Origin of the sequence: Bacteroides sp. 41_26 (assembly GCF_949740115.1) — a bacterium.
Lineage (GTDB): Bacteria > Bacteroidota > Bacteroidia > Bacteroidales > Bacteroidaceae > Bacteroides > Bacteroides nordii.
Window position 1 is genome coordinate 1 of sequence record NZ_CATJGZ010000068.1, and the last position, 43427, is coordinate 43427.

The 43427-nt window shown below is 41.7% G+C and carries 34 protein-coding genes, 1 tRNA gene and 1 riboswitch; of the genes, 14 read left to right on the forward strand and 21 right to left on the reverse strand.

The genetic code is table 11. The features are described from left to right. Window positions 1-289 precede the first annotated feature (289 nt). The 4 genes from QX565_RS09055 to QX565_RS09070 all read left to right on the forward strand — a co-directional run bounded on the left by QX565_RS09055 (window position 290) and on the right by QX565_RS09070 (window position 5159). The gene (locus QX565_RS09055; protein ID WP_002559154.1) at window positions 290-676 is read left to right on the forward strand and encodes an START-like domain-containing protein; all 387 of its coding nucleotides are present in this window, start codon (window positions 290-292) and stop codon (window positions 674-676) included. Window positions 677-755: 79 nt separating this feature from the next. Further along, entirely contained in the window at window positions 756-2657 is a 1902-nt protein-coding gene (locus tag QX565_RS09060; RefSeq protein ID WP_221650333.1) for an LptF/LptG family permease, read from the forward strand. Between the two features lie 11 nt (window positions 2658-2668). After that, window positions 2669-3883, forward strand: a complete 1215-nt coding sequence (locus QX565_RS09065; protein WP_221650334.1) for a bifunctional 3,4-dihydroxy-2-butanone-4-phosphate synthase/GTP cyclohydrolase II — start codon at window positions 2669-2671, stop codon at window positions 3881-3883. Between the two features lie 82 nt (window positions 3884-3965). After that, complete coding sequence (locus QX565_RS09070; RefSeq protein WP_221650335.1) at window positions 3966-5159, forward strand: pyridoxal phosphate-dependent aminotransferase; 1194 nt, start codon at window positions 3966-3968, stop codon at window positions 5157-5159. A 128-nt stretch (window positions 5160-5287) separates the two neighbouring features. Here QX565_RS09070 and QX565_RS09075 read toward each other — a convergent pair whose 3' ends face one another. Both QX565_RS09075 and fdxA read right to left on the reverse strand, forming a co-directional pair. Beyond that, window positions 5288-7561 (reverse strand): CotH kinase family protein, encoded by a 2274-nt coding sequence (locus QX565_RS09075; protein WP_289292594.1) that lies wholly within the window; start codon window positions 7559-7561, stop codon window positions 5288-5290. A 170-nt stretch (window positions 7562-7731) separates the two neighbouring features. Next, a complete protein-coding gene (gene fdxA, locus QX565_RS09080; protein WP_002559159.1) occupies window positions 7732-7902 on the reverse strand; it encodes a 4Fe-4S ferredoxin in 171 nt (56 codons plus the stop codon). Between the two features lie 153 nt (window positions 7903-8055). Here fdxA and porT point away from each other — a divergent pair, with 153 nt between their 5' ends. The 4 genes from porT (at window position 8056) to QX565_RS09100 (ending at window position 12673) form a co-directional block, all read left to right on the forward strand. Beyond that, the gene (porT, locus tag QX565_RS09085) at window positions 8056-8757 is read left to right on the forward strand and encodes a type IX secretion/gliding motility protein PorT/SprT (RefSeq protein WP_007483866.1); all 702 of its coding nucleotides are present in this window, start codon (window positions 8056-8058) and stop codon (window positions 8755-8757) included. A 159-nt stretch (window positions 8758-8916) separates the two neighbouring features. After that, window positions 8917-9834 carry a homoserine O-acetyltransferase MetA gene (gene metA / locus QX565_RS09090; protein WP_221650337.1) on the forward strand — a complete coding sequence of 306 codons (918 nt, stop codon included), beginning with the start codon at window positions 8917-8919 and terminating at the stop codon, window positions 9832-9834. After that, window positions 9831-11660: a peptidase U32 family protein gene (locus QX565_RS09095; protein WP_289292595.1), complete on the forward strand. Its 1830-nt coding sequence runs from the start codon at window positions 9831-9833 to the stop codon at window positions 11658-11660. Before metA ends, QX565_RS09095 begins: the two co-directional genes overlap by 4 nt. Window positions 11661-11677: 17 nt before the next feature. After that, window positions 11678-12673, forward strand: a complete 996-nt coding sequence (locus QX565_RS09100) for a hypothetical protein (RefSeq protein ID WP_289292614.1) — start codon at window positions 11678-11680, stop codon at window positions 12671-12673. A 465-nt stretch (window positions 12674-13138) separates the two neighbouring features. Here QX565_RS09100 and QX565_RS09105 read toward each other — a convergent pair whose 3' ends face one another. Continuing rightward, window positions 13139-15553, reverse strand: a complete 2415-nt coding sequence (locus QX565_RS09105; RefSeq protein ID WP_289292615.1) for a TonB-dependent receptor — start codon at window positions 15551-15553, stop codon at window positions 13139-13141. A gap of 85 nt (window positions 15554-15638) precedes the next feature. Beyond that, the gene (locus QX565_RS09110) at window positions 15639-17069 is read right to left on the reverse strand and encodes a polysaccharide lyase 6 family protein (RefSeq protein WP_289292596.1); all 1431 of its coding nucleotides are present in this window, start codon (window positions 17067-17069) and stop codon (window positions 15639-15641) included. A 796-nt stretch (window positions 17070-17865) separates the two neighbouring features. Between QX565_RS09110 and QX565_RS09115 the strand changes: the two genes are divergently transcribed. Further along, entirely contained in the window at window positions 17866-18636 is a 771-nt protein-coding gene (locus tag QX565_RS09115) for a phosphatase PAP2 family protein (protein ID WP_289292597.1), read from the forward strand. Here QX565_RS09115 and QX565_RS09120 read toward each other — a convergent pair. The 6 genes from QX565_RS09120 to QX565_RS09145 form a co-directional block, all read right to left on the reverse strand. Beyond that, window positions 18633-19226, reverse strand: a complete 594-nt coding sequence (locus QX565_RS09120) for a response regulator transcription factor (protein WP_289292598.1) — start codon at window positions 19224-19226, stop codon at window positions 18633-18635. The genes QX565_RS09115 and QX565_RS09120 overlap by 4 nt on opposite strands. A gap of 4 nt (window positions 19227-19230) precedes the next feature. After that, window positions 19231-19959: a hypothetical protein gene (locus QX565_RS09125; RefSeq protein WP_289292599.1), complete on the reverse strand. Its 729-nt coding sequence runs from the start codon at window positions 19957-19959 to the stop codon at window positions 19231-19233. Window positions 19960-19976: 17 nt separating this feature from the next. Then, window positions 19977-21593, reverse strand: coding sequence for an NAD(P)/FAD-dependent oxidoreductase (locus QX565_RS09130; protein WP_289292600.1), 1617 nt, complete (start codon window positions 21591-21593; stop codon window positions 19977-19979). 42 nt (window positions 21594-21635) lie between these two features. Continuing rightward, a complete protein-coding gene (locus QX565_RS09135; protein WP_289292601.1) occupies window positions 21636-22010 on the reverse strand; it encodes a GxxExxY protein in 375 nt (124 codons plus the stop codon). A 51-nt stretch (window positions 22011-22061) separates the two neighbouring features. Continuing rightward, on the reverse strand, window positions 22062-23429 hold the full coding sequence (gene radA / locus QX565_RS09140; RefSeq protein ID WP_263666178.1) for a DNA repair protein RadA: 1368 nt from the start codon (window positions 23427-23429) through the stop codon (window positions 22062-22064). A gap of 228 nt (window positions 23430-23657) precedes the next feature. Beyond that, a complete protein-coding gene (locus QX565_RS09145; RefSeq protein ID WP_289292602.1) occupies window positions 23658-24695 on the reverse strand; it encodes an asparaginase in 1038 nt (345 codons plus the stop codon). 394 nt (window positions 24696-25089) lie between these two features. Between QX565_RS09145 and thrA the strand changes: the two genes are divergently transcribed. The 3 genes from thrA to thrC all read left to right on the forward strand — a co-directional run bounded on the left by thrA (window position 25090) and on the right by thrC (window position 30272). Then, entirely contained in the window at window positions 25090-27525 is a 2436-nt protein-coding gene (gene thrA / locus QX565_RS09150) for a bifunctional aspartate kinase/homoserine dehydrogenase I (protein WP_234130624.1), read from the forward strand. A 100-nt stretch (window positions 27526-27625) separates the two neighbouring features. Next, on the forward strand, window positions 27626-28849 hold the full coding sequence (locus QX565_RS09155; RefSeq protein WP_289292603.1) for a cofactor-independent phosphoglycerate mutase: 1224 nt from the start codon (window positions 27626-27628) through the stop codon (window positions 28847-28849). Between the two features lie 121 nt (window positions 28850-28970). Then, complete coding sequence (thrC, locus tag QX565_RS09160) at window positions 28971-30272, forward strand: threonine synthase (RefSeq protein WP_195448683.1); 1302 nt, start codon at window positions 28971-28973, stop codon at window positions 30270-30272. A 324-nt stretch (window positions 30273-30596) separates the two neighbouring features. Here thrC and QX565_RS09165 read toward each other — a convergent pair whose 3' ends face one another. The 3 genes from QX565_RS09165 to QX565_RS09175 all read right to left on the reverse strand — a co-directional run bounded on the left by QX565_RS09165 (window position 30597) and on the right by QX565_RS09175 (window position 34119). Then, complete coding sequence (locus QX565_RS09165; RefSeq protein ID WP_322933660.1) at window positions 30597-31205, reverse strand: thiamine diphosphokinase; 609 nt, start codon at window positions 31203-31205, stop codon at window positions 30597-30599. 56 nt (window positions 31206-31261) lie between these two features. Further along, entirely contained in the window at window positions 31262-31828 is a 567-nt protein-coding gene (gene pnuC, locus QX565_RS09170) for a nicotinamide riboside transporter PnuC (protein ID WP_289292604.1), read from the reverse strand. 17 nt (window positions 31829-31845) lie between these two features. After that, window positions 31846-34119, reverse strand: a complete 2274-nt coding sequence (locus tag QX565_RS09175; protein WP_289292605.1) for a TonB-dependent receptor — start codon at window positions 34117-34119, stop codon at window positions 31846-31848. Next, window positions 34117-34215, reverse strand: a riboswitch (TPP riboswitch). It overlaps the preceding gene by 3 nt. Before the next feature lie 136 nt (window positions 34216-34351). Here QX565_RS09175 and QX565_RS09180 point away from each other — a divergent pair. Next, window positions 34352-35254 carry a mechanosensitive ion channel family protein gene (locus QX565_RS09180; RefSeq protein WP_289292606.1) on the forward strand — a complete coding sequence of 301 codons (903 nt, stop codon included), beginning with the start codon at window positions 34352-34354 and terminating at the stop codon, window positions 35252-35254. Between the two features lie 188 nt (window positions 35255-35442). Beyond that, window positions 35443-37860 (forward strand): glycoside hydrolase family 3 N-terminal domain-containing protein, encoded by a 2418-nt coding sequence (locus tag QX565_RS09185; RefSeq protein WP_289292607.1) that lies wholly within the window; start codon window positions 35443-35445, stop codon window positions 37858-37860. Window positions 37861-37996: 136 nt separating this feature from the next. On the opposite strand, the gene QX565_RS09190 is transcribed toward QX565_RS09185, so the two are convergent. The 8 genes from QX565_RS09190 to QX565_RS09225 form a co-directional block, all read right to left on the reverse strand. Further along, window positions 37997-38236 (reverse strand): hypothetical protein, encoded by a 240-nt coding sequence (locus QX565_RS09190; protein WP_002559183.1) that lies wholly within the window; start codon window positions 38234-38236, stop codon window positions 37997-37999. Between the two features lie 278 nt (window positions 38237-38514). Then, window positions 38515-39870 carry an MATE family efflux transporter gene (locus QX565_RS09195; RefSeq protein ID WP_289292608.1) on the reverse strand — a complete coding sequence of 452 codons (1356 nt, stop codon included), beginning with the start codon at window positions 39868-39870 and terminating at the stop codon, window positions 38515-38517. Beyond that, window positions 39867-40808, reverse strand: a complete 942-nt coding sequence (locus QX565_RS09200; RefSeq protein WP_289292609.1) for a lysophospholipid acyltransferase family protein — start codon at window positions 40806-40808, stop codon at window positions 39867-39869. Before QX565_RS09200 ends, QX565_RS09195 begins: the two co-directional genes overlap by 4 nt. 463 nt (window positions 40809-41271) lie before the next feature. Further along, entirely contained in the window at window positions 41272-41397 is a 126-nt protein-coding gene (locus QX565_RS09205) for a hypothetical protein (protein WP_289292610.1), read from the reverse strand. Between the two features lie 74 nt (window positions 41398-41471). After that, the gene (locus tag QX565_RS09210; RefSeq protein ID WP_289292611.1) at window positions 41472-41738 is read right to left on the reverse strand and encodes a nucleotidyltransferase domain-containing protein; all 267 of its coding nucleotides are present in this window, start codon (window positions 41736-41738) and stop codon (window positions 41472-41474) included. After that, on the reverse strand, window positions 41735-42115 hold the full coding sequence (locus QX565_RS09215) for a hypothetical protein (RefSeq protein WP_289292612.1): 381 nt from the start codon (window positions 42113-42115) through the stop codon (window positions 41735-41737). The genes QX565_RS09210 and QX565_RS09215 overlap by 4 nt, the downstream gene beginning before the upstream one ends. Next, window positions 42112-42789: an HNH endonuclease gene (locus QX565_RS09220; protein WP_289292613.1), complete on the reverse strand. Its 678-nt coding sequence runs from the start codon at window positions 42787-42789 to the stop codon at window positions 42112-42114. Before QX565_RS09220 ends, QX565_RS09215 begins: the two co-directional genes overlap by 4 nt. Before the next feature lie 543 nt (window positions 42790-43332). Continuing rightward, window positions 43333-43405 (reverse strand) — tRNA-Lys (locus QX565_RS09225). Window positions 43406-43427: the final 22 nt, after the last annotated feature.

Genomic DNA, 43427 nt, shown 5'->3' on the forward strand with positions numbered 1-43427 from the left:
CCCGGGATTGAACCGGGGACCTCATGATTATGAATCATGCGCTCTAACCAGCTGAGCTATCCCGCCATCGTTTCTCGATTGCGGGTGCAAAGATAGATACTTTTTTTAAAACTCCAAAACATTTGTCGTTTTTTTCTGTTTTTTCTATTAGAAACCCATATGTAATCTGCGATAAATTGGTACATTGGGACTGAGAAATGAAAGCATAAAGAAATAAAGTGTTTGATTTATACTGTGTAATTAGAAAAAAGTATTTATCTTGGCACACACAAATTAAGTAAATGTAACTATGAAAAGAGAGAAAATTCGTTTAGAATATCTTTTGAATGCGACCTCTAAAAATATTCTTTGGTCGGCAATCAGCACACCGACCGGTCTGGAGGACTGGTTTGCGGACAAAGTTGTGTCAAATGATAAAATCGTGGAGTTTCATTGGGGAAAAACAGAACAACGAGACGCTGAAATTATAGCTATACGTGCTTATTCTTTTATACGTTTCCGCTGGTTGGACGACGAAAACGAGCGGGATTATTTTGAAATAAAGATGAATTATAATGAACTCACAGGAGATTTTGTGTTGGAGATCGTTGATTTTGCCGAACCTGATGAGGTAGATGATATGAAGGAACTGTGGGAGTCTCAGGTAAATAAATTGAGAAGAACTTGTGGTTTTTAGTTAACTTTCAACTAAAAACTTTCTGCACTCCTTTTTTTGTGCTAATTTTGCATCTCAATCGTACGAAACGAATAGTAAGATGCTACGCATAAAAAGATTAGATATATTTATTGTAAAGAGTTTTTTGCTACTCTTTGTCGGCACATTCTTCATTTGTCTCTTCATCTTCATGATGCAGTTTCTGTGGAGATATGTGGATGAGCTTGTCGGAAAAGGGTTGGAGATGAGTGTGATGGCTCAGTTCTTCTTTTATTCGGCATTGACTCTGGTGCCTTTGTCACTTCCATTGGCCGTACTATTGGCATCACTTATTACTTTCGGAAATTTTGGAGAACGTTATGAGTTGCTCGCCATGAAAGCGGCGGGCATTTCTTTGCTTAAGATTATGCGTCCTCTCATTATACTTGTCTGTATTATTTGCGCTATCTCCTTTTATTTTCAGAATGTTATTGGTCCTATTGCCCAGGGAAAGCTGGGGACGTTGTTGATTTCGATGAAACAGAAGTCACCGGAACTGGATATTCCGGAGGGTGTCTTCTATTCGGAAATTCCCGATTATAACCTTAAAGTAGGTAAGAAGGATCGCAAAACCGGTATGTTGTATGATGTGTTGATCTATAATTTTAAAGATGGCGCAGAGAATGCACATATCATTTATGCGGATTCGGGGCGTATGGAAATGACTGCCGACAAGCAACATCTACACCTGCATCTTTATAGTGGAGAACTGTTTGAAAATCTGAAGAGTCAGAATGTAAAGGCACAAAATGTACCTTACCGGCGTGAATCTTTCCGGGAAAAACATACGATTATTGAATTTGACTCGGATTTTAATATGGCCGACGCAAGTATCATGAGCAATCAGGCGACCACCAAAAGTATGCAGACATTGCAGGCTTCTATTGACTCCATGAAATATGTGGGCGACAGTATCGGGCGGCAGTATTATAAGGAAGCTATCGGGGGCGTTTACAGTCGGCCGACAGGACTTTCCAAAGAGGATACACTTAAAATAGAAAGGGCTAATATGAGCTTATACAATGTGGACAGCCTCTTTGAAGCTGCTACTTTGATGCAGAAGCAGAAAATCCTTTCTTCGGCTACAAGCCGTGCTGAAAGCTTGCAGGGAGATTACAGCTTTAAGACCTATACGATGGATGGGAATGATTACCAGATACGCAGACACAGGACCGAATGGCATAAGAAAATAACAATTTCTCTCTCTTGCCTGCTGTTCTTTTTCATCGGTGCACCACTTGGAGGTATCATTCGTAAAGGTGGACTGGGTATGCCTGTCATTGTATCCGTATTGGTGTTTATTATTTATTATGTGATAGATAATAGCGGGTTCAAGATGGCACGTGACGGGAAGTGGGTTGTATGGATGGGGATGTGGCTCAGTTCCTCTATTTTGGCTCCGCTTGGGGCTTTTCTTACCTACAAATCCAATAATGACTCTGTTGTGCTGAATGGCGATGCTTACGTTGCGTGGTTCAAGCGTATTGTGGGAATTCGTAGCGTACGGCACTTATTCAAGAAGGAGGTGATCATTCACGACCCGGATTATACGCGGATTTCATCTGAGTTGACAGCTCTTACGGCAGAGTGCCGTACCTATATAAGTAAACGTCAGTTGAAAAAGGCACCTAATTATTTTAAGCTTTGGATGACTACTGGTGACGATGATGATATAAAAGTTATCAATGAACACCTTGAAACGTTAGTTGAAGAATTATCAAATTCTAAGTCCTTCACTTTGCTGACCGCTTTGAATAACTATCCGGTGATACCTGTAACGGCGCACGTACGTCCGTTCCATGTTTACTGGTTGAATCTGTTGGCAGGAATCATTGTTCCGATAGGATTGTTTTTCTATTTCCGTATCTGGATTTTCCGTATACGCCTTGCCCGGGATATAGAACGGATTATAAAGAACAATGAAAGTGTTCAGTTTATAATTAATGAGAATAATAATTTATAGCATGATATAGTATGGAAGAAATAAGATTGAATACGATTGATGAGGCTATTGCCGACTTTAAAGAAGGTAATTTCGTAATCGTAGTAGACGATGAGGATCGTGAAAATGAGGGTGATTTTATCATCGCAGCCGAAAAGATAACTCCGGAGAAAGTGAATTTCATGATGACACACGGACGTGGTGTGTTATGTGCACCTATAACAGAAGAGCGTTGTGCAGAACTGGAGTTGGATATGCAGGTGGCTGCTAATACTTCTATTTATGAGACTCCTTTCACTGTAACTGTTGATTTGTTGCCGGGTTGTACTACGGGAGTGTCTATGCATGATCGTGCTGCTACGATTCGTGCGTTGGCCGATCCTAATACCAAGCCTACCGATCTTGGTCGTCCGGGACATGTCAATCCGTTGCGTGCCCGTTCGCGTGGTGTGCTTCGCCGTGCCGGACATACGGAAGCAAGTGTGGATCTTGCTAAGTTGGCAGGGCTTTATCCTGCTGCTGCTCTGATTGAGATTATCAATGAAGACGGCACTATGGCACGCTTGCCGCAGTTGATGGAAGTGGCTAAACGATTCGGACTCAAAATCATATCTATTAAGGATCTGATAGCTTATCGTGTGCACATGGAATCGCTTGTGGAGAAAGGGGTAGAAGTTAATATGCCTACTCAATATGGAAATTTCCGCCTGATTCCTTTCCGACAGAAATCAAACGGAATGGAACACGTTGCCATCTTTAAAGGCACCTGGAGTGAAGATGAACCTATTCTTGTACGCGTGCATTCATCTTGTATGACAGGAGATATTTTTGGCTCTTGTCGCTGTGACTGTGGAGAACAGTTGCATAAAGCTCTGGAGATGATTGATGCTGCCGGCAAAGGAGTGGTTGTTTATATGAATCAGGAAGGGAGAGGCATTGGATTGATGCATAAGATGGAAGCTTACAAACTTCAGGAAGAAGGGTATGATACGGTAGACGCTAATATCCATCTTGGCTTTGATCCCGATGAACGTGATTATGGTGTTGGAGCGCATATTTTGCGTGAACTGGGTGTTCATAAAATGCGTCTGATGACTAATAATCCCATAAAGCGTGTGGGACTTGAAGCGTATGGGCTTGAAATTGTAGAAAATGTACCCATTGAAACAGTTCCTAATCCTTACAATGAACGATATCTGAAAACAAAGAAAGAACGTATGGGGCATACGCTGCATTTTAACAAGTAAAATGGAGATTTGCTTTCATATATCAAATATTTTAGCTTATTTTGCAGCGATTTTCAATCAACAATAATAAAATAGATACAAAATGAATCAGTTATCAGACCGTTTGAACAGCTTGTCGCCGTCGGCAACACTTGCTATGTCGCAGAAGAGTAACGAACTCAAAGCACAAGGCGTTGATGTAATTAATCTGAGTGTGGGAGAACCCGATTTCAATACTCCCGATCATATCAAAGAAGCTGCAAAGAAAGCTGTAGATGATAATTTCTCACGTTATTCTCCTGTTCCGGGTTATCCGGCATTGCGTAACGCTATTGTAGAGAAGTTGAAGAAAGAGAATGGTCTGGAATATACAGCCGCTCAGATATCTTGTGCTAATGGTGCAAAACAATCTGTGTGTAATGCAGTTCTCGTATTGGTAAATCCGGGTGATGAGGTGATTGTACCTGCTCCTTATTGGGTTAGCTATCCTGAGATGGTGAAGTTGGCTGAAGGTACTCCGGTTATCGTTACTGCCGGTATAGAGCAGGATTTCAAGATTACTCCTGCACAGCTTGAAGCGGCTATTACTCCGAAGACCAAAGCTTTGATTCTTTGCTCACCGTCTAACCCTACAGGTTCGGTTTATAGCAAGGAAGAACTTGCCGGATTGGCTGCTGTATTGGCTAAACATCCGCAGGTAATTGTTATTGCTGACGAAATCTACGAACATATCAATTATATTGGCAAACATCAGAGTATTGCTCAGTTCCCTGAAATGAAGGAACGTACCGTAATCGTAAATGGTGTATCAAAAGCTTATGCAATGACAGGATGGAGAATCGGTTTTATAGCCGGACCGGAATGGCTTGTGAAAGCTTGCAATAAACTGCAGGGACAATATACGTCAGGACCTTGTTCTGTATCTCAGAAAGCTGCTGAAGCTGCTTATACAGGTTCTCAGGCTCCGGTAGAAGAGATGCGTAAAGCATTCGAACGTCGTCGCGACCTTATTGTGAAGTTGGCGAAGGAAGTTCCGGGCTTTGAAGTGAATGTTCCTGAAGGTGCTTTCTACTTGTTCCCGAAATGTGACTACTTCTTTGGTAAATCAGATGGCGAACGTACTATTGCTGATTCTGACGACCTGGCTATGTACTTATTGGAAGTTGCTCATGTAGCTTGTGTGGGTGGTGCTTCTTTTGGTGCTCCTGAGTGTATTCGTATGAGCTATGCTACAAGTGACGAAAATATTGTTGAATCTATTCGTCGTATTAAGGAAGCATTGGCAAAACTGAAATAATAGGTGATTCCGGATGTTTATCATTCGGTTGATAAGTACAAAAGATAGAGTAACCTGTATCGGTACAGAACATTGGGGTCTGGATTGATACAGGTTGTTTTTATTTTATCACTCAGGAGGGGCTGACTTTATTTCATTATTATTTTGAAGATTTGTTTACCTGCATTATTGGTGATGGTTAATAGATATATACCTTGAGAAAGGTTATTGACTGGCAATTTTATAACATTATCTGTTGCTTTTAACTGTATTAGGGTAGCTCCTTGCATTGTAGTCAATCGGATAGATGAACCTGAGATTGTTTCAATGGTTAATGCCTCACCGTTGGTAATAGGGTTGGGGTATACACTTGCTGTATTGCTGCAAACGGTATTGCCGATTCCCACAGTTCCACCTGACTCTTTTCCTTCTTTTGTGACGGCAAATATACTTGGATGCCCGTTTCCTGCATTTTCGATTTTCAGAGATGCTATTACTTTATTTTTGTTAGTAGCTATTTTCTGTTCAAACATACAGAATTTGCGGCGTCCGTCCAGCTTGTCACCGGTCAGGGCAATCCTGTCCAGATTGTATACTGCCTTGCCTGTGGGATCATCACTGAACCAGTCACCTACCGAAACAGTCTGGGTATTGGAATGAGTAGCATCTGTATAATATACGGTTACGTCTATTAAGGAACTACCGTCTGTACAGGTTGATAGGAGATGCAGAGCTTCAGTTTGTGGAGTACCCTCAAAATGCAGGGTTATTGCAGCCTCTTCTTTTAATACGGCGGCATTTTTCTTGTCATATGCAGCAAGCTGGTATTTGACACCGGTATTGGAAATAATAGTACCGTCAGCAGGCAATGATCCTTGTTCCTGAACTGCCGAAGAATAATAAATCCAGCCTTGATTATCGAGAGAGGTTGTAGAATAACTGACGGCAGGAAGTGCTTCTGCTATAACATCTTCATTGAATCCTGAACTAACGACCAGCTGAGTATATTCCGGCGTTTCGGGTTCTTTTCCAAGAAAAGCTCTGTCCATGAAAATCAGCCGTTCGTTTATCCAGCTTTTCAGATAAGATATTTCATCATCATAAGATTTTGCTACGTACTTGTTGGGCCATACGTATCTTCCCCATCTTGGCCAGGCTTGTGAATTACGTCCTTGTGCTCCTTTGGCATTTAATAATGCAGTCAATGAATCAATGGTTTGTTCGATGTGTTCGTCGGAATAGCTCGTTTCACGATACAGTTCCCAGCGTTCTTTTACCTCTTTCATAAAAGAATCGTCTTTGAGTAACTTATACCACCAGAACGGGACTAACTGATTGTCACCCGGTGATACATCATTGAAGTTGTATGCCCATGTATCCGATCTCCAGCCTTCACTATAGTCTGCATTACCAAACCCTAAATTCATATCCCATAAAGATGTTTTGAATTTAGGGTCTTTGCTGTCTCTGTATTTATATAGGTTAGTACTCAGGCGATAACCATCTACGTTGTGGCAAAATTCTGTTGATAACATATAATCTATAAAAGATGTGACGTCGATATATTTTCTATATCCGGTTTCCGGATTCTTATAATCGGTGGCAGCCAGACTGTTTTCAAAAGCGTCAATGTATCCATGGATATAGTTTAATTGTGCTTTACTAAACTCATCCTGATCCATGTTTTTATATTGGAAAGAGATTTTCTTTCCATAAATAGGAGTTCCTTTTGAATTGACCGGAGTATGCTTAGAGTAATAAACCGGTTCGTCATCCCTGTCTACTTCCATGTGGTAGCCTCCTGTCAGAGCATCATCACTATCACCCGGATCCGGCAGATCTAAACGAAATTTACCTTTCCTTACTCTTTCAGATAAAATAAACACTCCGTAATAAGTACCGTCCATGATCATTTCACAGTATTTTCCGGTAGGTACATATTCAAAGAAAGGTCTTGCTAACGTGAAGGCAAACACGTCTCTGATCATACTTTTGTCTGCATATGGCGCCAATAGTGCCCAGTCATTGTCTTTGCCCATGCCAAGCATAGATACTTTTTGCTTTTTGCCACCATCTTCCAATGGTTTGTCTAATGCGCGGATGGCATACGGCTTCTTATCGGAGTTGGTAAAAGAAGAGTTGCCACGATATTTTAAATCTATATACCCGGTATAGTCTGCTTTCTGGTTGGGGTGGGCAATGGTATCCATGTAATTCAGTTCACCTTCTCCATTATCTATTATTTTCATTTTGGCAGTAATCCGGTTGTCCCGATCAATCATTTGTCCTTGTGTATTGATAAACACGATAGGAAGATTTGTCTCAGTGAAAACCACATTTTTATTATCGGGCTTGTAATTGTCTGCCCGTTGGGCACAGACAGAAGAAGAAAGGAGTAATGAGAGTAGTAGTAATTTTCTCATGATATTGATGTTATTAGGTAATAAAAGGTTCTTTATATAGATAAAACAGCGGATGGGAGGAAAACACTTAGCTGGTGGTTCTTTTTTCTTCTGCGGATGTGCGTATCAATAAAAAAAGCTGCTTCCCTGAAATGGAAAAGCAGCTTTCACAGTTCTTTTGTCTGATTGTATTATTCAGCCGGGTGAATTGCTTCAGAAGGACAAACATCAGCACAAGTGCCACAGTCTGTACATACATCCGGGTTAATAGAGTAGATATCGCCTTCAGAGATAGCTTCTACCGGACACTCGTCAATACAAGTTCCGCAAGCAATACAATCGTCACTAATTACGTAAGCCATTTTCTTTAAAATTTAAATTATTAGTACTAATTTATTGGGCAAAAATACACGTTTTATTCATTAGTTGATCTCAATCTTGATTAAAATCCTTTAATTTGTACCGCTTCTAAATAAGCGAAACAATAATTTAACTATAAAATCGTTTTTATTATTGTGAAACGAATCGTGTTACTTCTCATAGTTTCGCTGTTGGTGGCAGGTGCCTCTGCCCAAAAGCGTAAGGTACAGAACCGCCCGTATATTGACCAGCGGATCTGGCATTATGGTTTTCTGGCAGGTATCCATATGCAGGATCTTAAGTTTGTAAACAATGGTTATGTCACCGAGGACGGGCAGGTCTGGTTTGCTGATGTACCCGAATACTCTCCGGGATTTTCGGTCGGTGTGTTAGGAGAATTATATTTGAATAAATACATGGCGCTCCGCCTGATTCCCACGCTTCATTTTGGTGATAAGAGAGTGGTATTCCGTGAGCAGACAAGTGGTGAAACGGTTTCTCAAAATGTAAAATCGGCTTACCTTGCATTCCCTATTGATATGAAATTCAGCGCCGAACGCTTCAATAACTATCGTCCTTATGCGATGCTTGGCCTTAGTCCTACCTTTGATTTGAGTGTAAAAAATGCCCGTCCGCTGTTGGTGAAGCCTTTTGATTGTTATATCGAAGTCGGCCTTGGCTGTGACTTATATCTTCCTTTTTTTAAGCTGATACCAGAGTTGAAATTCTGCTTCGGATTAGCCAACCTGCTGGAGAAAAAGCGCCCTGATCTTACTGATAAATCATTAATGAAGTTCACCGAATCTCTGGATAAAGTAAAGTCCCGGATGATTGTATTGACTTTCTACTTCGAATAAGTTCATCACAGAGTAGTACTGAGTTTCACAGAGTTTTATCTCTTTTGAACATATTTCTCTGTGAAACTCTGTGTTACTCTGTGGTGAAATCGTTATTTTTGCAAAGAATTTGCCGAATGGCAATCGTAAATCGTTAAATCGTAAATAGTAAATACCCTCATGCCATTAAATTTACCTGATAAGCTACCTGCGATAGAATTGCTGAAGGAAGAAAATATCTTTGTGATTGACAACTCGCGTGCGACACAACAGGATATACGTCCGTTGCGGATTGTAATTCTGAACCTGATGCCGTTGAAAATAACCACAGAGACTGATCTGGTGCGTCTATTGTCCAATACACCACTCCAGGTGGAAATCTCGTTTATGAAAATAAAGAGTCATACATCCAAGAATACGCCTGTCGAACATATGAAGACCTTTTATACGGACTTTGATAAAATGCGTGGCGAGAAGTATGATGGTATGATTATTACCGGTGCTCCGGTGGAGCAGATGGACTTTGAAGAAGTCAGTTATTGGGATGAGATAATGGAAATCTTCGATTGGGCACGTACGCATGTCACTTCGACGCTTTATATTTGCTGGGCGGCTCAGGCTGGTTTGTATCACCATTACGGTGTTCCTAAATATGCTTTAGATAAAAAGATGTTCGGTATCTTCGAGCACCGTACCCTCGATCCGTTGCAAGCTATCTTCCGTGGATTTGATGATACTTTTTATGTTCCTCACAGCCGTCATACGGAAGTGCGTAAAGAGGATATTCTTAAAGTATCTGAATTGACATTGCTTTCCGAATCGGATGAATCAGGAGTATATATGGTAATGGCTCGTGGAGGGCGCGAATTCTTTGTAACCGGGCATTCGGAATATTCTCCGTTAACGCTTGATACGGAGTATAGGCGGGATCTGGCAAAAGGACTGCCGATTGATGTGCCGCGTAATTATTATATAGACGATGATCCGGAGAAGGGGCCTGTTGTGCGTTGGCGTGCTCATGCCAATTTGTTATTTTCAAACTGGTTGAACTACTTTGTTTATCAGGAAACTCCTTACGATATTAATGATATAAAATGATAAAGCAGCGTAAAATAGAACTTCTGGCTCCGGCTAAGAATCTGGAATGTGGAATAGAAGCTATTAATCACGGAGCGGATGCTGTATATATTGGTGCACCAAAGTTTGGTGCCCGTGCTGCTGCTGTCAACTCGTTGGATGATATTGCTGCCCTTGTAGAGCATGCGCATCTGTACAATGCACGTATCTATGTCACTGTCAACACAATTCTGAAAGAAGAAGAGTTGAAAGAGACAGAAGAGATGATAGGAGAATTGTATCGGATAGGAGTGGATGCGTTGATCGTACAAGATATGGCGATCACGCAATTAAATTTGCCGCCTATCCCGTTGCATGCCAGTACACAGATGGATAACCGGACGGCGGATAAAGTTAAGTTTCTTGCCGATACGGGATTCCGTCAGGTAGTACTTGCCCGTGAACTTTCTTTGCGGGAGATAAGTAAAATACACGAAGCCTGCCCTGACACGGCGCTTGAAGTCTTTGTACATGGTGCTTTGTGCGTCAGTTATAGTGGTCAGTGTTATGTTAGTCAAGCCTGTTTTGGCCGGAGTGCCAATCGTGGCGAGTGTGCGCAATTCTGCCGTTTGCCTTTTAGCCTGGTCGATGCTGATGGTAAGATAATTGTGAAAGATAAGCATTTGCTTTCGCTGAAAGACCTTAACCAAAGCGAGGAACTGGAGGCGTTGCTGGATGCCGGAGTCACTTCTTTGAAGATTGAAGGACGGTTGAAGGATGTCTCTTATGTGAAAAATGTTACTGCTGCCTATCGTCAGAAACTGGATACCATTTTCACCCGGCGTAAAGAGTATGTCCGTGCCTCTTCCGGTTCCTGTCGTTTTGAGTTTAAACCTCAGTTGGATAAGAGCTTTAGCCGTGGTTTTACGCATTATTTTTTGAAGGGTCGGAGTAAAGAGATTTTTTCTTTTGATACTCCCAAGTCGTTAGGAGAAGAAATGGGTACGATGAAAGAGACTCGTGGAAACTATCTTACGGTGGCCGGGCTGAAATCTTTTAATAACGGTGATGGCGTTTGTTACATTGATGAACAGGGGCGTTTACAAGGATTTCGTATCAATCGCGTTGATGGCAATAAGCTGTATCCGCAGGAGATGCCCCGTATTAAACCCCGGACTGTATTGTATCGTAATTTTGATAAGGAGTTCGAACGCGTACTTGCCCATAAGTCTTCTGAAAGAAAGATTGCCGTTTCTATTTTGCTGGCGGAGAATAACTTTGGTTTCTCCCTTACTATGACAGATGAAGATGATAATAGTGTGACGCTTACATTGCCTCGTGATAAGGAACTTGCCCGTACCCCCCAGGAGGATAATCTCAAAAACCAGCTATCCAAACTGGGAAATACTCCCTTTGAGGCAATGCGGATAGATATTGACTTTACCGGGAATTGGTTTATTCCGGCCTCTGTACTTTCCGATCTCCGCAGGCAGGTGGTCGATAAACTGATAGCTGTCCGCAGAATGACATTTCATCGTGAACTGGCTGCCTTAAAACCAACCACACACGCTTATCCGCAACAGACGCTTTCTTATTTAGGCAATGTGATGAACACCCGTGCTGCTTCTTTCTATCAGGATCATGGTGTGAAAGATATTGCGCCTGCTTATGAGAAACAGGCGGTGGAAGAGGCTGTCCTTATGTTTTGCAAACATTGCTTGCGTTATAGTATGGGTTGGTGTCCTGTTCACCAGCGTGAACGCTCGCCCTATAAAGAACCTTATTACTTGGTAGGGACGGATGGAAAACGTTTCCGGCTATCATTTGATTGTAAGATTTGCCAGATGAAAGTGAGTGCCGCATTATGAAAACAAGGTATCATAGAATGAATCATGGTAACACGAAGAGCAATTTCAGGAAGCTTTGTGTTGCTTTGTGCTACTCTGTGATGACTCTTTTTTTGTTTGCAGCCTGCCATTATCCCCGTCCCGATCTTTCTGCCGAAGGAATGAGCGATAGGGCGAAGGATTCTCTTACTTATTTATTTGAACGGCATTATACCTATAACACGAATCTGGAAGTACAAACAGATTCTGTTGTTTTGGAACGTTTGCCTGTGAAGGATTCTTTTGTCAGTCTTCACCGGGGAGACCGTGTTGTAGTGGCAGAGTTCGCTGTTCATCCGGCAGACAGCGTGGATAGTATATGGGTAAAACTGGCCCATTCACAGGAAATCCAGGGATGGATGCGTGAAACGGAATTGATAAAGTCTTTTGTACCTACCGATAGTATATCTCAGTTTATTTATTTGTTCAGTGATACCCATGCCTCTTATTTTGTGATTGTCTTTGCCTTGTTCGTGGGTGTTTATCTTTTTCGTGCTTTTCGGCGGAAGCAACTACAGATGGTTTATTTCAATGACATTGATAGTATTTATCCGCTTTTTCTTTGTCTGTTGATGGCGTTTAGTGCCACAATTTATGAGTCGATGCAGGTCTTTGTACCTGATACATGGCAACATTTTTATTTTAATCCTACACTTTCACCTTTTAAGGTACCGCTTGTTTTGTCGGTGTTCCTGTTGAGCATCTGGATTTTTCTTATTGTCTTTCTGGCAGTGCTCGATGATCTGTTCCGGCAACTGACTTCGGCTGCCGCTGTCTTCTATTTGCTTGGATTGACTTCTTGCTGTATTTTCTGTTATTTCTTTTTTATTCTGACTACACACATTTATATCGGTTATCTTTTTCTTTTCTGCTTTGTGTGGCTGTTTGCGAAAAAACTGCATAAAAGTAGCAGGTATAAATACCGGTGTGGACGTTGTGGCGGGAAATTACGGGAGAAGGGAGTCTGTCCGCATTGTGGAGCTATAAACGAATAATGTGCCAGCGTGGTAATATGGTAACATACTGATTGGTTACACTGCTGCTTCTTAATTTATCTTCTTATGGCTTTTTTCTTTGTAATTATTTCAGATAGTTTGCGAGGCTTTGAAAATAGAAAGAAAATAGATTTTGATAGTGAAAATAACAGACAAATTTATGGATTGTTAAATGGTTGTGTATCAATGTACTATGTGGTCTCGTTTTTTCTCGTAGAGTTTCACTACGTTTCTCTACGACATATATATCGACCGGATATAAGATGTGACAACACAGAGAATGAACAGCGTATTTCAGACAATCTTGATGTAATGATTTTTTTTGCAAGTAAAATGAAGGAATGCAAGAGTGTACACTTTAGTATAGCAGGAATGTACATTTTAGTATGACAAGAGTGTACATTCTTGTATAACAAAAGTGTACACTCTTATAAACGCTGGTTTTTAGACGATTACGATTGTGTTTTAGAAGCGGCAACGTACATCTACTCCCAGTTGCATGGGACGTCCTTTTTGCATAAATCCATTGCCCATTGATTCAAAATAAAATGCCTGATATTCTTTGTTCAATGCATTACGTACCCAGAATGCAATGGCACCGTTTCCTTTTTCCAGGCTGACACGTCCGTTCAGAGTTCCGTAAAATGCCTGACTGACATTATTCTCTTCTGTCCAGTAGATACGTCCGGCAGCATTGTAGTTTGCATTTATCTGTACGCGGTCCAGCCAGTGGTGTGGGGCGATACGGAAGATATATTGTGCACCTACGCTGAGGGTATGTTTGGGGACAAAGGGGACATAATTGCCATTATAGCTTTTCTTGACTAATTTTCCGTCTTCATCTTTCTGATTGACTATATAATCGGTGAAGGTAGCATAGGTATATCCATAAGATGCATTCATACTGAAGGCGTCTGTGATACTGGCGCGTAGCGAAGCTTCTGCACCGAAGCTACGGCTCTTTCCGGCATTGATGGTGATACGTCCCAATCCACTTTCGGCAAACTGGGATATCTGCTGGTCTTTGGTATCCATATAGTAAGCGGCGAGATCGGCCCATAAGCGTCCTTCCCACAGAGTGAGGTGCGAACCGACTTCGTAATTCCATGAGTATTCGGGTTTGTAGGTAGTCGAAGCCTTTATGTCGATCTCCTCATCCGGCATCATCGTCTCAATCATATTTGCCATAGATGCGAATGTTTCATTGCTTATCATGGCGGCTTTCATTGAGTTTTTCAGTTGTGATTGTATGAGGTCGGAGAACATTTGGACATTGTATCCTCCCGAACGATATCCACGTGAAGCGGTAACATATACATTATTTCCCTTTTTCCATTCATACTGAATAGCGAACTTGGGAAGTAATTGCAAGTAATCATTTGAGAGTTTACCGTTAAAACTTGCCGGTGCTATCATATTTTTTGCTTCAAGGTCAATAGTTGGTCTTGGAGGAGGCATCTGCATATAGAATTTGAAATTGAAATCCATTGGAGTACTGGCAGAGGTATAATTCATTGACATTTTTTCATAATCAAGACGCAAACCGGCAGTAATGGAAAGTCCTTTTATAAGAAAGTTGTTGTAGGTGGACTGATGATAAATGGCGGTACTGAATGTAGGGGTATCAAAATTACCACTGACATTTAATGTAGGGTTATTAACTGTAAGTCTCATGGTAGGAGCACCAGGAGAAGAGGGAAAATTATTGTTGGCATTATCTTCAATAACTTCTTTTACTCCTTCTTCTTTAAATTCAACGGGGCCGTCAGTATTCAACCACTGGTAGAAGCCAAATATGCCATTCGTCCACTGCCAGTTTTGCCCGGCTTTAGATTTCATAACAATCTCTTCGGAGATGGTATTTAATCTTTGTTGTTGGTTGAGCGTAAAAATGTTTTTCTCTGTGAAATCCTGATCGAGTAACATGCGGTCTTTTAGATGCTGATAACCGGTTACGGCACTGAGCGTGAAGTATTGTGCCTGATATTCGATGTTAGCACTGGCGTTTAATAAACTGCGATAGTAACTGCTTTCGTCGTTATATGAAATCAGACCTATTTTATCTTTGCGCAGGTCGTTTCCCTTTTCTTTTTCGTCTACTTTTCCTGTGTAAAAATAAGGATATCCTCCTTGATCGCTATACTCATAGTTTACATTCAAATCAAGTTTTAGATTTTCCGTAGGCAGATAGATAGCACGGATACGTCCACCTCCGGCGTTTATACGATCTGTTTTCTTATTATTTTTGGCAGAGTTTTTGAAGAACCCGTCTGCATGTTCGTAAAATCCTCCGACTGAGAAAGCAAATTGCTCAGACATACGGTGATAGTGAGTTACTGATGCGTTATAATTACCATATGTCCCGGCACTCAGTCTAAGGTCTGTACCCTGATAGCTGAATGGCGATTTAGTGTGTACGCGGATAAGTCCTCCCATGGTGTTACGTCCGTACAGTGTTCCCTGAGGCCCACGAAGTACATCGATACGTTCAATATCCGCATAGTTGAAGTCGAAGGCTGATTTGTCTATATAAGGAACATTATCTACATAAAGTCCCACTGAAGGAGTGTTGATGCGTGAACCGATACCACGGATATAAATGGCTGATGTCAACCTTGAACCATAGTCGGGGATAAACAGATTAGGGACCAGTGCTGTCAGACCTTTCAGATTAGTTACCTGATTGGCTTGCATATCGTGTTGTGACAGGAGGGTACTGGCTGTAGGCAATTCGCGGAGTTTGCGGTTTTCTTTGGGTGATGCAATAACGAGCACCTCTTCTACGTCTACTACTTTAATCGTGTCTTTAGGTACTTCTTCGGCCCATACGGTACTTGCCGTCAAGAGAGTTAGAGCAATTAGAATACTGTTTCTTTTCATCATATATTATTTTGCTTGCAAAGGAACGGGAAACTTATCAGTTACACAATCCTCATTTATTAGGATTATGCAAATTATCTGTGTTTTAATAATTAACATCGCTTGCCGTAACTCCGGGAAGCGCTTTATTCCTTATATAAGTTATCTCAGCAGTATTGGGCGCATACCACACCGGACCTATTCCGTTGATAGATTTTTCTACTTTTTCATTCTCTAAAGTTAAGAGGGTATCTGGTATTTTACCTTCCATAAATCCGGGTAGCCCGATTGGCTCTTTATTTTCAAAATAATAAGTATTATCCAGAAAAGTAATACCTGGCATAACCTCTTCCGGACGAAAGATTCTCACATTTGGGGTTGAGTTGTAGATGGTATTATTGGCAAAACGTAGGTTACGGGGTGCTTTATCTCCTTTACCCGAACCGAATTCCAACACCCGGCAGTTGATAAAATGGTTATAGGCGATATCTACATTTTCTACCCGGTGGTAAGAGGTCAACGGTTCTTTTTTTATGTCTGTATCGGCAGTAGGTTTCTCAAAGATGCCAATGCGTACCAACAGACCGAAACCATTCAGTTTACTCATGTAGTTATCATATACTGTATGTCCTTGGTTGATAATGCGGATTCCTACTGTACCTTTTATATTATTACCGATAAAGGTGTTGGATTCAAGCACATTGTAATGACCGTGCCGGCATACCAAACCTCCTCTTGACTCATAAAACAGATTTCGACGGAGTACATTATGACACGATTTTACCGAAATGATTTCACTCTCTCCGTCGCAGTGCAGAAATACATTGTTTTCTACAACGGTGCGTGATTCCAGTTGAGAAGACCATGAATGCCCGATGCGAATGATCTCGGCACCGTTTCCACCATAGGGTTTACGCATACCGAACAGGTTGTGATCTATCTGGTGATTATTCAGATGATTATCTTCATCGAGCCATACTTGCAGTACCAATCCGCCAATTCGTTTGTTGGCAAAGTAACAATGGTCTACCCGGTTGTTTTCGCCTCGGAGTCCGAGCCAGTATTCGCTCACGGAAGCGGGTTGCTGTCCGTTTGTTGCAGGCTGTTCACTCTTGTCCGGATCGTTACAGTCATCAATCACGCAATTGGTGAAACGACAGTGTGAAGCATACTTCCCTGCTTCTTTCTGAAAATCAATCATATTGAAAGCCAATGCCCATGCTTTCAGAAAACACAAACCTTCTATTTGCAGATATTCGCCATAGACTTTAAAATCCAATGCACCCGATATGATTGTTTTTCCGGGGTGCTCGGCTTTCAGTTTTATTGAATCCTGTACAGTTCCTTTTGCCTGGAAGAGCACTTTCTGCAGATTTTTGAAAACTCCGTCTTTAAGAATGACTTCGTCACCAGGGAGTAGTTTCCCTTCACTTAATATCCTTTTCAAAGATTCACTCTCCCCGGGGGTGAAATAGTACTTTTTTGCCAGAAGAGGGTTACAACTCAGAATTACTAGCAGTAACAATAATTTTCTCATAATAATCAATCTATAATTTTAGGATGCTAAGGTACAAAACTCTCTGGCTGCAAGCTTGCAATATTATATCGCTTTCTGTAAGATATAACTCAATATTTGTTTGTTATACATATGAGGTAAGGGGTTATTGCGGAATTTAGACGAAATATTCCGAATATATATTGAAATAACAGAATATGCATTGGGAGTATATGCGAATCTGAAAATAGGGGGACTTACTCCTGTATCTGGTTTATAAGGATTATGCAAATAAAGTTTGTCTATAAAGAAAGATATTCTTATTTTTGTCTTTCGATAAACATTAAATAAAGTAGAGTCTTTATTTAAAGATAAAAAAAACAAGATACGGAGTGTTTGCATTGTCATTCTTTCTATAGTGAAACGACCAATTTTAACGGACCGAAAGAATATGCTTTGTGGATGCGCCCTGAAACAGGGTGTGTTCCATCGATATATTCAGTCGGTCATAGGTTACTTGGTCGTACCTAACTATAGTCTGGATAGTGTCGGGAACACACTTTTTTTATTAATCCCTTCTAAAACAGTATTGCCTATGGTATAAATAAGATCAAACGACATATAACAGTTAGAAATAACTCATTTGCATTTCTCTTATAGAAAAAACGACCAAGAATTTTTATATGACCGGGGGAATGCAATGGGGCGGATCTTGTTTTGCTTTCCTCTTTTTTGAAGTTGTAAAGGCTGAAGCGGATGTGTACCTGTTGTGTTTCTGAGACAGAAATGCACAGCGACAGTTAACATTCAGTATTCATTTTATTTACAACAATAAAAGATGAAAATCAAATTGCTTTTTCTTCTTATAATATTACTATGCCCGTTTCAGTTGTGGGCACAAACGGCTTCGACAGACTCTCTGAAAATCACTGAACGGGGCCATTCCTTCCGTCCTTCACAATTAATACTACCTGCTTCACTCATCACTGTAGGGGCACTTGGAGTAGCCAATCCCTGGTTGAAATCTCTGAACAGGGAGGTGCGTGATGACATTGCCGGATGGCGCAATGGACGCTATTTTCATGCCGATGATTATATACAATATGTACCCGTTATTGCGAACTTCGGATTAAGTCTGCTGGGGGCAAAGGCTAAGCACAGTTATGTGGACCGTGTATTGATTACTACCACTTCTTATGCAGCTATGGGGATTATGGTTAATGCGGTGAAGTGGGCGGTAGATGAACAACGTCCGGACGGAACAGCTTTTAATTCCTTTCCTTCGGGACATACTGCCACCGTTTTTATGGGAGCTGAGTTGGTTCGGATGGAGTATAAAGATTCCTCTCCGCTTTATGGTATAGGTGCATATACTATTGCCTGTGGGGTAGCCTTCCTGCGACTTTATAATGAACGACATTGGTGCAATGATGTTCTGGCCGGTGCAGGAATTGGTATATTAAGTGCACGGATCGGATACTGGCTCCTGCCTTTTGAAAAGAAATTGTTTGGGTTGGATAAGAAAAAGAGTAGAGTAAATCTGGCTGCTTCTCCTTATTACAATCATTTTTCAAAGGAATACGGTGGTATGATCGTTGTACATTTTTAAATCCGGTCAGCCTCTACATAGCCGTTCATTACGGCATAAATTGTTAGCCCGGAGACAGATTTGATACCCAGTTTCTCCGTAATATTTTTCCGATGGGTGATAACAGTGGTCAGACTGATATTTAGTTTATCAGCTATCTCTTTATTGATGAGACCTTTGGTTATCAATACAAGCACTTCAATCTCCCGTGCAGACAATTCATGTTCAATAACTGGCATTGGTGGTATGGCCTCAGCCGGATGTCCGTCGTGATGAGCATGTTGGTGAAGTTTCAGAATATCTTTCACCAACTGCTCTTCTGATTGATAAATATTCAGTACGCGTACGGCAGATAGCTGGAGAGAGTGGCTTTCTCCTGCCAGAACAATTGTTTTCTTTTTCCGGGGTAGAAAAAAAGCATTGTGCTCCACATATACTTGTGCGCCTATAAAATAGTGCGCATACATGTCGGGAGTGTCATCCGTCAGCTCACCAAAACTATGGAAAGTACGTATAATTGCCATTGGAATAATCTCTTCCAATATCATTTTCAGACCGAGTGCTGTAAGTGTATTCGCTTCAACGATAGCGATTTCAGGTTTGTGGTTCATAGGTTTAATGAGATAAAATAAGGTTTGGAAGATCTATGGAATCAAAATCAAATTCACTATCTAAGTCTTGGCAGTCACAAACGATTAAATCGAAATACTGTGCTGATTTCCTTGGTATTAGCAGTTCGTAGGTTGACTCACCTTGATAACTTTTATATTCCCAAATAGAAATTTTTCTTTTCTCATCAATGATGTGGATCTGCAATTCATCCAAAGCCAGACTGTTATCCGGATGTTGAATGACATTCCATAATTTTATATCATATAGATTAGCAGATTTCTTTTCCACTGATTTAATGATTACAGGAAAAGGACCGTCCAGGTATTTATAGTAAAGGCAAGAATCTGTGAGCCACCGGTTTGTAGGAGTCTCTATTTGGCATGGAGAATAAACATAGTATTTCCCTTTATAAGAATGAAGAGCAATCCAATCTTCCGGCAGTTCATATAAATTATGTTTTGTAATAGTTTGTGGATGAGCCTGTTTTAATATCTTCTCGCTTTCTTTCAGTTCTTCCAGTCTGTATTGTCTCAGTTCCGGATAGGCTTTTTCTTGAATTGTGGGGTCGAGTAATTTTTGGAAAGCTTCTGATTTTCTGTTGTTTTCGATATATACCTTTCTGTTTCCATTTTTAGATAGAAAGGTGGTATCGGCTTGTGCATAACAATTGAATGATACTGATTTAAATAGGAGAATTACTCCTATAGTTAGAGAAAAAATAATGTTCTTCATAACTCTCAATTATTGAATTAATGATTTAAATAGTTTGCAACTGCTTCTGCACAACGTTCTCCGTCAACTCCCGCAGATACAATTCCTCCCGCATATCCTGCTCCTTCACCGCAAGGGAATAAGCCGCGGACTGTTACATGCTGCAGCGTATCTTTATCGCGTACAATACGCACAGGAGAAGAAGTACGCGTTTCTACTCCGATCATTACTGCTTCGTTGGTAAGAAAACCGTGACTCATCCGTCCGAATTGCTGAAAGCCTTGTGACAAGCGTTTACTGATAAACTCCGGCATCCAGAAGTGTAAGGGGGAAGATATCAATCCCGGACTATAGGAGGAGTCCGGTAAATCATAGCTCAGTTTCTTTCGTGTAAAGTCCACCATGCGTTGTGCCGGAGCCGTTTGCCTCATCCCACCCTGTAACCAGGCTTGCCGTTCCAGTTCTTCCTGAAAGTGTAACACTTTTAGGAGTTGAGATTTGACAGTTGACAATTGACAGTTGGACTGCGCAGCCAACTGTCCATTGTCCATTGTCCACTGTCCATTGTCTAAGTCCTCCGGTTGTACCTCTACCACCATCCCCGAATTACTCCATCGTGAACCACGGTTGGAAGGAGACATTCCGTTGACTACCACCTGTTCGGGGCCGCTGGCAGCAGGAACGATAAAACCGCCGGGACACATACAGAAACTGTATACACCTCGTCCTTCTACCTGTGTTACGAAGCTATATTCGGCAGCAGGCAAGTACTTTCCCCGACCGTTTTTATTGTGATACTGTATCTGGTCTATCAATTCTGCAGGATGCTCCAGACGGACACCAACGGCTATTCCTTTTGCCTCAAGCGTTACGTTGTTGGTTGCCAGCCAGCGATATACATCACGTGCCGAATGTCCTGTAGCCAGTATTACCGGACCGAGAAATGTTTTTCCTGTATTTGTTTCAATACCTTTTACCTCCTCGTTCTCGATGATCAGTGCATCCATTCGTGTCTCAAAATGCACTTCACCTCCACAATTGATAATGGTATTACGCATGTTTTCAATGACTCGTGGCAGTTTGTCTGTACCGATATGCGGATGTGCGTCGGCAAGAATTGCAGTAGAAGCTCCATGCTGGCAGAATACATTTAGTATTTTGTCTACATTTCCCCGTTTTTTACTTCGGGTATAAAGTTTTCCGTCAGAATAGGCTCCTGCACCTCCTTCTCCGAAACTATAATTTGATTCCGGATTTACAGCGTGCTCCCGGCTTATCAGTGCGAGATCTTTTTTACGTTCGCGTACATCTTTTCCACGCTCTACCACAATGGGGCGAAGCCCTGATTCAATAAGTCTCAGAGCTGCAAATAGTCCGCCAGGACCTGCACCCACTATAATAACCTGTGGCTTGCCTTCCACATTATTATATACGGTTCGTTCGTATTCATCATCCGCAGGCATTTCATTAATATAGGCCCGTACCTTCAGATTGATAAAAATAGTACGTTGCCGCGCATCAATACTTCGTTTCAGAATACGTGTAGCAGTAATATTCTTAAAACTTAATCCTTTTTCTTTTGATAAATATTCCTTTAATCGCTGCTCGTTGGCAGCTATTTCGGGGAGTAGACGTAACTGATATTCTTGTATCATGATTCACCACAGAGGACGCAGAGGTCACAGAGTTTAATTAGTTTATAATATAAAACGCTTAATGCCATTTTTGAGCCTTGGTACATTGAAGTTCAGTAATAATCCATATTTGAGATTACTAAGCTTCATATATGTTAATATTTGAGCTGAGTGTACAGGCTGTAATGCCTCTACACTTTTCAACTCTATAATAAGCCGCTTATCAATTAATAAGTCTATCCTGTAGTCGGTGTCCAGTTTGATGCCCTTGTAAATGATTGGCAGCTTTTTTTGTCTTTCTACTTGTATATTTGTTTCTATAAGTTCGTGATATAGACAGGTTTCATATGTACTTTCCAATAATCCCGCCCCTAATTGTGTGTGTACTTCAAAAGCAAGACCAAGAACCTTATTAGTGAGTATATTAATATCTTCCATTTCTTTGTTTTCTAAATTGAACTCTGTGCCCTCTGTGTCCTCTGTGGTGAATCATCCGAATAGTGTCCTGAATGCTTCTTCCACCTTCCTTACCGGTACCAACTCTATCTTTATTTTCTTTGTATCAATTCCTTGCAGATTATGCTTAGGTAACAGGATGCGTTTAAATCCTAACTTTTCTGCTTCACCGATGCGTTGTTCGATCCGGTTTACCGGGCGTATTTCACCGGATAGTCCGATCTCACCGGCCATGCAAACTTCCGGTTCGATAGATGCATCCATGTTGGAGGAGAGGATAGCGCTGATAACGGCAAGATCAATGGCGGGATCATTCACTTTCAGTCCTCCGGCAATGTTGAGAAATACGTCTTTTTGTGCCAGTTTAAAGCCTACCCGTTTTTCGAGTACAGCCAACAGCATATTCATACGGCGAAGATCGAAACCTGTGGCAGAGCGTTGCGGGTTACCATATACGGCAGAGCTGACCAATGCCTGTGTTTCAATCAAAAATGGGCGTACCCCTTCGATGGCAGAGGCAATAGCTACACCGCTCATACCTTCGTGGTCTTGCGAAAGGAGCAATTCCGACGGGTTACTGACTTGCCGGAGTCCGTCTTGCCGCATTTCATAAATGCCCAGTTCTGCTGTACTTCCAAAGCGGTTTTTAATACTTCGCAGGATACGATACATATAGTGCTGATCGCCTTCAAACTGAAGTACGGCATCTACGATATGTTCCAGTACCTTTGGTCCGGCAATACTGCCTTCCTTGTTGATATGCCCGATAAGCAGTACCGGCGTATGGGTCTCTTTGGCAAAACGGAGAATGGATGCCGAACATTCACGTACCTGTGCAATGCTACCGGGAGAAGATTCGATATTCTCTGTAGAAATGGTTTGTATAGAGTCTATGATGACTAAATCGGGATTGGTATTTTTGATATGCACATAGATCTGCTCCAGAGAGGTTTCACACACGATGAGGCAATCACTGGAAGCAGTTGTCAGGCGATCGGCACGTAATTTTAATTGCCGGGCGCTCTCTTCACCGGAGATATAAAGGACACGTCTTTCGGGCATACGCAGTACTGTTTGAAGTACAAGAGTCGATTTCCCGATGCCCGGTTCACCACCTATCAGTACCAGTGAACCCGGGACAAGACCACCCCCTAATACACGGTTTAACTCTTCGTCGTGCATGTCGATACGTGGCTCGTCATCTGCTTCTATTTCATTTAAAGTAATAGGTTTGGCTTTGGCTGTTTCTATGCCCGATACGGGGCGGCGGTTTGTCGGTTCTTTCCGGACTATCTCTTCTACATACGTGTTCCATTCGCCACACGAAGGACATTTTCCTACCCATTTGGGAGAGTCCTGTCCACAATTGCTGCATACATATACGGTTTTTTCTTTGGCCATTCTTTTTGTCCTTTACTTTATAAGATGGACAAAAGTAGTAAATTCACCACAGAGTAACGCAGAGTCTCACAGAGTTTTATTTAATATTAGTCATAAATTCACCATTGTTTTCACCACAGAGGACGCAAAGGACACAGAGTAATTAAAATCTTAACGGTTAGGGACTAATGATTCCAATACTTAAAGCTCTGTGTCCTCTGCGTCCTCTGTGGTGAAAACGGTGGTGAATTATAATGTAATCTCCCCCGCTATGGGGCGTGCCATTTGTTCCCGCACTTCTTCGGGGCTGTATCCGTGTCCCAGTAAGAACATCAGTTTGGTGACAGCGGATTCAGTGGTACTGTCGTATCCGCTGACAATGCCCGATTCCAACAAATGATAACCGGTTTCATATCGCTCCATTTCCACTGTTCCGGCACTGCATTGAGTGACGTTGACTATCACAATTCCTCGTGCACTTGCTTCACGCAGCAGGCGGAGGAACCATTGCTTACGGGGCGCATTGCCCGAACCATAGGTCTCTAATACCACGGCTCTTAATCCGTCGATGGTAAGTGTGGCTGCTACTACATTCTCATGTATGCCGGGAAAGAGTTTTAATACGGCAATGTTGGTGTCGAGCAAATAATGTGGTTTCAGTTCCTGTTTCTCCTGAATGGTATGGATAACAGAATAATTGTATTTGATGTGTATTCCCACCTCTGCCAGTATCGGATAGTTGAAAGAACGGAAAGCATTGAAGTTTTCAGCATTCATTTTGGTAGTACGATTACCCCGCATCAGATGATTTTCAAAGAAGATACATACTTCAGGGACAAGCGGATTACCATGTTTGTCCTGAGCTGCAGCTATTTCTATGCTCGTCATCAGGTTTTCCTTGCCGTCTGTACGCAATACTCCGATAGGCAGTTGCGATCCTGTGAGAATGACCGGTTTACTTAGTCCCTCGAGCATGAAGCTCAATGCTGAGGCTGTGAAAGCCATTGTGTCCGTACCATGCAGGATAACAAAACCATTATACTGATCGTATGTATCGTAAATGATCCGTACTAACTTCCGCCATGCTTCGGGTTCCATGTCCGATGAATCCATTGGAGGATCAAACTGGTAAGAATCAATGCTGCAGTTTGATTTCTGAAGTTCGGGGACGTGCTTCTGCAACTGTTCAAAGTTGAAGTTCTCCAATGCTCCGGTTTCGGCATTTTCTATCATTCCAATCGTGCCACCGGTGTATATTAACAATACGGAAGTATTTGAAGGGTTCATAAGCGTATTTTATGCAGTTGAATACTGCAAAGATAATTATATATCTTATATTTTATAACAAAATGTCAGAAAAGTGCAACGCGCTAATTTGCCACTGCTCCACAGAGAAAATCTTTTTATTAGAAAATTATCGCAAAAAGTGATAGATTGAATGTTTTTATTGTTACTTTTGCGACATCTTATCAAATAGTAACGAGAAACAATGACTATGATGAAGTACTATCCGCATACAGTCACATCCATGTGCACCATGACCCTTAGGGGTTGAGGGATAGTATTTGTGTTTCTACGTGAATCACGCTTACAGGAAGTAAGCAAATTCAAATTTAGTATTTTAGTTGTAAATAAACCATTGTTTCCGGAAAAGGAAGCATTGAAAATATAAAGTATCTGCATGAAAGTAATGAAATTCGGCGGAACATCCGTAGGTTCCGTGAACAGCATTTTAAGCGTAAAGAGAATAGTAGAGTCGGCCGGAGAACCGGTTATTGTAGTTGTTTCCGCATTGGGCGGCATTACCGATAAGTTGATTAATACCTCTAAAATGGCCGCTGTAGGTGATTCGGCCTACGAAGGTGAGTTCCGCGAAATTGTTTATCGCCACGTGGAGATGATTAAAGAAGTGGTTCCCGCAGGTGAATATCAGGCTTCGTTGCAACGTCAGGTAGGTGAACTGCTTAATGAGCTGAAAGATATTTTTCAGGGTATTTATCTGATAAAAGACCTTTCTGCAAAAACATCGGATACCATTGTAAGTTATGGCGAGCGCCTCTCTTCTATCATTGTAGCGCAGCTGATTGAAGGTGCCCAATGGTTTGACTCGCGCACTTTTATAAAGACAGAAAGAAAACATTCCAAACACACACTTGACACCGAACTGACGCACCAATTGGTGAAAGAAGCTTTCCGGGTGATTCCGCAAGTATCGCTGGTACCGGGATTTATCTCATCGGACAAAGTGACAGGGGATGTTACTAACCTTGGACGGGGTGGTTCGGATTATACAGCGGCCATCATTGCTGCTGCTCTGGATGCTGATAGCCTGGAGATATGGACCGATGTAGACGGATTCATGACAGCCGATCCACGTGTGATTTCTACTGCTTATACTATCAACGAACTGAGTTATGTGGAGGCTACCGAACTTTGTAACTTCGGTGCCAAAGTGGTATATCCGCCTACTATTTACCCGGTTTGTCATAAGAATATACCTATATTAATAAAGAATACATTCAATCCCGAAGGTACGGGTACGGTTATCAAACAGGAAGTTTCCGATCCGCAAACGAAAGCGATTAAAGGAATTTCTTCTATCAATGACACCAGCCTGATTACTGTGCAAGGTCTTGGTATGGTGGGTGTTATTGGTGTTAACTATCGTATCTTTAAGGCTCTGGCAAAGAATGGTATCAGCGTATTTCTTGTATCTCAGGCCTCTTCTGAGAACAGTACTTCTATCGGTGTACGTAATGCCGACGCCGATCTGGCTTGTGAGGTGTTGAATGAGGAGTTCGCCAAAGAGATAGAAATGGGTGAAATATCTCCTATTCAGGCAGAGAAAAATCTGGCTACTGTAGCAATTGTGGGTGAGAACATGAAACACACACCGGGTATTGCCGGTAAATTGTTCGGTACATTGGGACGTAATGGTATTAATGTGATAGCTTGTGCACAGGGAGCTTCGGAGACAAATATTTCATTTGTAGTTGACTCCAAATCATTGCGCAAATCATTGAATGTGATTCATGATTCATTCTTCCTGTCCGAATATCAGGTGCTGAATCTCTTTATCTGTGGTATTGGTACGGTAGGAGGTAGCCTGATAGAGCAGATCCGCTGTCAGCAGGAAAAGCTGAAAGTAGAAAACGGTTTGAAACTCCATGTGGTAGGTATTGCCGACGCTACGAAAGCCATGTTCAGCCGTCAGGGTTTTGACCTGGCTAATTACCGGGAAGAGTTGGAAGCGAAAGGTACCGAAAGTACGCTTGAGTCTCTTCGTGATGAGATTATCGGTATGAATATTTTCAATTCTGTATTTGTGGATTGTACTGCCAGTCCGGATGTAGCCTCGCTTTATAAAGATCTGTTGCTGCACAATGTGTCGGTAGTGGCTGCCAATAAGATTGCTGCTTCCTCCAAATACGAGAACTATCGCGAATTGAAGCAGATAGCCCGTCAGCGTGGTGTGAAATATCTGTTTGAGACGAACGTAGGGGCAGGACTTCCTATCATCAATACAATCAATGACCTGATTCATAGTGGCGACAAGATATTAAAGATTGAAGCTGTACTGAGTGGTACGCTGAACTATATATTCAATAAGATCAGTGCTGATATCCCATTTAGCCGTACGATAAAGATGGCACAGGAAGAGCGTTATTCCGAACCGGATCCACGTATCGACCTGAGTGGTAAAGATGTAATCCGTAAGTTAGTGATCTTAGCACGCGAAGCCGGGTATAGACTGGAGCAGGAAGATGTAGAGAAGAATCTTTTTGTCCCGAATGATTTCTTTGAAGGATCGTTGGATGATTTCTGGAAGCGTGTTCCGAGTCTGGATGCAGACTTTGAAGCCCGTCGTCAGGTATTGGAGAAAGAAAATAAGCACTGGCGCTTTGTTGCTACGCTCGAAAACGGGAAGGCTTCTGTGGGTTTACAGGAAGTAGGGGCCAATCATCCGTTCTACGGACTGGAAGGCAGTAACAATATTATCCTGCTTACTACAGAGCGTTATAAAGAGTATCCGATGATGATTCAGGGATATGGTGCCGGTGCAGGTGTGACGGCAGCGGGAGTCTTTGCGGATATTATGAGTATAGCGAACGTTTAATTTAGTGGACAGTTGACAATTGACAATTGACAGTTGCTGCGCTTTGTTGCAGTTGGTTTGTTAATTGTCAATTGTCCACTGCCAATTGTCAATTAAGAAAATGAAGCATATCATTATATTAGGTGACGGCATGGCCGACTGGCCTGTAAAGTCATTGGGAGACAAGACGCTCCTGCAATATGCAAAAACGCCTTATATGGATAAACTCGCCCGCATGGGGCGTAATGGACGGCTGATGACTGTAGCGGATGGTTTTCATCCCGGCAGTGAAGTAGCCAATATGTCGGTATTGGGATATGATCTTCCGAAGGTATATGAAGGACGCGGTCCGCTCGAGGCAGCAAGTATCGGTGTGGAGCTTCAACCGGGAGAGATGGCGATGCGTTGCAATATCATCTGTATTGAAGGAGATAATATAAAAAATCATTCCGCCGGACATATTTCTACTGAAGAAGCCGATGTGCTGATTCAATATCTGCAGGAACATTTAGGTAATGATCGCGTACGTTTCCATACCGGTGTTCAATATCGTCATCTGTTGGTCATCAAAGACGGAAATAAACAGCTGGATTGTACGCCGCCTCATGACGTACCTTTAAAGCCTTTTCGCCCATTGATGGTGAAACCGTTAGTGCCGGAAGCCCAGGAGACAGCAGATCTTATTAATGAACTGATCTTAAAATCGCAGGAGTTGCTGAAGAATCATCCGCTGAATCTGAAACGTATGGCCGAAGGCAAAGACCCTGCTAATAGTATCTGGCCCTGGAGCCCGGGATACCGTCCGCAAATGGATACCTTTTCCGATACTTTCCCTCAGGTGAAAAGAGGAGCTGTTATTTCGGCGGTCGATCTGATAAATGGAATCGGATACTATGCCGGACTTCGCCGCATTGCGGTGGAAGGAGCAACCGGACTCTATAATACGAATTACGAAAACAAAGTGGCAGCTGCACTGGAAGCATTGAAGACGGATGACTTCGTCTATCTCCATATCGAAGCCAGTGATGAGGCGGGGCATGAAGGAGATATTCCGTTGAAGCTTCTTACAATTGAAAACCTGGATAGCCGTGCTGTTGGCCCTATCTATGAAGCAGTGAAAGACTGGGATGAACCGGTAGCCATTGCTGTATTGCCCGATCATCCTACCCCTTGCGAACTTCGTACCCATACCAACGAACCTATTCCGTTTCTTATCTGGTATCCGGGCATTGAACCGGACGAAGTACAGACCTATGACGAAGTGGCCGCTTGTGACGGGGTGTACGGACTGATGAAGGCAGATGAATTTATTAACGAATTTATGGTACTACCCGTGAAGAGTTGACAATTGACAGTTGACAATTGACAGTGGGCTTGCGCAATGGCACTGACGCTGCACAGCACTAATCACTTATCACTAATCACTCATCACTAACTCAGTATAAACCAAATTTAAAATACCACTTATGAAATATTACAGCACTAACCGCCAGGCTCCTGTTGCTACTCTTGAAGAAGCCGTAGTGAAGGGCTTGGCTGCCGATAAAGGGCTCTTTATGCCCGAAATGATTAAACCACTGCCTCAGGAGTTTTATGACACCATTGATACGCTTACTTTTCAGGAGATAGCCTATCGTGTAGCCGATGCTTTCTTTGGAGAAGACGTTCCGGCAGATACGTTGAAACAGATTGTTTATGATACATTGAACTTTGATGTGCCGTTGGTACATGTGAAAGATAATATCTATTCACTCGAATTGTTCCACGGTCCTACGCTTGCCTTTAAAGATGTAGGTGGCCGCTTCATGGCACGTTTGCTGGGTTACTTTATCCGTAAAGAGGGCAAAAAGCAGGTGAATGTACTTGTGGCTACTTCCGGTGATACCGGTAGTGCGGTTGCCAATGGTTTCCTCGGAGTGGACGGTATTCATGTCTATGTGCTTTATCCCAAAGGGAAAGTCAGTGAAATACAGGAAAAGCAGTTTACTACCTTAGGACAGAATATTACCGCTCTCGAAGTGGATGGTACTTTTGATGATTGCCAGGCGCTTGTGAAGTCTGCCTTTATGGATAAGGAACTGAATGAACATATGCAACTGACCAGTGCCAACTCTATTAATGTGGCTCGTTTTCTGCCTCAGGCGTTCTATTATTTCTACGCTTATGCACAATTGAAGAAAGCCGGAAAGGCGGATAATGCCGTGATCTGTGTGCCCAGTGGTAACTTTGGCAATATCACAGCCGGACTCTTTGGCAAAAAGATGGGGTTACCCGTGAAACGCTTTATCGCTGCTAATAATAAGAATGATATTTTCTACCAGTATCTGCAAACGGGTAAGTATAATCCGCGTCCATCTGTTGCCACTATTGCAAATGCCATGGATGTGGGCGATCCGAGTAACTTTGCCCGTGTGCTCGATCTTTATGGTGGTTCGCATGCTGCTATTTCGGCTGAGATAACCGGGACAACTTATACCGATGAACAAATTCGTGAAACAGTAAAGAAAACGTATGATGATGTACATTACTTGCTCGATCCGCATGGAGCCTGTGGTTATCGTGCCCTCGAAGAGGGGCTGAAGCCCGGAGAAACCGGTGTGTTTCTTGAAACAGCACATCCGGCTAAGTTCCTGGATACGGTAGAAGGAATTGTTGGAGATAAAGTAGAGATTCCTGCTAAGCTGCAAGCCTTCATGAAAGGTGAGAAGAAGAGTTTGCCGATGACAAAAGAATTTGCTGATTTCAAGAATTATCTGCTTGCTCTTTAAAAACAAAGATGCCGGATGCATGAAAAGTACCTGAGTGAGATTCAAGGAAAGCCTTCAATAAAGTTATATTGTTTTACATTAGATACTCCCCCGGAGTCGCGTGTCTTGCTCGGCTCCGGGGAAGAGGGGGCTCGGCTCCGGGGAGGAACCCCTTCGGCACCGAGGAGAAAACTGCTCGACTCCGAGGAGAAAATTGCTCTGCTTATATATTGATAATCAGTATATTATAGGTTCTCTTTTTAGCACTTCGGATAGTACGCAGGAAGTAATATTACACAACAACCTGCAATCATCGCTCGTCTTACTTCCCCGTGCGGGAAGCACTCAGAAGTTTATAAATACAAGGTATTTTCCTGTTGCATGAATACAAAATTCATATTCGGTGGTTTCATTCAAGGTACCTTGCCACCAATTACTGAAATCGCTTAGCGGATAGGCTAATCCTTCTCCCTGTAATCCCGTTGCTCCGAAGTTGAAAATAGAAACCTGTTGTCCCGGTTGTGAAGTGAATACCTGTGTGTTACAAGCGGGGATAAAAATACCATGATCTGTTATCATTTGCACCTGAAGCCCTTCCTGCATGTAGTCCATTAACAGGCTGATGTTACCCAACGTGTGATCTTCACGCTTGCCTGTAGCTCCTACAATGGCGATCTGCCGTTTTCCTTGTGCCTGCAAAAAACGAATGGCTTTGGTCTGGTCATTTGTCTCCTGATCCTTCACATGGTGGAAGATTCCGGCAAACCGTTCCCGATTCTCGGGAGAGAGCGAATCACCGTCTCCGATAATAGCATCCGGGCGAAAACCCCGGCGAATGTATTCGTTGGCAGCGCCGTCACAGCAAACTACGTATGGAGCTTGTGATAATACATTCAGTGGATATGGATGTGAAGGGTAATCACCATTGCCGAGAATAACTGCTTCTGTTGTCATATTCATTTGTAAATAAGAGAGATGTAAAACGCATTCCGTACTTATTTCTGCCGGAGTTATGGTTTGGGCATCATTTTTTTCCATTTAAGGAAGCCAAAGATAGCGATTATTGAATAAAGTCCGTAGAGTCCGGAGGTGAAATACAAATCTTTGTAGATATAGAGGCCGCAGCATACCACGTCTACCAGTATCCATGCCCACCATTGTTCTACATATTTACGGGCAAGCATCCACATACCGATGATACTCAGTGCGGTAGTAAATGAGTCGAGCCAGGGAACATTACTGTCGGTAAAGTTAATCAGTATCAAAACGATACCTATGAAGGTGATAATGAATACAGCCATCAGAGCAGGAAGATACTTTAACGGAATATGAGTGATGGGTAACTCTGCTTTTTCGTGTGCCTTATTGCCGTACTTCCATACCAGCCAGCCATAAACCGCTGCGAGAAGATAATAGATATTGATACCAAAATCGGCGTATAGTCCGGCTCTGTAATACACAAAAACATAGATGGCAGGCATTATAATGCCTGCTATCCACAGATAAATACTCGCCCGGTATTCTAACCAAAGATAGAGCAGCCCAATGAGGGTACCAATGATTTCGAGGTAGTTCATGGTTGTACTTGGTTTATTTAAAATCTAATTGCTATGTGTGCCAGTACATTAGTTCCTGCCATCGGATAAAAACGTGGGTCGTAAGAGAGGGCAGCTTTTTGATTCTTATCTCCTCCTTCATAAACAGCAGCATTCTGTGAGTATCCGTTGGTTTCGTACTTCGTATTAAAGAGGTTGTAGATAGTGGCACCGACAGTGATTTGTTTCACAGAAGGCAGTTTGAAACTGTAAGCTAAACTAAGATGACTCACGAAAGATGGATCGAGTGAGTTCTCCTCTAAACCGAAATTGTCGAGATACTGACGGCTGACGTATTGTGATTGCAAGGATGCGTCGAAACCTTTATAATTAAAACCGATCAGGCTGTTTCCCATAAACGAAGGAGAAAAAGAAATGGGAGTATCCCCCGCATAAATAGCTGTTTGAGTATAAAGTTCATCCCAGTTGTCATCATAGTCACTCACATAACCGGTGTAATTCTTAATGCGGTTTTTACTCCATGTCCCGTTGATATCCCAGCGTAGCCAGTCGGTGATACGGGCGCCTAAAGAGAGCTCTATTCCCATGCGGTAACTGTCTTTGACATTTTCTGCCATTGCCTCACCGATATCGTTTACTTTTCCATTTAGTACCAGTTGGTCGGTATAGTCCATATAATACAGGTTCACTCCGGCAGTGAACCAACTGTTGCGGAAAGTATATCCTAATTCATAATCTAACATCTTTTCCGGACGGGGAAGTTTTTCGAATAGTCCGTCGGTATAGTTATTACGTGTAGGTTCTTTCTGGGCTACGGCAAAAGAAGCGTAAGCGCTGTGGTATGGGTTGAATTGCCAGAATAAGCCGGCTTTAGGATTGAAGAAACTGAAGTGCTCATTTACGTTCAGGCGTTGGAGATGTCCGGGTTCTGCAGTCCAATCCCATTTATCATTGTCTCCCGTTATCTTGTAATTGATGTAACGATATTGCAGGTCAGCATAAGCATGCAATCCTCCGGATATTTGATAATTGGCTTTGGCATAGATGTTTCCGTCTGTCTTACTACCATTGTTGCGATAGTATTCGTGATCCGGATTCAGCGCTTCAGTATAATTCTTTACCCAGATCACTTTGCCATAATGATCGTTACTATAACGATTCAAGCCTCCACCCAGAGAGGCATTTAGCTTCTCGTTTTTATAATCAACAGAAAATACGCCGCCGCCAAAGCCGCTGTCTACGAGCTTTTGGCGTACCAGATTGGTCTTAGTTTGCGCTTCTGTGTTTCCGGGAAGGTAGAATGGTTTTAGTCCGTACTCTTCCAGTGTCCGTCCATTCTTATACTCCTGGTAATATCCGAAACCATCTGTGTAATGCAGGGCAATGTTCAGATTCCATTCGGAAGAAAACAGGTGATTGAATATTAGCTGATAGTTCGTCTGATTATAATTATCCGTCTGGTCGTCATAAAATCCTATGGTGTTTCCTTTGTTCAGGTTGTCGTCTTTGATGGCCCCGTTTGGGTTATAGGTACGGTCAGTCTCCAATTGTTTCCGGCTGATACCGTCCCAGGCATGATAAGTTTTCTCTTTGCCACCAAAAGTGATAAACTTCAGGGTCGTATTTTCACCGTAATATCCTCCTTGCAGGAAGTACGACTTCAAATCTGATGTGGCACGGTCGCGATATCCGTCACTCTGTATATTCGACACGCGTGCATCAAAGGCCCAATGATTGCCTATCAACCCGGAACCTACGCTAACCGTCTCCTTATGTGTATTGAATGATCCGTAAGAACCGGAAACCTCGGCGTATGCTTTGGAAGGAATGCCGGCTGTACGCAAATTGATACTTGCGCCAAATGCTCCGGCGCCATTAGTCGATGTGCCTGCTCCGCGCTGGATTTGCATATCTTCGAGTGAAGAAGCCAGGTCGGGGGTATTCACCCAAAAGATGGAATGGCTCTCTGCATCGTTCATAGGAATGCCGTTGGCTGTAATATTGATACGCGTGGCGTCTGTACCGCGTACACGAATGCTGGTATAGCCTACTCCGCTTCCGGCATCCGATGTGGTAAGTACCGATGGGGTGGTCGTTAACAGAAAAGGCAGGTCAAGTCCGAAGTTCTGTTTTCGGATCTCTTTTTTAGAAATATTGCTGTATGCCACCGGAGTTTTAGAAGTGGCACGGGTGGATACTACCTGTACCTCTTGCAGGTTGACTACTCTTAAACTATCTTTGGCGCTCGTTTGTGCAAAGATGTTGATGCTGGCTGCCATTAGAAAGGCAACAGCTAATAGATTCTTTTTCATTGTGTAATTTATTCGTTCTCTACGCCGGCATTACCCGGTTCAGGTTCTATGGGTATGTTCTCAGCCCGTCATGTTAAGGCACCCCTGTATTGTGAAATCGTTGGCAAAATTAGTGCTTTCGGATGAGGAAAGCAAAAAAAACTTTTATATTTACTTAAAACAAAGTAACTTTGTAACTTGTTATGATTGAAATTACAAACCTGGATTATTTACTCAAAATAAGAAACTAATTATGCTATTATTACAAATTACTCAGGCTGTAACCGATTCTCTGCAGGTTGCCGCCAATAATCTGGACCAGGCTATTGCTAATGCTGACGGTCTAGATAAAATATCTCTTATTACTCAACAGCTCATAGATGCCGGTGTGCGTGCCGGCGGAAGTATCCTGAAAGCGGTGCTTGTTTTTATCGTAGGACGCTTCCTTGTATCGATGCTGAACAAATTGGCTGCCCGGATGATGGACAAGCGGCATGTAGATGTAAGTATCAAGACATTTGTCAAGAGTCTTGTAAATATTCTGTTGACGATACTTCTGATTATTTCAGTTGTTGGTGCATTGGGTGTAGAAACTACCTCATTTGCAGCGTTACTGGCCTCTGCCGGTGTGGCTATCGGTATGGCATTATCCGGTAATCTTCAGAACTTTGCAGGGGGACTGGTGATTTTGTTATTTAAACCCTATAAGGTGGGTGACTGGATTGAGAGTCAGAACTTCTCGGGAACAGTAAGAGAAATACAGATATTTCATACCATTCTGACTACAGCAGATAATAAACTGGTTTACGTGCCGAATGGCGCGTTGAGCAGTGGTGTGGTGACGAATTATAATACGCAGGAAACCCGTCGTGTGGAATGGGTCGTTGGTGTGGATTATGGTGAAGATTATGATAAAGTAGACCGTGTGGTACGTGAAGTACTGGCTGCCGACAATCGTATATTGGATACTCCGGAGCCTTTTATTGCTCTTCATGCACTGGATGCAAGCAGTGTCAATATTGTGATCCGTGTATGGGTGAAAACCTCTGATTATTGGGGCGTTTACTTTGATATCAATAAGGCTATTTATAACACCTTCAACGAAAAGGGCATCAATTTTCCATTCCCGCAACTTACTGTACATCAGGGAAACTAAAGATAGTGAACGATAGAACCATGAACGGTGAATATCTGCAGATAACGCAGTTTGTTCACCGTTTGTTGTTTTATAACATGTGTGGGCGCACACAAAATGTAATATCTTGATTATAGGTGAATTGGAATTAATTATTATATTTGCAGCCTATCCGCCTTGCAGGCGGTCAAACTCTTATATAATGATATATGAAAAAATTACTTCTTTTAGTATGCATTGCTTGGGCTGGGCAGTGTGTTTCAGTTGTTTCTGCACAGTCGTCCTCCAAATCAATCTATAAAAAAGGGTGGATTGATTTTAATAAGAATGGTGTGAAAGATATCTTTGAAGACCCTTCGCAACCTGTTGAAAAACGAGTAAAGGATTTACTTTCACAGATGACGGTAGAAGAGAAAAGTTGTCAGCTTGCTACACTTTATGGCTTTGGGCGCGTTCTGAAAGACTCTTTGCCTACTCCTGCCTGGAAAGAAGCTATCTGGAAAGATGGTATTGCTAATATCGATGAGCAACTCAACGGAGTAGGAAGAGGTGCCAAACGGGTACCCCATCTTATTGTTCCTTTCTCCAATCATGTAAAGGCTATCAATGAAACCCAACGTTGGTTTATTGAAGAGACGCGTCTGGGTATTCCTGTTGATTTCTCTAATGAGGGTATTCATGGACTTAATCATACAAAAGCAACACCGCTTCCGGCTCCGATAGCAATTGGAAGTACCTGGAATGCAGAACTGGTACGTGAAGCGGGAGAAATTGTGGGTAAAGAAGCTCGCGTATTAGGATATACCAATGTATATGCGCCTATTCTTGATGTGGTGCGTGATCCGAGATGGGGGCGTACACTGGAATGCTATGGAGAAGATCCTTATCTTATTGGCGAACTGGGCGTGCAAATGGTAGATGGCATTCAGTCACAAGGAGTGGCAGCTACTCTGAAACACTTTGCTGTATACAGTAGTCCTAAAGGTGGTAGGGATGGAAACTGCCGGACCGACCCTCATGTAACTCCCCGTGAGTTGCACGAAATTTATCTGTATCCTTTTAAACATGTGATACAACAATCGCATCCGATGGGGGTGATGAGTAGTTATAATGATTGGAATGGGGAGCCGGTGACTTCAAGTTACTATTTCCTGACAAAGTTATTACGTGAAGAATATGGCTTTGACGGATACGTGGTGAGCGATAGTCAGGCAGTGGAATTTGTTCATACCAAACATCAGGTAGCCGAAGATTATGACGAAGCTGTACGACAGGTGTTGGAAGCGGGATTGAATGTACGCACTCATTTTACACCTCCGGCTGATTTCATCTTGCCAATTCGTCGTTTGCTGGCAGAAAACAAGATATCAATGGCGACGATTGACAAACGTGTGAGTGAAGTGTTGGCAGTGAAGTTTCGTCTGGGATTATTTGATGCTCCTTACCGGGATAATCCGAAAGAGGCAGATGAAATGGCAGGTGCAGATAAGCATTTGGACTTTGTAAGGGAGATGCAACGTCAGTCTTTGGTCCTGCTTAAAAACGACGGACAACTGTTACCGTTAAATAAGAAAAAGATAAAGAAAGTATTGGTTACCGGACCGCTGGCAGATGAAGATAACTTTATGATTAGCCGCTATGGACCGAATGGTTTGTCAACGATTACTGTACTTCAGAGTATCAAAGATTATTTAAAAGGAGATGTGGAAGTTGTCTACTCAAAAGGTTGTAATATAATAGATAAGGAATGGCCTGCAAGTGAAGTGTTGCCAGCAGTGCTTACAGCAGAGGAAGTGGCAGATATGGATAAGGCTGTTGCGGAAGCACAGTCTGCCGATGTGATCATTGCCGTGATGGGTGAAGACGAATACCGTGTAGGAGAGAGCCGCTCTCGTACTTCACTTGAGCTACCCGGACGTCAACGTGAACTTCTGCAAGCACTACATGCCACAGGAAAACCGATAGTACTGGTGCTTGTCAATGGTCAGCCACTTACTATCAATTGGGAAAATCAGAATTTACCGGCTATCCTTGAGACCTGGTTCCCGAGTTTCCAGGGTGGGAAGATTATTGCAGAAACGCTGTTTGGTGATTATAATCCGGGAGGTAAACTGACCGTTACTTTTCCGAAATCAGTGGGACAGATTGAATTAAACTTTCCGTTTAAGAAAGGATCGCATGGTACTCAACCTTCATCTGGTCCCAATGGTAGCGGAAGTACACGGGTACTGGGGGCTTTGTATCCTTTCGGTTATGGACTTAGCTATACAACTTTTGCTTACAGTAATCTTGAAGTGACAGCTCCTGCCAAAGGGACACAGGGTGAAGTACAGGTCTCTTTTGATGTTACCAACACAGGGAAATATGCAGGAGAGGAAGTGGCGCAGCTTTATGTACGTGATTTGGTTAGTAGTGTAGTGACCTATGATTCGCGTTTGCGTGGTTTCCAACGTGTTTTATTGCAACCCAATGAAACGAAACGTATGCATTTCACCCTGAAACCCGCGGATTTGGAATTACTTGACCGGAATATGGAGTGGACAGTTGAACCGGGTACATTTGAAGTACGCGTGGGAGCCAGCTCGGAAGATATCCGTCTTAAAAAGAAGTTTACGCTCATCGAGTAATAAAAACGGATGATATAGGATATGAAAAAACAACGTCACGAAGATTATGGCAATCTTCGTGACGCTGTTTTTTATTGAGTGTATAAAGTTTTTTAAAGACTCTTTTTCTTTATATGTACTGATATTTTTTATTAAGTTAGCATACTCCAAATTCTTCTTCTATCTCTTCGGCTGTATCTGTGATACCCAGGAGATGGTTCATCTTTTTCCGTTTATCCAGGTCTGTAAAATAGGTTTCCACTACTTTGTACAAGTCGAAACAAGAAGTTGACCCTGCTGCCATGTCGAGAGACTCTACCATCTTTTCTACAGCCTGATGGATTTTTGCTTTATCAATCAGGTGTAGCTCGTTACTGTGAATTAGATATTTTTCCATAACCGCAATGTTTTTAATGTTTATATTGTTATAACATACCAGCAATGAAGAAAGTTCAGTTCATCGGGGGTAATGTATCACCAGGTAAATGGGTTGATTCATCGGTCTCATATGTGCTATTCTCACGGATTATTACAGGGAGAAAATAGGTATTTAAACAAAGTTATTAACAGGGTAATTCGTTGATTATCCGATTCTTTTATCTGTTATTCATACTTTATGAACAATAATAATGAGTTAGGTTGTGAATAACTTGGATAAGCTGTTAATAAAGTTGGTTAAATGGTTGTTATTATACCTTCTTTCAAACGTCTGTTTTTCGTATATCTCAAATACCAGATGCATATCAGTAAAGACACAACTGTTGATATAGGTGGTGCAAATCCCATAATATATAATGAGGAACTATCTATTTGACTGAACCAGTATGAGAGTGGGATACGAAACAGAAAAGTGGCTATCAAACTATGAATCATAGGGAATATTGAGTTTCCTTGTCCGCTGAAGTAAGAATTGATACAGAATACGAAACTAACGATGACGCAGTCGATACTATATCCCTTCAGATACTCAGCAGCCATTGCTACTACCATAGGGTCTTTGGTGAAAAATACCGTAAGTGTTTCTGGCAGGAATTGCGAATATAGGCAAACTGTAACTCCGAAGATAAGAGCGAACCCTATCCCGGAGAGAAGACATTGATTCATTCTCTGTACAAGTCCGGCACCATAATTTTGTGCTGTCATCGTTGCCACTGCAGATGATATGGCCATTGGAGGTAACATTGCGAATACGATGATTTTTTCGACAACACCCAGAGATGCAGATGCAATAACACCCATTTGATTTACGATAACAGTAATTAATAGGAATGAGATATTGATGAGGGCATCCTGCAATGCAATGGGAGCCCCTAGCGTCAGAGCTCTCTTCGATAAACTTCTGTTTAGACGGATATCGCGTCGTGTAAACTCAAAATGAAACCCTCTTCGGTAAAGGAACCAAAGTGCAGTGGTAAAACTGACTCCTTGTGCCGTTACGGTGGCAATGGCTGCTCCAGTAGCTCCAAGATGGAAATATCCGACTAATATAAAGTCGAGAACAATATTGATAACACACGCCAATGCTACGAAATAAAGTGGAGTTTTTGAATCGCCTAAACCACGTAGGATACCACATACAACGTTGTATCCCACAATAAACAGAATGCCGGTTGAGCAGACCAGAATATAACTTTTCGTATCAGACATCGCTTCGGGTGGAGTATGCATCCATTCGGTTATCTGACTGTGGTAAAGTGTCATTACCAGGGTTAGTACAATTCCTATAATTGAGAATAACCACACAGATGACCCGATTGTGGAAGCTACCTGCCGGTTGTCTTTTGAGCCGGTTGCTATAGCGATCAGTACAGTAGTGCCTGTTGTAATGCCGAGGATAATTCCCGTAATGGTCTGCATTACCTGACTGCCGATAGCTACGGCTGCTACACTTGCCGAATTATCATATTGGCCCACAACAAAGAGATCGGCCCCTCCATAGAGTGCCTGTAATATATTTGCTATTAGAAAAGGTACTGCAAATTGTAATAGTACTTTAGGTACGTTACCTTGTGTCAGATTTAACTTTTTCATCGAACGTTTTCTTTTTTATGTATAATTCTTTTGTACCAGACCATAATTTCTTCCCGGGTACGTATCCATCTGTCATGTGTCCACAACCAGTATGATGGAGCTTTATGTATGGATTGTTCCAGTTTGCTCATAAATAAGTCGGTTACTTCATAGTCAGCATATTGTTGTATGTCGTCTATCATACGGCTGATTTTGCATCGGTAATATCCCCTTTTGATGCGCTCCATCTCTGCATAAAAGATGAGTGCGTCCACATGTTTTCCCATTTGTTCGGCACCGGTAACCACCGGGGTTTCCCACTGAAAGAAGTTACTCCAATGGTACTTTCCACTCCATAGTGGCGCCTGATCGGATACAAAAGCAATTATTGCTTTTCGGGAATTTTCTTTTAATTCAATGATTCGGTGGATAGTTTCTTTTATTGTGATATTTTTCCCACCCAACCGACTCCGTAGTTTTAGGAGTATCTTATCAAACACCTTGTTTTTCAATGGATAATAGATATATCCGTTGAATATCTGTGAGTTTTGTTTATGAACTTGGGTTGCAAGTAGTGATAACCATTCCCAGTTGCCATAATGACCCATATAGAGAAAAGCGAAATTCTTGTTTTCATTTTTCAGTTCATTTACCATTTCAGGGAGTCCTTCAAAGAGCATACGTTTACTTATTCTTTTCTCTGAAATGGAGCATAGCTTGATAGTCTCAACAAACTGATCGCATAGAAAGGCATAGAACTCTTTTTCTATAGTAAGAATTTCGTGCTTATCCTTATGAGGAAAAGATATACAAAGATTGTTACGAACGATTTTTCTCTTGTATTTAAGAAGATGGTAGAGTAGAACGTAAAAAATGTCGGATATCCGATATAAGGCCCAGAAGGGAAGTAAGGATATCACATAGCAGATCAGATATACCGTTGAGTACAAGATATTCATAATTCTATATATTTAGATGGTTATACATAAAGTGGTATGGAGCAGGATTTAGTGTTTCCACGACCACTATTTTGATAAATACAAAATCTGGTTTTGCTAGCTTTGTCTTTTTTTTATTTACTATTTCCATATCTTTTCAATATTTAATTTCCACTCTGGCTCGTTCTTTGATAAAGAAAGTGCCGGATAAAATGAATGATTTTTCTACCATTCATCTTATCCGGCACTATAGTTGTACATAATGCCCTCCGATGAGGAATTATATGTTTATTCTTGTTTTGCGGTGCAAAGTTGGGCATTGTTTCTGTGACGACCAAATTCCGAAGTACCTTTTTTAGTCTTTTTTAGTGATTACACTTCTACTACTATACTCTGTATCTTGTTTGATTAGGATACGGAGTATAACAGAACTTGTAAACGACAGAGAGAGTTCTCACTCAAACATACTGCATTTCATCAGGTTTTAAAAGGCCTCTGTTCCTGCTAATGAAAAGAAATCAAGAGAGCCACTTACAGAACCATCTCTTAACCAAACAATATTACTTCCACGAAATTCGGTATTGGGTAATTCGGGAATCTCAGAAAGCATACCCTATTGCCCCATACATACTTTATGTAATATTCTGCCCGAGATTGCCGACAAACCGCGTGTTATAGGTAGTTTTAAATCTTTTGATGTTTAGCATTTGATAGAAATTCAACTTCAATTTCTTCTTCTTTTGAAAGAAGGATTGTGTCAATTTCTAGCGGTGTAGACTTAGACAGATTTTCAATCAATTTGTGCCGATATTGAATAGCGTCTTGTGGGCTAATAAATTTTTTGTCATAGATTATTGCAATATCAATATCAGACGGATTCTCTGAGTATAAAACCGATCCAAAAAGGTAGTGGTCAAAGTGTTTTTGAGGGGGGATACTTAATTTAATCATCTTTCCTTTCGTATATAATCAATAAAAGCATTACCGCTATAATGGATAGCTCCAAAGAACTCTCTATAGTTAAATAAACCTATATTCATTGATTTGGCCAATTCTTTGGCTTCATTTGAATACCGATTATAAAATCCAATTAGGACAATACAATCTATATCATGCAAATTAGAACTGATTTCAAGTATATCAGCTTCGCCTGCAATGTAGATATCAGCTACTAAAACCTTAATATCTGGTTTATTGTCGGTTCTGTTTATTAGATACATGTTGTTTCCTAAATCAGTAATACATCTTACTGCTGAATGCCCATTCATACCATTCTTAAAAAAGGTTTTACTTGATGGAGCGACTTTTTCTATGTTTTTTTCTCTCATTGAAATATATTTTCAAAGTCAATTGGAAAGGTCGGAACTGTAGAATTTACATCTCCGGAAATTTTATTGTACTCAAAACCTGCTCTATGCAATTTAAATTCTATAAATAAACCGAATTCATTATCCCTTAAAAGTTCTTGATTCTGTTCAACTGTTGACTCTATTTTTCTATTATTGGGTAATAACTTTTGTATCGATAGCTTTTCCCACATAAATTCGGTTTCCATCGGCTTCGTTTTCGCATTTTCAGAGTAAGGACCATATTTATCAAATATTGCCTTATTCTCTGCAAATAATAGTCTTAGGTATTTCGCTGCTTCTTTTCGTGAATCAAATTTGGGTGCATGAAAAAGATTTTTGATACTTTCCACATGGTTCTTTTTCCATTGTTTTATAGTATCGCTAGGGAATAGCTGTGGTTTTTTGTCAATAGTTGTGTGGCAAGTTGGACATAAGAGTATTATATTTTCAAATTCATCCCGTTGGCTTATTGGTAAATTATATTTGCCCCTTGGTCCATTTTTTCTTTGTCCTATAATATGTGCAAGCTCTTCTATATTTGTTATTTCTCCACTTTCAAAAAATGGGAATAGGTCTGCATGACAATCTGGTTTGCCACAGTATCCTCCTGAGGAGGCCCATAATTTTCTTTTAACTTCTGTACTTATGCTCATGTTGAAAAATATACATAATTTCGAGACTGGTGCAATAAGTTATCTAAGATATGCAATATACAGTAAGAATAACATAACACCACCATCCGCAAAAGTAACAATTATTTGTGAAACAGTCTAATTAACTCCTGTATATCTGTTTTTCTTCTTGCGTCGGAAATTTGCCGTTCCTGGATGTTGAGTTGATTGGAGACACTTCCGTTCTTCATGGCATTGTAGTATTCAAAAGATTTGGTTTAGTTCTCGTTTGTAGTTGAATAGTTTGTTGAATCTTTGTTTTGCCTGTTGGAATAGGTTCTTTCTATTGTGATATATTTGTTCTGTAGGGTAGATTGTTGGTTTCAGATACCGTAAATACTTTATGTATGAATTATGTTCGCAGTTGCATACAGTCTGGAGATTGTTCAATTAAATTTTAGTCCCACGATTTATCCACCGATAATATGCTTGAAACGGCTATTTTCTGCCATCTGCCAGAAAAAAAAGAAATCCCTGATAATGTCTGATTATCAGGGATTTGCTTGATTTTTCTTGTTGTTTCAGTGATCCGCCTGGGGCTCGAACCCAGGACCCCAACATTAAAAGTGTTGTGCTCTACCTGCTGAGCTAGCGAATCAGACCTTATTGCTGTTAAGCGG

Excerpts from the sequence above, each read along its gene's own strand:
- QX565_RS09055 (WP_002559154.1), top strand. The coding sequence starts at position 290 with ATGAAAAGAGAGAAAATTCGTTTAGAATATCTTTTGAATGCGACCTCT.
- QX565_RS09060 (WP_221650333.1), top strand. The coding sequence starts at position 756 with ATGCTACGCATAAAAAGATTAGATATATTTATTGTAAAGAGTTTTTTG.
- QX565_RS09065 (WP_221650334.1), top strand. The coding sequence starts at position 2,669 with ATGGAAGAAATAAGATTGAATACGATTGATGAGGCTATTGCCGACTTT.
- QX565_RS09070 (WP_221650335.1), top strand. The coding sequence starts at position 3,966 with ATGAATCAGTTATCAGACCGTTTGAACAGCTTGTCGCCGTCGGCAACA.
- QX565_RS09075 (WP_289292594.1), bottom strand. The coding sequence starts at position 7,561 with ATGAGAAAATTACTACTACTCTCATTACTCCTTTCTTCTTCTGTCTGT.
- fdxA (WP_002559159.1), bottom strand. The coding sequence starts at position 7,902 with ATGGCTTACGTAATTAGTGACGATTGTATTGCTTGCGGAACTTGTATT.
- metA (WP_221650337.1), top strand. The coding sequence starts at position 8,917 with ATGCCATTAAATTTACCTGATAAGCTACCTGCGATAGAATTGCTGAAG.
- QX565_RS09095 (WP_289292595.1), top strand. The coding sequence starts at position 9,831 with ATGATAAAGCAGCGTAAAATAGAACTTCTGGCTCCGGCTAAGAATCTG.
- QX565_RS09100 (WP_289292614.1), top strand. The coding sequence starts at position 11,678 with ATGAATCATGGTAACACGAAGAGCAATTTCAGGAAGCTTTGTGTTGCT.
- QX565_RS09105 (WP_289292615.1), bottom strand. The coding sequence starts at position 15,553 with ATGAAAAGAAACAGTATTCTAATTGCTCTAACTCTCTTGACGGCAAGT.
- QX565_RS09110 (WP_289292596.1), bottom strand. The coding sequence starts at position 17,069 with ATGAGAAAATTATTGTTACTGCTAGTAATTCTGAGTTGTAACCCTCTT.
- QX565_RS09115 (WP_289292597.1), top strand. The coding sequence starts at position 17,866 with ATGAAAATCAAATTGCTTTTTCTTCTTATAATATTACTATGCCCGTTT.
- QX565_RS09120 (WP_289292598.1), bottom strand. The coding sequence starts at position 19,226 with ATGAACCACAAACCTGAAATCGCTATCGTTGAAGCGAATACACTTACA.
- QX565_RS09125 (WP_289292599.1), bottom strand. The coding sequence starts at position 19,959 with ATGAAGAACATTATTTTTTCTCTAACTATAGGAGTAATTCTCCTATTT.
- QX565_RS09130 (WP_289292600.1), bottom strand. The coding sequence starts at position 21,593 with ATGATACAAGAATATCAGTTACGTCTACTCCCCGAAATAGCTGCCAAC.
- QX565_RS09135 (WP_289292601.1), bottom strand. The coding sequence starts at position 22,010 with ATGGAAGATATTAATATACTCACTAATAAGGTTCTTGGTCTTGCTTTT.
- radA (WP_263666178.1), bottom strand. The coding sequence starts at position 23,429 with ATGGCCAAAGAAAAAACCGTATATGTATGCAGCAATTGTGGACAGGAC.
- QX565_RS09145 (WP_289292602.1), bottom strand. The coding sequence starts at position 24,695 with ATGAACCCTTCAAATACTTCCGTATTGTTAATATACACCGGTGGCACG.
- thrA (WP_234130624.1), top strand. The coding sequence starts at position 25,090 with ATGAAAGTAATGAAATTCGGCGGAACATCCGTAGGTTCCGTGAACAGC.
- QX565_RS09155 (WP_289292603.1), top strand. The coding sequence starts at position 27,626 with ATGAAGCATATCATTATATTAGGTGACGGCATGGCCGACTGGCCTGTA.
- thrC (WP_195448683.1), top strand. The coding sequence starts at position 28,971 with ATGAAATATTACAGCACTAACCGCCAGGCTCCTGTTGCTACTCTTGAA.
- QX565_RS09165 (WP_322933660.1), bottom strand. The coding sequence starts at position 31,205 with ATGACAACAGAAGCAGTTATTCTCGGCAATGGTGATTACCCTTCACAT.
- pnuC (WP_289292604.1), bottom strand. The coding sequence starts at position 31,828 with ATGAACTACCTCGAAATCATTGGTACCCTCATTGGGCTGCTCTATCTT.
- QX565_RS09175 (WP_289292605.1), bottom strand. The coding sequence starts at position 34,119 with ATGAAAAAGAATCTATTAGCTGTTGCCTTTCTAATGGCAGCCAGCATC.
- QX565_RS09180 (WP_289292606.1), top strand. The coding sequence starts at position 34,352 with ATGCTATTATTACAAATTACTCAGGCTGTAACCGATTCTCTGCAGGTT.
- QX565_RS09185 (WP_289292607.1), top strand. The coding sequence starts at position 35,443 with ATGAAAAAATTACTTCTTTTAGTATGCATTGCTTGGGCTGGGCAGTGT.
- QX565_RS09190 (WP_002559183.1), bottom strand. The coding sequence starts at position 38,236 with ATGGAAAAATATCTAATTCACAGTAACGAGCTACACCTGATTGATAAA.
- QX565_RS09195 (WP_289292608.1), bottom strand. The coding sequence starts at position 39,870 with ATGAAAAAGTTAAATCTGACACAAGGTAACGTACCTAAAGTACTATTA.
- QX565_RS09200 (WP_289292609.1), bottom strand. The coding sequence starts at position 40,808 with ATGAATATCTTGTACTCAACGGTATATCTGATCTGCTATGTGATATCC.
- QX565_RS09205 (WP_289292610.1), bottom strand. The coding sequence starts at position 41,397 with ATGCTTTCTGAGATTCCCGAATTACCCAATACCGAATTTCGTGGAAGT.
- QX565_RS09210 (WP_289292611.1), bottom strand. The coding sequence starts at position 41,738 with ATGATTAAATTAAGTATCCCCCCTCAAAAACACTTTGACCACTACCTT.
- QX565_RS09215 (WP_289292612.1), bottom strand. The coding sequence starts at position 42,115 with ATGAGAGAAAAAAACATAGAAAAAGTCGCTCCATCAAGTAAAACCTTT.
- QX565_RS09220 (WP_289292613.1), bottom strand. The coding sequence starts at position 42,789 with ATGAGCATAAGTACAGAAGTTAAAAGAAAATTATGGGCCTCCTCAGGA.